Here is a 55292-nt window from a genome sequence, read left to right as displayed (position 1 = left end):
TTGCAGCTCGTCGGCGAGAGCCCGCAGTCTTGCGGTCTCCTGCGGGTCCTCCTCGGTGTCGCCCGCGACGAACAACCACGTCCCCGGCAACGACGCGAGCAGGTGCAGGTCCCGGTCGATGCGCTTCTGCGGGATGATCCTGGTGAACCGCGCGACGATCCGCGCGTGCTCCGGAACGCCGAAGTGCTCGCGGAAGTCCGGTCTGGCAAGCCGCGACGGTGCCGTGAACGTGTTCGGCAGGACGTCGAGGTTGCGCAGGTGCGGCATCCACTCCAGCGTGCGCCGCTTCGCCTCCTCGTGCAGCGCGAAGTAGTGGATGTGCGGCGAGCTCACCATCGGAGGCGTTGCCGGGTAAGGAAAGCTGCCGTACTTGTCCGGTTCGCTCTGCCACATCAGGTCGTGGTCGCGCCACATCACGTACCGGCCCAGCCCGTGCTTCGCGCCGTACACCTCGATCGCCCGGTACAACGCCCTGGTGTAGACGACGTTCTCCGGAAGCGTCCCGTTCTCGACCATCACGAGCGTGACGCCGCGGTCCTCCCAGGTCGCCACGATCGCGCCGGCCAGGTCGGCGACGACGCGATCGGCGGTGACGACCTGGTCCTGGCGCACGGCTTCCAGGGTCGAGGCGACGAAGTCCCGGTCGTACCCGGCGATGTCCGCGACGCCGTCCACGCGGTCGAGGGTGATCCAGTCCGGTACGCGTTCGTGCCGGTAGGGCTGGAAGAACCGGCCCTTGTCGGCCTTGATGTCGTAGCCGAGGTCGAGGTGGACCTCGAAACCCCGGCCGGAGAACGACTTCGCGATCTTGATGAACTCCACCACCACGCCGGACATGGCCGTGGCGTCGAACGAGACACCCCACAGGACGGGCACAGGCCGCTCCACTCCGAGTGGCATTCCCAAACACAACACTGTCTGGTTGTGGGTCGGACAAGCGAAAAGCATGCTTGTCCGACCCACAACCAGAGTGGCTTGCTCTCATCCGAACGTAGCACGAAAGCGCTCTCCGCCCAGGTTGCGTCTCAATCGGCGCGGGAGTCCACTTAGGACTTTCGGGCCGGGCGCGGACGGATCCGGCCGGTGCGCGCGGCCTGGCGCAGCATGAACGCCGTCGCCACCGAGCAGACCAGCAGCGCCATCAGGCTGGCCTCGGGACCGAACGTGCCACCGGTCAGCACCGACGGGCCGTCGAGGCTGAGGTGCAGCAGGCCGTTGGGCACGTCGTTCGAGCCCGACACCGCGATGCCGAAGAGGCCGGCGTGGGTGAAGTTCCAGGCGAAGTGCAGGCCGATCGGGAACCACAGCGACCTGGTCAGGACGTACGCGGAGGCCAGCATCGCACCGCCGGTGAGGCCGATCGACAGCGCGCCCCACAGCGTCGCGTTCACGTTGACGAGGTGCGTCATGCCGAACAGCAGTGACGAGACGACGAGCGCGATCACGGTGCCGACGCGTTCCTCCAGGATGCGGAACAGCACCCCGCGGAACAGGATCTCCTCCATCGTCGCGACGCTCGCCATCATGCCCACGAGCCCGAGCGCACCGAAGAACGAGCCGTACGACAGCCCGTCCCACCCGCCGAACATGCCGATGACCAGCAGCAGGGCGGAGAACAGCGCGAACCCGAGCAGCGCACCCCTGCCCAGCCCCGCCCACCGGCCGCGCGGCGCGACCTCCGGCACGTCGTCGCGCACCTCGACGTACTGCGACCACCGGCGGTAGCAGAGCAGTCCGGCGGCGGCGAGGCCCAGGCCGACCGGGAGCGCGAGCAGCGGCAGCGGCGCGACGAGGGTGTCGATCCCGACGACCGCCAGCATCACCACGAAGAGCGGGACGAACAGGACGGGGAACCGGAACCGGCGCAACCGGGTCCTGCGCTCGGTCAGCTCGGCGGGGGTGCGGTCCGGGAGAGCACTCTGGTCCATGACTCCGACTTCCTGGCTGTGTGCGGGAATTTCGACACCGCAGACGCTAGGGAGCTTTCCGGCCCAAAGAATCCCACCGGAGCGGACATCAGCGAGTAGCTCTCACGGGGGACAAGGTCATCCTTCACCCTCCGGCATCGCCACCAGACCGACCAGCCGGCGCGTGCGGCCGGGTCCCGGTGAACCGCCCGTCCGCGCGGTGATCGACGCGCGGAGCTCGGCCAGCAGCTCCTGGTGCTCGGCGTCCGTCAGCCACAGCGACGCCCGTTGGTACGTCACGCCGTCGGCCGCCGGATCAGCGGAGTCGCGTTCGACGTACTGGCCGAAGTCCGCGAGCAGGCTCCCGGTGAACGCGGTGAACGCGCGCAGGTGGTCCTCGGGCGTCATCGCGGCGCGGTCGGCCCCGTCGAGCTGCGCGCGGTCCCAGCACAGCCGGTAGGTGCGCTCCATGATCCCCCGCACCCGCTTCTCGTCGAGCACCTCCAGCACCCCGGCCTCGGCCAGGACGGCGACGTGCCGGTACATCGTGGCCGGCGCGATCTCCGGCAACCGCTGCCGCAGCTGCGTGGTCGTGCTCGGGTGCCCGTCCAGCAGCGCCTGCACGATGCGCAGCCGGACGGGGTGCAGCAGGAGGTCGAGACTCGCCATGGACCGAATTCTCTCACCGGTGATACTGTTCTCAAAACTGATAACAGGGAGGGCCCGATGACCATGTCCGTCACCACACCCCGCGACGTCGAGATCACCATGACCACCGACGACGGCCACACGCTGCACGGCACGCTCACGCTGCCGGACGGGCCGGGTCCGCACCCGGCCGTGCTCTGCTTACCCGGCTCGGGGAAGGTGGACCGCGACTCCAACGCCGGCAGGCTGCGGATGGAGCTGGGCGTTCCGCTGTCCCACGCCCTGGCACGGCAGGGCATGGCGTCGTTGCGCTACGACCGGCGTGGTGTCGGAGCGTCCCCCGGCGACTGGCGCGCGGCGGGGTTCGTGGACAACCGGGACGACGCCGTGCTGGCGTTGCGCACTCTCCGCGCACGTCCGGAGGTGGAGGCCGGGAAGGTCGGCGTGCTCGGGCACAGCGAAGGCGCCGTTCACGCGATGTGGCTCGGTAGCCACGAGCAGCCGGCGGCCGTCGTCCTGCTGGCCGGCTACGCCCGTCCCGGAAAGGAAGCTCTGCTCTGGCAGGCGTCCCGGGTCGGGGACACGCTGCCCGGCCTCGTCCGCCCGCTGCTCCCCCTGCTGGGCAAGGTGGGCCTGAAGCAGCTCACCGCCCTGGAGAACACGAGCACCGACGTGGCCCGCGTCGGCGGCGCGAAGATCAACGCCCGGTGGTGGCGCGAGCAGCTCGTCCACGACCCGCGCGCCGACCTGCCCGGCATCACCGCGCCGGTGCTCGCGATCACCGGCGACAAGGACCTCCAGGTCGACGCCGCCGACCTGGAGGTCGTCGCCTCGCTCGTCCCGCACGCCGAGACCCGGTGCGCGCCGGGGCTCACCCACCTGCTGCGGGTCGACCCCGGCGCACCCAAGCTCACGTCCTACAGCCGTCTGCTGCGCCGGCCCGTCGACGCCGGTCTGCTGACCGAGGTCTCGTCCTGGCTGGCCCAACGACTCCGGTGACCCGTCAGCGGAACGCCTTCAGGTCGATGTAGTCGGCGATCGCCTGCTGGCCCGCGATGTTGGCGTGGATGCCGTCACCGGTGTCGTAGGCCGGGAGGATGGCGGTGGGCTTGACCGGGTCGGCCAGCACCTGGTCGAAGTCCGTCAGCGACGCGCAGGTGCCCGAGCAGTCGCTGCCCCGCCTCACGAACGAGTTGACGGCGTGGCGGTCGACGTTGTTCTGGTTGCTGTAGCCGGGCCTGGGCGTGATCGGGGTGACGTGGACCTTCACCCCGGCGGCCTTCAGCCGCGAGAAAACGGTGCGGTAGCTGGCGATGATGTCCGCCGACGAGCAGCCGTTGGCCAGGTCGTTCGTGCCGTAGTAGTAGATGACGTCGGTGACGCCGTGCAGGGCGAGAACGTCCCGTTCCAGCCGCGACACGGCGTCCAGGCCCTGGATCCCGGGCGAGTTCCCGGGACAGACCGCGCTGGTGGTGCCGCTGATCCCCGCGTTGGCGACGGTCAGCTGCGCGGGCGACTCCGCGACGATCCGCCTGGCCAGCACGTCGGTCCAGCGCTTGTTCGTGCCGAGCTCGGTGCAGCCGGGGCCGCAGTTCGTGCTGCCGACGCCGTCCACGACCGAGCTGCCGAACGGGACGATCGCGCCCTTCAGCCGCGGGTTGAAGACGTCCACGGCGGTGACGACGTAGGTGGACTGGATCTTCTGGGTGTAGGCGTCGGCGCCCGCCGCGGTCTGGTCGCCGCTGCCGGGAGCGGTCAGGTAGTTCTCCCGGAACGCGCCGTCGTGGCGGCCGGGCACCGCCTCCCCCGCCACGTGCATGCTGACGGCCAGGTCGGCGCCGGCGCTCGTGGCCAGCGGGACCTGGTCGCTCCAGGTCGACGCGCCGGGCTGCAGGGTGACGGCGCGCTCACCGCCGAACGTCAGGTCGCGCACGCCGGACACCGTCGCATCGCCCGCGCTCAGCGCGACGGTGGTGTGGTCGAGGGTCACGGGCTGGGTGCCGAACGTGTTCTGGACGCGGACCCGGACGGCGCTGCCGCCCTGGCTCAGGTGGGTGATCATGCGCATCGACTGGTCGCGGACCGCGGGACCGAGGTTCTGCTGCGACTGGGCCCAGGAGGTGAACCAGGCCGGTCTGCCCGCTTCGGCCGCCGGGGTGAGCAGAGCGGCCACGACGAGGACCGTGGGTGTCAGGGTGCGCCAGCGATTCGTCATGTACCGGCACGCTAGGGGCGCCGCGAAAACGCCGTCAACGACGCGGGCGGTTCCTGTCCAGTGGGTTCGGGAAGTCGACATACCGGCTCGCGGCCCCCTCCGCGCGCGTCCAGCGCAGCAGCAGGTTGGCCTTCGCCGGCACGAACGGGCTCTCCAGCAACGACGTCAGCAGCTCCTGGGGGCCGTGGTCCCGCGCGTAGCCGAGGAAGACCTCGCGCGCCTCCGCCCACACGTCCAGTCCGGGGTGCCGCTCCAGCACCGCGCCGGCGATCTCGACGAGGTGGTTCACGACGAGGCAGTACCGCAACCGCTCCCAGCCCTTGGCCTCGTCGACTCCCCTCGCCCCGCCGCCGGGGTCCACAGAGGACAGCAGAGCGGCGTGACGAGGCAGCAGGCGCATGCCCTCGGGGTCGCGGAAGATCGCCTGCACGGGCATCCCGGTGGCGTCCACCCCCACCACCACGTTCTGCAGATGGCACTCCATCACCACGCCGTGCGCGAAGAACGCGTGCAACACCGGAGGCACGACAACCGAGACATAGCGCCGGAACCACTCCAGCGCCTGAGTGGAATCCAAGCCGTCCAACGGGTTCCCGTCGAACCCCTCGCTGATCCCCGCCGCCAGCAAAGGGGTCACGCCCGGTGGCGTGTGCTGCCGGATGCCGTCGCGCACCACCACGGCCAGGCCCTCGAACTGAGCCGGCGAGGTCCGGTAGCCGCGGTCGACCAGGAACGCGGTGCCGGGGTACGCGGCCGAGACGTCCTCGAACACCGGTCTCAGCAACCGGGCGAGCGGTGGGATCCACCGCAGGTCGTACTCCCACAGCCGGCGCACGTCGTTGGTGATCCGGACGTCGAGGCTGAACTTGTAGAACAGGTCCGCGGCCGGGTCGTACACCGTGCGCACCGACGACGTCGGCCACACCTCGGCCCCGCCGGGAGCACCCTCGATTCCGAGCAACGAGAGTTGCCACGGGTGCGCGGGCAGGACGCCCTCCGGCAGCGGCACCTCGCCGTCGTCGACGAACGTCCCCTCCAGGCGCGCCAACGAGAACCGCGCGTGCACCTCGGGCGCGTACGGCAGCCATTCCGCCGCCGCGGCGCCACCGCGGCCCTTCGGCGCGGGGTGGTAGCGGTGCCCGGCGACCAGCGCCTGTTCGGAGCGCTGGTAGAGGTCGGCCGGCGGAGCGGGGCGGGCGTCGAGGATCGCCGCGACGGCCGACCGCGACCCCGCGATCTCGTCGAGGAACCCGACCGGCGGGTCACCGAGCTCCTTGCTGACCAGCACCGCCAGCTCGGCCCAGCTCAGCGGCTGCCAGGACCCGGTGAACACCTCGGGGTCCGACAGCCAGCGGCCCTCCCGCGCCCGCACCCGCGTTCCCGTGCGGGGCAGCAGGAGCGTCCCGTCCGGCCCCTGCTCCGCCACCTCGCGGCGCAGGCAGTTCAGCAGGGCGGTCGTGGTGACGCCGTCCGGGTCAGTGATCGCTTCCACCGGTGTCCGCTTCCCTGAGGACGATGTGCCAGGATCTGATCATTCTTGCGCAGACGCCGATCGAAACCGAGTTCGCCGCCGCGCTGAACGGTGATCGCGCTGAGAGATATCTCGCAGCATTGCCGGGGGCCCGCGCGGCCGTTCTCGCGCGCCTTCGCCGGGCATTCGCAATTGAGCCGTTGCCGCAGGTCAGCGTGGATCCAGCCGATTTCGAGCACCCCGTCGAGCTGCTGAAGGCGCTGAACTGGCCCCTTGCGGAAAGCCTCGTTCGCGAGGTCGGGCACAGCGTCGCCGGACTGGCCCTTTCCCGCACCGCCGACCCGATCACGACGCCGTTCCTCGAACGGTCGCCGGAAGAGCACGAGCAGAGCGTCGTCGACGGGCATCCGCTGCACCCGTGCTGCCGCAACCGCACCGGGTTCACGGCTCGGGACCACCTCGCCTACGGGCCGGAGCACCGGCCGGTGGTCGCCCTGCGGCTGCACCCGGCGAAGGACCACGTCGTGTTCGGCGACTGGCCCGCCGAGCTGACCGACGGCGACCGGATCCTGCTGCCCGTGCACCCGTGGCAGGCCGACCGCCTGGGCGTGGCGAGCGCGGGCACGCTGGACGCGAGCCCGCTCATGGCGTTGCGCACGCTGTCGGCCGGCGACTGGCACGTGAAGACGACGCTGAGCGCCCAGATCACCTCGGCCGTGCGGGACATCTCGGCCGAGTCGATCGCCACGGCCACGACGGTCTCGGACTTCCTCGCCGGTGTCGTGAAAGGCATCGAGCTGCAACCCAACCGGGCGTCGGCCGCGGTGCTCACGAACGGCGAGCCGGACCGGAGGCTCGGGGTGATCCTGCGCGACAAACCCGTGCCGCGCGAGGGGGAAACCCTGCTGCCGCTGGCCGCGCTGAGCCTGTCCCCGCCGGACGACCCGGTCGCGTGGCTGGCGGAGTTCGCGGAACTGACCGTGCCGCCGTTGATGACCCTGCTGGCGCGCGGCGTGGCGTTGGAGGCCCACGAGCAGAACCTGGTGGTGGGCCTGGTGAACGGCAGGCCGAGCCGGGTGCTCTACCGCGACCTCGCCGACATCAGGACCAGCCCGCGCGCGGAGCTGCCCGTCCGGCTGCACGCGAGCCCGGAGGCGTTGCGTACCAAGACGTTCGCCACGTTCTTCGCGACCGCGATGACCGGGCTCGTCAGCGCTCTCGACGCACCGGACGCCGAACTGTGGGACGTCGTCGCGAAGACGGTCCCGGACACGCCCGACCGGCACGCGTTGCTGCACGACCCCCTGCCAGCGAAGCCGCTCACGCTGATGCGGCTGGACCCCACGACGACGGCGTGGGCCCGGCTGCCGAACCCGTTCAGGTCTTGAGCAGCACGTCGCGGTGCCGCCAGGCCAGCGACAGCAGCGCCGCGCCGGCCGCCTGGGTCGGTTCGTGGTGGGCGAACCGCTCGACGGTGGCCGCGTCGAACGCGAGGCCGCGCAGCACCCGGCCCTCGTCGTTGTGCGACACCAGATCGCCGAACACCGCGTCGAACCGCGACGCCTCGATCACCGCGACGGTCAGCAGGTCGGTGGCGAACGTCAGCGGGTCGACGCCCGTCCCGAGGTAGAACACCCGCGCCGCCGCGGTCAGCTCCGCCGCGAACGGCCAGCGCTCGTAGTCGGCGTCGTGGATCTCCTCGACGCCCAGCAGCTCCTCGGCGAACTCGCGGACCATGCAGTGCCACAACGAGAAGTCGCTGTCCCGGGAGCCCTGGAACACGCCGACCGGCAGCACCTGGAACATGCCGCCCGCGTGCCCGACGCGCTTCGGGTCGCGCCAGTGCAGGAAGAACGTGGCGTCTCCGGTGACGGTGTCGTGCCGGAGCGTGAGGGTGCTGATGGCGACGTTCACCGGTCGGCGCGCGGGGTCGCACGGGTCGCCGACGGCCGTGCGTTGCGGCAGTGTCCCGATCAGGCCGAGCGACCGGGCGGCGTACTCGTGGGCGCACGCCTCGCCAACGTCGATGCCGTCGAAGTAGGTGCCGAGGCCGAACGTCAGGTGCCGGCCCGTGAAGCCGAGCAGCCGGTAGGTCTCGCGGTTCTGGAACACCGCCGGCGCGGCGAGGGCGGCCATGGCCTCCGAGTAGCTGCCGAACCCGTCGGGCAGCAGCGGGCCGCCGACGGCGGCGTGCGGCGGTGAGAGACGGCGCTCCAGCGTCAGATCGGCCAGCGGGACCGGCGCCGGCGGCGTCCAGTGCGGGGCCGTGAGCAGCGGCGTGCCGGCGACCTTGGGCACGTCCGGGTAGAGCGCGGCTGCCTCGACCGCGAGGGCGTGCCGGTGGGCCAGCAGGTGGGCGCGGACGTCGAGCCACTGCGCGGAGGTCGGCATCGCGTCATTGTCCGGACACGCCGAAGAGGCCGGACCACCCGGTGGCCCGGCCCGCCCGATGTGGGGTGGTCAGGCCCGCCAGCGCCGGGAGGCGTGGATCACTTCGCCGACCGCGCGCGCCAGGCTCCCGTCCGCGTCGACGTGCGCCTCGTACTCGGCCGGAAGCGGCCTCGCGGCCACCTCGGGCGGTGCCTCGTACGTGTCGCTGTCGTCCAGACGATGCCTGCGCGCGGTCTTCACGAACACGACCGCCGCACCCAGCAACGCCGCCCCGAGCACGGCCGGCCACCAGACCGATTCCGCGACCGCGATGGCGAACTGGACCTGGGCCACCACGACGAACACGACCGTCAGGCCGACCACCGACCACGGGGCCGATCTGCCGTCGTGTCTGCGCTTGGCGGCACCGGTTGCCCCCATTGGCGTCACCTCCACCGATGTTGCCGTGGACATCGGCGTTTGATCGCACGGAGTTACACCGCTGAGCGTACTGGTGATTCGTTTGGTTGCTGACCGTCATCGCCGGACGGCGCCCGACCAGCGCCGAACGGCAGGTCCACCGGTGCGGGATTCACCCCGTGGTGTGATCATCGACGGGTGTCCGCACTGCACGCGGGAGACCCCGCGACCTTCGCCGCCGACGTCCTCGACGAGGGCCCCGCCGAGCTCGAGCACGAGCCGGGAGTGGCATCGAGGCGTCCCACCAAGACGTCCGCCGGCGGCGCGCTGATCCGCGACTCCACCGGGCGCGTGCTGTTCGTGGTGCCGACCTACAAGGCGGTGCTGGACATCCCCGGCGGCATGACCGAGGACGACGAGTCGCCGAAGGCGGCCGCATTGCGAGAGGTCCGCGAGGAGCTGGGTCTGGAGGTCCCGCTCGGACGGTTGCTCGTCGTGGACTGGACCCCGCGCAACGGGGTCTGGCGCGACTGCCACCAGTTCGTGTTCGACGGTGGCGTCGTGGACGGTGCGGTGGCGTGCGACCCCGAGCTGGAGGGCGTGACGTACCTGGCGCTCGACGAGGCCCGGCCGCGGATCTACCCGTCGCTGCACCGCAGGCTCACCCTCGCCGTCGCCGCACTGGCCGGCGGCACCACCCGGTACGCCGAGTTCGGGCGCGAGGTCTGATGCGGATCGTCTCGCTGCTGCCCGCCGCGACCGACGTCGTGGCCGAGCTCGGGCTCCTGGACCACCTCGTGGGCCGCACCCACGAGTGCGACTGGCCTGCCGAGGTCGCGCACGTCCCGGTCGTCACGAGCACCCTGGTCGACCAGAACGCCGTCAGCAGCCGGGAGATCAACGACACCGTCCACCACGGCTCGTCGATCTACGGCCTCGACAGCGACCTTCTGGAGGAGCTGCGGCCCGACGTGATCCTCACCCAGGACCTGTGCGACGTCTGCGCGATCTCGTACCGCACCGTCACCGAGACCGTCCGGATGATGGACGTGGGACCGAAGGTGCTGAGCCTCGAACCGTCCACGTTGGACGAGGTGCTGGACTGCCTGAAGACCGTCGGCGACGTCCTCGGCGTCGACGCCGGGGACCGGATCGCGGCGCTGCGGGAGCGCATCGACGCCGTCTCGGCGCTGACGCGGGACGTCGTCCGGCCGCGGGTGGCGGCGATCGAGTGGCTCGACCCGGTCTGGCCGGCCGGGCACTGGGTGCCGGAACAGGTCACGGCGGCCGGCGGCGTCCCGCTCCTCGCCGCACCGGGCGAGCACACCGGGCCGACGACCTGGCAGGCCGTGCACGACGCCCGTCCCGACGTGGTCCTGCTGATGCCGTGCGGCTTCCCTCCCGAGCGGACGCTGCGGGAGCTGCCGGACCAGCGCCTGCCCGAGACGTGGGTGGTGGACGGCCCGTCGTACTTCAACCGGCCCGGCCCACGGGTCGTGCGCGGCATCGAGGTCCTGGCCCACGTGCTGCACGGCGTCGGTCGGGAACCAGGCCCTGACGAGGCGATTAAGCTCGCGCCATGGACCTGAGCGCGTTCCCCCGAGTCGCACTGGGCAGCTGGCCGACCCCGCTCGACGACGCCCCGAGGCTCGCGGCCGCGCTCGGCGGCCCGCCGGTCCTGCTCAAGCGCGACGACGTCAACGGCCTCGGCGCGGGCGGCAACAAGCTGCGCAAACTGGAGTTCCTGCTCGGCCGGGCGCTGGCGGACGGCGCGGACACGATCATCACGTTCGGCGCGCTGCAGACCAACCACGGCCGCCAGACCGCGGCGGCGTGCGCGAAGCTCGGCCTGCGCTGCGAGCTGGTGCTCACCGCCAGGGTGCCGATGACGGGCGAGGCCTACGAGCGGTCCGGCAACATCGTGCTGGACCACGTGTTCGGCGCGAACGTCCACCTCTGCGCGGACGCCGAGGAGACCGCGGCGGCCTACGAGAAGGTCAACCACGACAAGGCCGTCACGCTCCCGATCGGCGGCTCGAACGGCCTGGGCGCCCTCGGCTACGTCGCCGCGGCCGTCGAGCTCGTCGGCCAGCTGCACGACCGCGGCATCGACGACGCGCTGATCGTCGTGCCGGACGGCAGCGGGGCCACGGCGGCCGGCATCGCGCTCGGCACCGAGCTGCTCGGCTGGCCCGGCAAGGTGCACGCGGCGAGCGTCTCCCACCCGGCGGCCGAGGCGTCGCAGGTGCTCCGGACGTTGTGCGCCGAGTCCGCCGCGCTCCTCGGCGTGCCGGAACCGGAGCTCGCGCACCTCACCGTCACCGACGACACCGTCGGCCCGGGCTACGGCGTGCCGACGCCGGAGATGTGGGACGTGCTGAAGCTGTTCGCCGAGACCGAGGGCGTGCTGCTGGACCCGGTCTACACGGGCAAGGCGGCCGTGAAGTTCCGCGAGATCGCCGCCACGAGCGACGTGCCCGTCGTCTTCCTCCACACGGGTGGTCTTCCCGGCTTCTACGGCTACGCGCCCGAAGCCGTGGCGCGGTTCGGCTCCGCGTGATCAGTACCCTGGTGTGGTGACCGACCTGGCCGACGACCTGAGTCTCCTGCGCGACCTCGAACGACGCCTGCTCGTCTACAAGTTCGCGATCGAGGAGCTCATGACGAAGCTCCGCATCCTCAGCGAGGAGTTCGACTCGGTCCACCGGCACGACCCCATCGAGCACATCACCAACCGGGTGAAGAAGCCCGAGGGCATCCTGGAGAAGCTGCGGCGCAAGGGTTTTCCACTCGACCTGGAGTCGATCGGCGACGTGCTGGACGACATCGCGGGCGTGCGGGTGATCTGCCCGTTCGTCTCGGACGTCTACCGGGTCTCCGCGATGCTGGCGCGCCAGCACGACGTGGAGATCCTGCACACCAAGGACTACATCGCGAACCCGAAGCCGAACGGGTACCGCAGCCTGCACCTCATCGTGCGCATCCCGGTGTTCCTGTCGGACCGGGTCGAACACGTCAAGGTCGAGGTGCAGCTGCGGACCATCGCGATGGACTTCTGGGCGACCCTGGAGCACAAGCTGTTCTACAAGTACGACGACAGCCCGCCCGCGGACTTCGTGGACGAGCTGATGTCGTCGGCGATGATCGCGGCGCAGCTGGACGACCGGATGGAGTCGTTGCACCGCCGCATCCACAGCGACGACTGAGCCGCGCTACGGCTTGGTGATCTCCAGCTGCAGCTCCGTCACCCAGTCCGCCGGGTCGCCCTGCCCGTAGTTCAGGTACACCTCCCGCGCGAACCCGTTCTGCTTGTACCCGTTGGCCTCGATCCACGCCGCGACGGCCTGGTACGTCACGTCGACGTCGTCCATCGACCCGTGGTGCACGACGGTCGCCGCCTCGGCGAGTGCGGGCAGGTCGACGATCTCGAAGTCGTACGCGGCGGAAGGCTCGACGTCGACGGTCACGCCGGCGTGCACGAGCACCTCGTCACCGGCGGCCGGTTCGTAGGTGGCGATGCCGTGGCCGCAGGGCGGGACCCCGGCGCGGCCCAGTCGCTCGAACAGCTGCGGGTAGAGCGGCTGGATCACCGGGCCGATGTCCTCGGGGCCGTAGGACGCGGCGGTGGCACTGAGCCGGGCGACCCGGACGGGGGCAACGGCCTTCACAACGATCTCGTCGGTGGGCATGGCGCCCTCCCTCTCGATGGCTCGGAGACGTGCTTCGACCCGACGCAGGCGCGACTCGTCCGCGAGGATCTGCTGGCGCAGCTCGGCCCGGCGCAACGACAGCATGCCGTGCAACTGCTCGATGGAAAGCTTTTCGTCGAGCACGACACGGACCTGGTCGAGCGTCAGGCCGAGGTCCTTCAGCGCCACCAGGCGGTTGAGCCGGTGCAGCTGGGCCGCGGTGTAGAAGCGGTAGCCGGTGGCCGGGTCGACGCGGGCGGGCGGAAGCAAGCCGACCGCGTCGTAATGGCGCAGCATCCGCACCGACACGCGACCCAGATGGGCGAAGTCTCCGATGGTGAACATGACTGCTCCTGTGTAGGGGCTGACACGGTGTCAGAGTCAAGAAATGATGGTTTGGGCAACGGGCCGGGTGGGCATCCCGGGACGTTGGCGAGAGGTGGCACATGACGTTCGCACATCCGGCGTTGTTCTACTCCGACGAGGAGTCCTACGTCGACGGGACCGTTCCGTTCGTGGTGGAGGGTCTGGCGAACGCCGAACCCGTCGCCGTGGCGGTGCCCAGCAGGAACCTGCGGCTGCTCAGGGAGTCGCTGAGCGGGTTCGCGCACCTCGTGACCTTCGTCGACATGGCGGACACCGGCCGCAACCCCGGCCGGATCATCCCCGAGCTCCGCGCGTTCGCCGACCGGCACCGCGGGGCCGTCCGGATCATCAGCGAACCGGTGTGGGACCGGCGCTCGGAGGTCGAGTACCCGGCGTGCGCGCTGCACGAGGCGTTGGTCAACTACGCCTTCAGCGGGCGCGATGTGAGCATCCTGTGCCCGTACGACACCTCGTCACTGAGTCACGATGTGTTGGCAGACGCGGAAAAAACCCACCCGGTCGTCATCGACGCGGGTGGTCACCGTCCCAGCGACCACTTCCACCCCGCACGGGTGGTCGTCGCCGCGCACTCGTTGCCGCTGGTGATCCCGGTGGACGCGGTGGGCACGTCGGTGGGTGCCGGCGCGATGGCGGCGGTGCGGGCGTTCGCACGCGAGCAGGCCGTGCAGCTCGGGCTCGCGCCGGAGCGCCTCGACGACTTCGCGCTCGCCGTGACCGAGCTCGCGACCAACAGCGTCCGGCACGGCGGGGGCGAGAGCACGGTTCGTGTGTGGACGGAAAGCGAAAGCATTGTTTGCCAAGTCAACGACAACGGCCACATCACGGATGTTCTGGCCGGACGCACCCCTGTTCACGCAAACGAACCAGGCGGTCGCGGTCTGTTGCTTGTCAACCGTTTGGCCGACCTTGTCCGCACCCAAACGACGTCGTCGGGCACTGCAATCCAGGTCAGATTCGATCTGGGTGACAAAAAGGCAACGTGATCGACATACATTTGGGCGACTTCGTTATAGCTTGAGCACGTGCACGACGAGGAAGCGACGGAAATCGGTTACACCGGGGCTCGGTTCGGATCCCCGGCGACCCGCAGATGGTTGCAGTCCGACGAGCGAGGTGACTCGTACGCGCCGGAGACGCAGCAGCTGCCCCGTCAGCAACCGTTGCGCCAACGCCCACCGGAGCCGCCCCCGGAGTGGCCGATGCCCGAAGATGAACCCCCCAGCGGCGTCCCCGCGCGGGACAGCTCGCTCATCCGTCCCTACGCCCGCACGGGCGGACGCACCGCGGCACGCCACGACCTCCGCCTCGAGACGCTGCTCTCGACGGACGAGGAGCGGCTCTACCGCGCGAACAACGACCAGGCCGCGATGATGCGGCTGTGCCTGCAGCCGCGGTCGGTCGCCGAGATCTCGGCGCTGATGAAGATCCCGCTCGGCGTCACGCGGGTGCTGCTGAGCGACCTGATCACGTTGAACCTGGTCGCGGTGCACGAGCCGGGCGACAAGCCGAACATGGCTCTGCTCGAACGCGTCCTGTCGGGGCTGCGCCGGTTGTAGCCACCCGTTCGCCGACCTGCGGGAGCAGCGGGGATCGCCGATAATTCCACCGTGGCGAACCCCAGCGACGAGACCCCGAGCGCGCCGGTCACCGAACCGATCCCGGCGGGGCGGCCGAGCGCACCGCCGGCGACCGTTCCCCCGTCGTCGCCTCCCCCGGCCGCGCCGAAGTCGATGCGGCCGACCAGGATCAGCGGGACGTGGGTCGCCGTGCTGGTGGCGATCGTCGTGCTGACCTTCCTGCTGGTCTTCATCCTGCAGAACGGCGACAACGCGACGATCCGGTTCCTGTGGGGCGAGTTCAGCCTGCCGCTCGGCGTGTCGCTGCTGTTCGCGGCGATCGGCGGCGCGCTGCTGGTCGCCGTCGTCGGTGCCGCCCGGATCCTGCAGCTGCGCCGTCAGGCCAAGCGGCTCACCGGTCGTCCCGCGACCTCATCACCAGCTCGACGCGAGAGCTGATCCCGAGCTTGCGGAAGATCTTGCGCAGGTGGAAGTTCACCGTGTGCGGTGACATGAAGAGCTGCGTGGAGATCTGCCGGTTCGTCTGACCCTTGGCGACGAGGTTCGCGATAGCCCGTTCGGTGTCGTCCAAACTGGACCATCCGGACGCAGGGCGCGCGGGCTCGGCCCGGCGGCGCCGTCCCAGCTTGCGCAGCCGTCCCAGCACGCGGGCGCTGTCGCGGGACGCGCCGATCTCCCGGTACAGCCCGAGCGCGCTCTCCAGCGACCTCACCGACGCGGCGCGGTCGTCCAGCAGCACGCCGAGGTCCTCGGCCGCGTTGGCCTGCGCCCACAGGTCGCCGTGCTGCTGCGCGGCGAGCTCCACCACCGACGGGTCGTTGTCGACCAGGCCGCGGGCGTGCAGCGCGGCCGCGGCCACGGCGCGGAACCCGGGGTTCTCCGCGGCGAGCTGCTCCACCCGGTCGACGACGGACTTGGCGAGCCCCTCGTCCCCGGCCTCCATCGCGCGACGCACGAACCACCCGGCGGCACGGGGTTCCTCGGCGAAGAGCCCCGACGACACCAGTTCCGGGTACTCGTCGGCGAGCAGTCCCAGCGCCCTGTCGAGCCCGGAGCCCACGTAGGTGACCAGCACGTCGGTCCACTGGTAGTAGGCGCGGGAGAACATGATCCCGTCGGCGGGAACGCTCTCGCGGTAGCGCTCGACGTGCTCGACGGCGGCGGGCAGGTCGCCGGTGTGGATCGCGACCATCGCGAGCACGGCCAGCGCCGGCGCGACCAGTGCCGCGTGCCCGGTCTCCTCCGCCGTGGTCAGCGCGGTGCGCGCCTCGACGGCCGCTTCCTCGATCCGCCCTGCCTGCAACAGGACCCGCGCCTGCACGACCGCGGTCATGATCCCCTTGGTGACCACGGCGGACGGCCCGCTGCGCGCCCGCCGCAGCACGCTGTGGGCCTCGGCGAACTCGCGCAGCCCGGAGAACACCGTCGCGAGCAGCAGCTGCGGGTACGCGCAGAGGTCGTGCGACGTCACGGACTGCGCCGCCTCGCGGGCCAGTTCCAGCGCGACGCCCGGCTGTCCGGTGTCACGCGCGATCGCGGCGAGCACCGCCAGCGCCGTCGCCAGCACGTCGTCCGGCGATCCCTGGTGGCCGCGCACGACGCTCTCGGCCAGCTCCTCCGCGCGGCCGCGGTCGTGGCCGAGCAGCGCCATCATGCGGGTGATCTCCACCCACGGCACCAGCTCCGGCATCAGCCCCGGCTCGACGAGCAACGCCTCGGAGGTCTCGGCCGACTCCGTGTGCCGCGCGGTCAGCAACGTCGTCATGGCGACGCAGTGCCGCAGCTTCGCGGCGGACCCGAAGGACACCTGCCGCGACATCGCGTCCTCGGCGAGCGCCTGCGCGGCGGCGAGCTTGCCGGCCGCGATCAGCGCGCGGACCGCGATCACCGTGCGGCGCAACAACGACGGGGAGGACTGGTCGGTCAGTTCCAGCGCCCGCACCGCGAGCTCGGCGGCGGCGTCGGGCGCGGTGAGCAGCACGGCCTTCGCGGCGACGACCAGACCGTCGATCGACCGCGCGTCACCGCGCTGGGCGCCGTGCAGCAGGTGCCTGGCCGCCGCGACGGCGGAGTCGCCGCGTCCCAGCAGCATCTCGCCCGCCTCGCGGTGCAGGGCGCGGCGCACGGGCGGCGGCACGGAGTCGGCGACCAGGCGCCACACCAGCTCGTGCCGGAACGCCAGCCTGTCCTCCAGCGACGTCACGACACCGGCGGAGATGACCTCGTCCAGCGCGGGCAACAGGATCGCGGTGCTGGACGCCAGCATCTCCGCGACGTCGGCGGGTTCGAAGCGCGGCCCGAGCACGGACGCGACCTGCAGGAGGTGCCTCGCCTTGCCCCCCAACGCACTGACGCGTTCCCGCAGCAGCGCCTCGGTGCGCATCGGCACGCGGTCGGTGCGCAGTGAGGCGTTCCCGCCGATGACGGCGACCTGGCCGTCCTCGCGCAGGGCGTGCAGCAGGCCGGTCAGCGCCGCCGGGTTGCCCTGCGCGGTCGACGCCAGCGCCCGCAGGTCCTGGTCGGGGTCGCCGCCGGTGAGGTCGGTGACCAGGTCGGCGATCACGTTGTCCGGCAACGGTCGCAGCTCGATCCGCACGGCACCGCGAGCGAGCGCGGCGGCGACCAGGCGGTCGGCGGCCTCGCCGCGGCGGCGCGCGAGCAGCCAGACGACCTTCTCGTGGGTGGAGGCGGGCAACAGGGACCGCAGTGCCGCCAGCGTTCCCGGCTCGGCCAGGTGGAGGTCGTCGAGGACCACCAGGGTGGGGCCGTCCGGCCGGCGTTCCGCCAGTCGTGCCAGCAGGAACGGCTGGTCCAGCTCGTCCTGCGCGGTGGCGACCTCGAAGCCGCGGCGCGCGGCCAGTGCGGCCACCTCCGCCAGCAGCCGGGTCTTGCCCGTTCCCGCCGCGCCGTCGACGAGCACCACGCCGGTACCCGCGTCCAGCACGCCGTTCAGGAGCTCCCGTTCTCCCTCGCGGCCGCGGAACACCCCGTCACGATTCCCCGACACCCATTTTCCTTTCGCTCCGCGGCGGCGGAGAACAAGATCTGCATTACCACGCCGACCCGCACCGCGACCAGCCCCGGGGCAGCACCCCTGGGCCGTTGGGATGATCACACCAGGGCACCGTCCAGCTGCCGCTACCCATTCGAGTAGTTGCCCGCGGGATCATACGTGCAGCACTCCTGTTGAGACGCCCGTAGCGCAGGAAGCTTTACCTGGGCAAGTGGACCGGTTTCTCCTAGCATCAATTCCGCTGATCCTTTCGGCCACGGATTGTGGAGAGATCTTGGAAAACCGGCGAAAAGCGTGGTGTGCCGGAATCAGCGAACAGGTGACGCCGGGCACCACCACCGTCGTGGAGGGTGCTCCCGGCACGGGCAGGACCGCGGTGCTCGACGACCTCGCCGCACACTGGGACGGGCACGTCGTGCGGGCCCGCTGCAGCGCCCTGGACGGCGACCTGCCGTTCGGGGTGGTGGCGCAGCTCTTCGACCTGGTGGACCCGGATCTCGTGCCCGCGGAGGCCGTGAGCGCGCTGCACCTCACCGCACCGGCCGCCGACTTCGCCGTGCTGCACGGGGTCTACCGGCTGGCGGCGGCGCTGGCCGGCCGGCGGCGCCTGCTCGTCCTGGTCGACGACGTCCACTGGGCCGACGCCGCGTCGTTGCGCTGGCTCGCCTACCTGGCGTTGCGGGTCCAGCGGCTGCCGATCGCGCTCGTGCTGACCGCGGGCGCCGGTGAGCGCTTCGACGACCCGTCGCACGCGGAGATCCTGGCCGTGTGCCACCGGGTCGTGCTGGACGAGCTGTCCCCGGACGCCGTCACCGCGCTGCTCTCGCCGCTGGGCACGCCCTCGCCCGAGTTCACCGCCGCGTGCGTGGCCGCGACGGGCGGGAACCCGTTGGCGTTGACCCGGTTGGTCTCGGCGCTGGCGGAGGACGACGTGCCGCCGACCGCGGAGTCGGCGTGGCGGGTCGCGCAGCGGGGTGCCGAGGTGCTGGGCGAGATCACGGCGGCCCGGCTGCGCCGCCGTCCCGCCGCCGTCGCGACCGTCGCGCACTGCCTCGCGGCGCTCGGCCCGTCACCGCACCCCGGCGTGCTGGCCGACCTGACCCGGCTGGGCCCTCTGGAACTGGCGGAGGCCGTGCGGACCGTCGAACTGCTCGGCGTCGTCGGCGCCGCGGTGCTCGACGACATGCCCGCACCGGCACGGGCCGACCTGCACCTCCGCGCGGCGCGGTCGTTGCGCGCGCACGGCGCACCGGACCGGGCGGTGGCCGACCACCTGCTGGAGACGTCGCCGGGACTGGAGCCGTGGGCGGGTGAGGTGCTCGACCGGACGGCGCAGGAGGCGGTGAACCAGGGCGACACGGCCGGTGCGGCGCGGTTGCTGTGGCGGGCGTTGCGCGAACCGGTGGCGAACCCGTCCCGCGCCCTTCGGTTGCTGGGGATCGCGGAGCTGGTCGGCAACCTGCCCGGTGCGACGGCGCGGTTGCGCGAGGCGTTCCAGTCCGATGTGGACGACGCGGAGACGGCCGTGGCGCTGTCCTACGCCCTGCACGCCGAGGGGAACGCGGCCGAGCTGGCGGCGGTGCTGTCGGACGGTTCGCCGTGGGCGCGGGCACATCTGGCGGTGCACGGGCTGGCGTGGCAGGAAGCGGTGCCGTCGTCGGTGCCGCTCGACACGCCCGCCGGAGTGCTGCACCACGTGATGGTCGGGGACATCACCGCCGCCGAGGCCGTGGCACGGGTGTCGGCCGATGACGTGCTGTCGTCGCTGACGTCCGCGATGACGCTGAACCTCGCGGACTCGCTGGACGAAGCACTCACCGTGCTCGACGACGTGGACCGCGCACAGGCTCCGGCACTGCGGGCACTGACGTACGTGATGCGCGCGAACGTCCAGCGCCGCAAGGGAGATCTCGTCTCGGCCCGCGCCGACCTCGAACTGGCGGAGGACCACCTGCGGCAGGACCGGCGCTGGCACGCGGTCTCGGCGTGGCACGCCGCGCTGCTCGCCGACATCCTGCTCGAGGAGGGCCGGCTGGACGAGGCCGAGGCGGTGATCGCGGAGTCCTCGACCGACGGGGCGCGGCGGGTGTGGCAGTACGGCGGGCTGCTGACCGTGCGCGGACGCTTGCTGACGGCGCGGGGCGACGATCACGAGGCGCTGGAGGCGTTCCTGGCCGCCGGACGGCACTGCGCGGCGTGGCCGTACCGCAATCCCGCACCGCTGGCGTGGCGCTCGGGTGCGGCGCTGGCGTACGCGTCGATCGGCGACTCGGAACGGGCGCGCGAGCTCGCGGCAGAGGAGGTCGCGCTGGCGCGTGCCTGGGGTGCGCCCCGCGCGTTGGGCATGGCGTTGCGCGCGGAGGGCCGGGTCACGGCGGGGGCGGCCGGCCGGGCGTTGCTGGAGGAAGCCGTGCGGGTGCTGCGGAACTCCCCCGCCCGTCTGGAACTGGCGCGGGCGCTCGTCGACCTCGGCGTCGTGGTGCGGCGCCAGGGCGACACCGCCGGTGCGCGCGCCTGCCTGCGTGACGCGGTGGACCTGGCGCAGAAGTGCGGCTCCACCGCGATGGCCGCGCGGGCCTACTCCGAACTGGTGGCGACGAGCGCCGGACCCCGGCGGAGGCGCCAGACCGGTCCCACCGCGCTGACCCCCGCCGAGCACCAGGTGGCGGAGCTGGCCGCCCGCGGCCGCAGCGACGAGGAGATCGCGTCGATGCTGCTCGTCCCGGCGGACGCGGTCGAGGCGGCGTTGTCGGGGATCTACCGCAAGCTCGGCGTCGGCGGCCGCGCGCAGCTGTCGAATGCCCTGTTCGTGGACTAGTTCTGACCCGTTCGGCCGATGATCGGGCTACGACGTTCGGCTTATCTTCTGGCCATGGCGAGCGAGTTCCAGAGACACAAGGTGGCCCCGGTCTTCGAGGCGATGGACGCCAACGGCGACGGCTACCTCGCCGAGGACGACTTCGAGGCGCTGACCGCGCGCTGGGTGGAGCTGCGCGGCGGCGACGAGGCGATGCTGTCGCAGGTGATGATGGGCTGGTGGGAGGCGCTGCGGTCGGCGGCGGGCAGGGACAGGGTGTCGCTGGACGACGTCCTGGGCGTGGTCGACGTGCTGCCGGACAGCCCCGAGGCGGTCTTCGGCACGGCCGACGCGATGTTCACCGCGGTGGACGCGAACCACGACGACTACGTCTCGCAGGACGAGTACCGCGCGATGATCCGCGCGTGGCTCGGCCACGACGGCCCGGTCGACTTCGCGAGGCTCGACCTCGACGGCGACGGCAGGCTGTCGCGCCACGAGTTCGTCCAGCTGTGGATGGAGTTCTGGGCGGGCGACGACGCCGGGGCGCCCGGCTCCTACGCCTTCGGGCCGGTCTGACGCACGACGGCGAGCCGGCCGGAGCGCACCTCGCCGTCCTGGTGCCACGAGCCGGTGACCACGCCCGCCGCACCACTGGCCGGACGATCGGGGACCACCCGCCGTTCCAGGTCGATCACGACGGACTCCGGTGTGAGCTCCACCGGGAGCAGCAGCGCACCCCGTGCCTCCGCCGCGGAGGTCCCGGCACGACCGGCGGGGTCGGAGATCCCGTTGCGGGCGACCAGGTCCAGCAGCGCCGCGACCCACACCGGGTCGCTCACCGCGTCGTAGATCCAGCGCCGGCCGAGCACGCTGTGCTCGGCCGTCACGACGAGCGCACCGCCGGGCAGCGGCGCGGGCCGGTAGGTCAACGGCACCTGGTAGACGGCGTCACCGTTGCGGAGCAAGTGCGTCTCCACGCCGACGACACCCGCCGGGTCCTCGAAGCGGAAGAACCCGGCCGGGCGCACCGGACCCGATCCCTCGTACCACGGCTGCTCCGCGAGCCACGCGGGCAGGAAGTCGCGGAAGTGCGGTGTCAGCGTGGCTCCGGCGTGAATCTTCCCCATGCCGAGGAGGCTACGCGCGGACGCGGCGGCGCGGGGCTCGGATCAGACGCCGTCCTCCAGGTCGCCCTCGGTCTCCAGGTACGCCGACCGCAGGGCGTCCAGAGTGGACTCTTCGGGGTGCTCCCACATCTTGCGCTCGGCCGCCTCCAGCAGGCGCTCGGCGATGCCGTGCAACGCCCACGGGTTGGAGGTCTGCAAGAACTTGCGGGTCTCCGGGTCGAGCACATAGGTCTCGGTGAGCTTCTCGTACATCCAGTCGGCGACGACACCGGTCGTGGCGTCGTAGCCGAACAGGTACTCGACCGTGGCCTGCAGCTCGAACGCGCCCTTGTAGCCGTGGTTGCGCATCGCCCCGACCCAGCGCGGGTTCACCACGCGGGCGCGGAAGATCCGCGAGGTCTCCTCGGTGAGGGTGCGGGTCCTGACCGCCTCCGGCCGGGTGCTGTCGCCGACGTACGCGGCGGGTGCCTTGCCCGTCAGCGCCTTCACCATCGTGACCATGCCGCCGTGGTACTGGAAGTAGTCGTCCGAGTCGGCGATGTCGTGCTCGCGGGTGTCGATGTTCTTGGCCGCCACCGCGATCCGCCGGTACGCCGACTCCATGTCCACCCGCGCCTCGACGCCGTCGACGCCGCGGCCGTACGCGTAGCCGCCCCACACCGCGTACACCTCGGCGATGTCGGACGAGTCGCGCCAGTTGCGGCTGTCGATCAACGGCAGCACGCCCGCGCCGTACGCGCCCGGCTTGGATCCGAAGATCCGCAACGTGGCCCGGCGCTCGTCGCCGTGCTCTTCCAGGTCCCTGAGCATGTGCGCCCGCACGAAGTTCTGCTCCGCGGGCTCGTCGAGCGCCGCCACCAGCTGCACCGCGTCGTCCAAAAGGGACACCACGTGCGGGAAGGCGTCACGGAAGAACCCGGAGATCCGGACCGTGACGTCGACGCGCGGCCGGTCCAGCTCCTCCAGGCCGATGACCTCCAGCCCGGTGACGCGCCGGGACTGGTCGTCCCACACCGGCCGCACGCCCATCAGCGCGAACACCTCGGCGATGTCGTCGCCGGCCGTGCGCATCGCGGACGTGCCCCAGACCGAGAGCCCCACCGAGGGCGGCCACTCGCCGTCGTTCTCGGACCGGTAGCGCTCCAGCAGCGAGTCGGCCATCGCCTGGCCGGTCTCCCACGCGAGGCGCGACGGGATGGCCTTCGGGTCGACCGAGTAGAAGTTGCGGCCGGTCGGCAGCACGTTCACCAGGCCCCGCAACGGAGAACCGGACGGGCCGGCCGGGATGTAGCCGCCGTCCAACGCGTGCAGGACGTTCGTCATCTCGTCCGTCGTGCGCGCCAGCCGGGGCACCACCTCGACGGCCGCGAACTCCAGGATCTTCTGCACGTCGGTCGACTCGTGCAGACCCGCTGCGGCCTCACGGTCCCAGCCCGCGTCCTCCATCGCCTGGACGAGAGCGCGCGCTTCCTCCTCGATCGCGTCGACGTCCTCACGCGCGGTGGTCGTGAGACCGAGCGCCTCGCGCAGACCGGGCAGCGCGGCGACCTGACCGCCCCACATCTGCCGTGCCTGCAACATCGCGAGCACGAGGTTGACGCGCACGGAACCGGTCGGCGCCTCGCCGAGGATGTGCAGCCCGTCGCGGATCTGGACGTCCTTGACCTCGCACAGCCAGCCGTCGACGTGCAGGATGAACTCGTCGAACTCGGCGTCGTGCGGCCGGTCGTCGAGCCCCAGGTCGTGGTCGAGCTTCGCGGCCTTGATCAGCGTCCAGATCTGCGCGCGGATCGCCGGCACCTTGGCCGGGTCCATCGCGGAGATGTTCCCGTACTCGTCGAGCAGCTGCTCCAGGCGCGCGATGTCGCCGTAGCTGTCGGCGCGGGCCATCGGCGGCACGAGGTGGTCGACCAGCGTGGCGTGGGCGCGGCGCTTGGCCTGCGTGCCCTCACCGGGGTCGTTGACCAGGAACGGGTAGATCAGCGGCAGGTCGCCGAGCGCCGCGTCCGTGCCGCAGGACGCCGACATGCCGACGGTCTTGCCCGGCAGCCACTCCAGGTTGCCGTGCTTGCCGACGTGCACGACCGCGTCGGCGCCGAACGACGACTCGATCCACCGGTAGGCCGCGAGGTAGTGGTGCGACGGCGGCAGGTCGGGGTCGTGGTAGATCGCGATCGGGTTCTCGCCGAACCCGCGCGGCGGCTGGACGACCACGGTGACGTTGCCGGACCGCAGCGCGGCCAGCACGATCTCGCCGTCCTTCGACTTGCTGCGGTCGACGAACAGCTCGCCGGGCGCCTCGCCCCAGTGCTGTTCCATCGACTCGCGGAAGTCGTCGGGCAGCGTGTCGTAGAACTCCCGGTAGTCGGCCGCGGCGATGCGGATCGGGTTGCTCTCGAACTGCTCCTGCGTGAGCCAGTCGGCGTCCTGGCCACCGGCGGCGATCAGGGCGTGGATCAGCTTGTCGCCGTCGAGCTCGTCGACACCCGGCAGCGCGTCGCCGATGTCGTAGCCGTGCTCCCGCATGGCCTTGAGCAGCCGGACCGTGGAGGCCGGGGTGTCGAGACCGACGGCGTTGCCGATGCGCGAGTGCTTGGTCGGGTACGCGGACAGCATCACGACGACCTTGCGGTCGGCGACGGGGATGTGCCGCAGGCGGCCGTGCCGGATCGCGATGCCCGCGACGCGCAGCGCCCGTTCCGGGTCGGCGACGTAGACGGTGAGGCCGTCGGAGTCGATCTCCTTGAAGGAGAACGGGACCGTGATGATCCGGCCGTCGAACTCCGGGATCGCGACCTGGGTCGCGGTGTCCAAAGGAGACAGTCCGTCGTCGTTGGAGTCCCACGACTCACGGCTCGACGTGAGGCACAACCCCTGCAGGATCGGCACGTCCAGCGCCGCGAGCGCGCCGACGTCCCACGCGTCGTCGTCACCACCGGCGCTCGCCTTGGCCGGGTTGGTGCCGCCGGCCGCGAGGACCGTGACGATCAACGCGTCGGCCGCGCGGAGCGTGTCGAGCAGCTCGGGCTCGGCAGTGCGCAGCGAGGAGCAGTAGACCGGCAGCGCCTTGCCGCCCTTCTCCTCGATCGCGTCGCACAAGGCGTGCACGAACGCCGTGTTCCCGGCCACGTGGTGGGCGCGGTAGTAGAGCACCGCGACCGTCGGGCCCTGCGCCGCGGACGGCTCGCGCTCCAGGACGCCCCAGGTGGGCGTGGCCTTCGGTCGTTCGAACCCGTGGCCGGTCAGCAGGATCGTGTCGGAGAGGAACTTGTGCAGCTCCGTGAGGTTCGCCGGCCCGCCGTGGGCGAGGTAGAGGTGGGCCTCCGCGCAGACGCCGCCGGGCACCGTCGACAGCTCCATGAGCGCCGCGTCGGGCTGCATCTCACCGCCGAGCACGACCACCGGCAGACCGCTCGCGAGCAGCCAGTCGAGCCCTTCCTCCCACATCCGGCGGCCGCCGAGGATGCGCACGAGGACGAGGCCGACGCCGTCGACCAGGGCGGGCAGGTCGTCGGCGGTGAGCCGCGCGGGGTTGCCGAGCCGGTACTCGGCGCCGCTCGCGCGGGCCGACAGCAGGTCGGTGTCGGAGGTCGACAGCAGCAGGATCACGCAGGCTCCATCCCTCGTGGGGTCCTCGCCCCAGGTTGCGGGTCGCGGCGAAGCGGAGTTCCTGACTCCCAGCGGGTTCGCTGGTCACAGTGGCGGGACCGCGCCGGATTCGCACCGGCTTCCTCCTGCGCTTCGTCGTTCGGGCTCACCCTAACCGGCGGGTTACAGTCCGACCTATGCGTAGTCACCCGGATGCCTGCCCTGGCGCGGTCGAGCTGCATGCCGCAGCAGACGGCGGCCTGGCACGCATCCGGGTTCCGGGTGGCACCCTTTCCGCCGCCCAGTGGGACGTCGTACGGGCCGCTGCCGCCGAACTGGGCAACGGCGTCATCGAATTGACCTCACGGGCGAACTTGCAGCTCAGGGGCGTGGCGGACAGCCTGGAGCTAGGTGACCGGTTACGTGCGGCGGGACTGCTCCCGTCGTTCAGCCACGAGCGCATCCGCAACATCATCGCGGCGCCGCTGGAGGACAACCAGGCGCTGGTGGACGAGATCGACGCCGCCCTGTGCGCGGACCCGTCGCTGGCCGCGCTGCCCGGCAGGTTCCTCGTCACGGTTGGTGCCGCGGTGAGCGGCCTGCGTGGTGACATCGGCCTGGTCGGGGACGTGCTGCTGCTCGCCGGGACCGATACAGGTGTCCGAGTTCACGATCCGGCCGACGCCGTCGTCACCGCCGCCCGGCTGTTCCAGGAGCTGCGCGGCACCGCGTGGCGCCTGTCCGAAGTGGACGACGGTGTGCGAAAGATCACCGCGCACTTCGGGGTCGCCGCCTCGGACCGCATCACCCCGGCTGTGACTCCTGTCGCACCTTCACCTTTGACACCAGGCGTTCCACTCGGCCGGCTCGACGCGCACAGCCTGCCCGGCGTCGCGCTGCGGCTCACCCCGTGGCGCAGCGTGGTCGTCCCGCCCGGCACCGACACGTCCGGCCTGATCACCGACCCTTCCTCCCCCTGGCACGGGGTGAGCGCGTGCACCGGACGACCCGGCTGCGCGAAGTCGTTGTCGGACGTGCGCGCGGACGCCCGCGCCTGGCTGGGGACCCCGCACTCGCGGCCCGTGCACTGGTCGGGCTGCGCACGCCGATGTGGTCGTCCGGCCGGTGATGTGATCGAGTTCGTCGCGACCGGCGACGGCTACGAGGAGATCAGGTGACGGAGTACATCAGGGACGGGGCGGAGATCTACCGCCAGTCCTTCGCCACCATCCGCGCGGAGTCGGACCTCACCCGGTTCCCCGCCGACGTCGCGCAAGTCGTCGTCCGCATGATCCACGCGTGCGGCATGACCGACCTGCCGGACGATGTCGCGTTCTCGCCGAACGTCGTCCGCGACGCCCGCGCGGCACTGCGCGACGGCGCCCCGATCCTGTGCGACGCCAACATGGTCGCGTCCGGTGTCACCCGCCGCCGTCTGCCGAAGGACAACGAAGTCCTGTGCTTCCTGCAGGATCCGCGTACCCCGGCACGAGCGCAGGAGATCGGCAACACCCGCAGCGCCGCCGCTCTCGAGCTGCTCGCGGACCGCTTCGCGGGCGCCGTGATCGCGATCGGCAACGCCCCCACCGCGTTGTTCCACCTCCTCGACCTGATCGCCGCCGGGGCACCACGACCGGCCGCGGTGCTCGGCATCCCGGTCGGGTTCATCGGGGCGGCGGAGTCGAAAGAGGCTTTGGCGGCAACGGATCTGGAGCACCTCGTGGTACGCGGCCGGCGTGGCGGGAGTGCCATGACGGCGGCGGCCATCAACGCGATTGCGAGCGAAGAAGAATGACGGGCAAGCTCTACGGCGTCGGTCTCGGTCCCGGCGACCCGGAACTGGTGACGGTCAAGGCCGCGCGGCTCATCCGCGAGGCCGACGTGATCGCGTTCCACAGCGCCCGCCACGGCCGCAGCATCGCCAAGACCATCGCGGAGCCGTACTTCCGCGAAGGCCAGATCGTCGAGCAGCTCGTCTACCCGGTCACCACCGAGGACACCGACGACTACCAGGGCGAGATCGACGCCTTCTACGAGGTCGCCGCCGCCCGGCTCGCCGCGCACCTCGACGCCGGGCGTGACGTCGTCGTGCTCGCCGCGGGCGACCCGTTCTTCTACGGCTCGTACATGCACATGCACAAGCGGCTCGCCGGCAGGTACGAGTGGGAGGTCGTGCCCGGCGTGACGTCGGTCAGCGGCGCGTCCGCTGTCCTCGGCACGCCGCTGGTGGAACGCGACGAGGTGCTCACGATCCTGCCCGGCACGCTGCCGCCCGCCGAGCTCGCGGCCCGCCTCGCCGACACCGACAGCGCCGCGATCCTCAAGCTGGGCCGCACCTTCGGCAACGTGCGCGAGGCCTTGGCGAACGCGGGCAGGCTCGACGGCGCCTGGTACGTCGAGCGCGCCACCTCCCGCAGGCAGAAGATGCTGCCGCTCGCCGACGTCGACCCCGAGACGGTCCCCTACTTCTCGATCGCCGTGCTGCCCAGCGGGTCCAAGCCGCGCAAGCCCAGGGGCGAGGTCGTCGTGGTCGGTCTGGGTCCCGGTGCGCGGAACTGGCTCACGCCCGAGGCCCGCCAGGAGCTCGAAGCGGCCGACGAGCTGGTCGGCTACTCGACCTACCTGAACCGCGTTCCCGAACGCCCCGGCCAGAAGCGGCACCTGTCGCACAACCAGGTCGAGTCGGAACGTGCCGCGTTCGCCCTGGACCTGGCCCGCCGCGGTTCGAGGGTCGCCGTGGTCTCCTCTGGCGACCCCGGCATCTTCGCCATGGCCACGGCGGTCCTCGAAGTCGCCGCGGAGAGCCCGGAGATCCCCGTGCGGATCGTTCCCGGTGTCACGGCCGCGAACGCCGTGGCGGCCAAGGCGGGCGCGCCGCTGGGCCACGACTACGCGGTGATCTCGCTGAGCGACCGCCTCAAGCCGTGGGAGGTCATCTCCGAACGCCTGACCGCCACCGCCAAGGCCGACCTGGTGATCGCGATCTACAACCCGGCGTCCAAGGCGCGCACGCACCAGGTCGCCGACATGCGCGATCTCCTGTTGCAGCACCGGAAGCCGGAGACGCCGGTGGTCGTGGGACGCGACGTCGGCGGCCCCGAGGAGGAGATCCGGGTGCTGACGCTCGGTGCCCTCGACCCCGCCACGATCGACATGCGCTGCCTGCTGATCATCGGCTCGTCGCAGACGGTCGTGACCGAGCGGGGAGTCGTGTTCACGCCCCGGCGGTACCCAACCACCTGACGGCGGCGTCGACGTCGGCCACCGTCTCCGCGGGCGGCAGCGGTGGCCGGCGCACGATCACGACCGGAATCCCCAGCCGGCGCGCGGCTTCGAGCTTGGCCGACGTCATGCGGCCACCGCTGTCCTTGGTGACCAGCACGTCGATCCGGTGCTCCCGCATCAGCGCCAGCTCACCGTCCACGGTGAACGGACCCCGCGACAGCAGCACCTCGATCCGCTGGGGCATCGGCGGTTCCGGCGGCTCGACCATCCGCGCCAGGAACCACTGCGGGCACCCGGCGAACTCCGCCAGGTCCTGCCGCCCGGTCGTGAGGAACACCCTGGAACCCGGAATCGCCCGTGCGGCCCCGGCCACGTCGTCCACCCACAGCCAGCCGGGCTGAGGGTCGAAACCGGGCCTCCGCAGCACCAGGAACGGCACACCGACCCGTGCGCAGGCCTCGAAAGCGTTCGCGGTGATCTGCCGCGCGAACGGGTGCGTCGCATCGACCACAGCGGTGATCCCGTTGTCCCGCAACCACTGCGCCAGCCCGTCGACCCCGCCGAACCCGCCGATCCGGACCTCGCCGACGGGCAGCGCGGGAGTGCTCACCCGGCCGGCGAGCGACGACACCGCGGGCACTCGAGCGGCCAGCTCCCGCGCCTCCCCCGTGCCGCCGAGGATCAGGATCATCGAACGCGCGTGGCCGAGTACAGGTGGCTGTCCGGGAACTGCGTGGCCCCCAGCACCTGCCCGACGACGATCACCGCGGTCCGCTTGATGCCGGCGGCCGCGACCTGCGCGGCGATGTCGTCCAGCGTCCCGCGCAACACGATCTCGTCCTCACGCGACGCGTACGCGACCACCGCGACCGGGCAGTCGGCGCCGTAGTTCGGCACCAGCTCGGCGACCACCTCGGTGATCCGCTGCACGGCCAGGTGCAGCACGAGCGTGGCGTGGCTGCGGCCCAGCGTGTCCAGCTCCTCACCCGGCGGCATCGGCGTGGCGCGCTGCGACGTCCGCGTGAGGATCACCGTCTGCCCCACCCCAGGCACGGTCAGCTCGCGCTGCAACGACGCCGCCGCGGCCGCGAACGCCGGCACCCCCGGCGTCACGTCGTAGGCGATGCCCAACACGTCCAGCCGGCGCATCTGCTCGGCCATCGCGCTGAACACCGCCGGGTCGCCGGAGTGCAGCCGGGCCACGTCCAGCCCCTGCTCCGACGCCGCCGCCAGCTCCGCGACGATCTCGTCCAGCGTCAGCGACGCCGTGTCGACCCTGCGCGCGCCCTCGGGGCAGAAGTCCAGCAGCTCCACCGGCACCAGCGCGCCCGCGTACAGGCACACCGGCGACGACTCGATCAACGACCGCCCGCGCACCGTGATCAGGTCGGCGGCCCCGGGACCGGCCCCGATGAAGTGCACGGTCACTTCGTCACGCTCCACGTCGTCACAGGCATGTGCGGCCGCCAGCCGGTGAACCCGCCGACCGCCGACCCCCGGTTCACCGCGATCCGCACCAGGTCGCCGCCGAGCCGCGCGTACCACTGCGCGACCACGGCCTCGGACTCCAGCGTCACGGCGTTGACCACGAGCCGCCCGCCGGACGGCAGCGCGTCCCAGCAGGCCTGCACCACACCCGGCACGGTCAGCCCGCCGCCGATGAAGATCGCGTCGGGCTTCTCCAGCGGCTCCAACGCCTCCGGCGCGCGTCCGATGTGGACCTGCACGCCCGGAACGCCGAGCTTCGCCGCGTTGCGCACGATCCGCTCGGCCCGCTCCGCCGACTGCTCGACGGCGATCGCCCGGCACGTCGGGTGCGTCCGCGCCCACTCGATCGCGATGGACCCGGACCCCGCGCCCACGTCCCACAGCAGCTGTCCCGGCAGCGGCGCCAACCTCGACAGGGAAATCGCCCGCACCTCGCGCTTCGTCAGCTGGCCGTCGGTCTCGTAGGCGTCGTCCGGCAGTCCTGGCGCGCGAGAATACGCCTCACCCGCGTACTCCACGGCGATGACGCACAACGGGTCCGCGTCCTGCCCCGCCCACTCGTAGACCCGCTCGGCCGGCCCGCCCAGCTGCTCCAGCACGGTGACCGGCCCGGCGATCCCGGCGACGACCTCCGGGTCCCCGCCCAGCACGAGCGCGCGCCGTCCGGGACTCAGCGCGGCCCTCAGCAGATCAGGTGGCCGCCCGACCAGCGACACGACCTCGACGTCGTTCAACGCCCACCCGAGCCGCGCCGCCGCGAGCGACACCGACGACGGGTGCGGCACGACCGTGACGCGCGAGCCGAGCAACCGGACCAGGGTGGTGCCGATGCCGTGGAACATGGGATCGCCGGAGGCGAGCACGCACACGTCCCGGTACTTCCCGAACAGCTCGGGCAACGCCGGTACCAGCGGCGACGGCCACGCGACCCGCTCGAACTCCCCCGGCACCAGGTCGAGCTGCCGCTGCGACCCCATCAGCACCTTCGAGCCCGCGACGGCCCGTTGAGCGGCCGGCGACAGCCCGTCCCACCCGTCGGCGCCGACACCGACAACGACGACGTCAGACCGTTCCGCTGACACGCTGCACCTGAATCTCGATCACGACGCGTGTCGGGTTCACCCGCGGCTGCCGGTATCGCTCCGCGTACCGGCGTTCGGCGTCGGCGACGGACTCCGCGTCGTCGCGGACGACCGCGGGACCCTCCAGCGTGGACCACCGGCGACCGTCCACCTGGCACACCGCCGCGTACCCGGCCCTGCGGACGTGCTTGACCTTCCACGAGGCCCCGTCCGTGATGACGCGCGCGACACCGGTCTCCCGGTCGAGCGTGACGCCCACCGGCACGACCTGCACGGTGCCGTTCGCACGCACCGTCGATAGCGTGCACAGGTGCCGCTCTGACCAGAACTCGGCGAACTCTGCGCCCCGCTCGATCGACATGCACGCATCATGCACAAGTGGCGGCCGTGAAAGAAAATCGCCGCACCAGCGGCAGCCACTTCCGGTACACGGCCAGGTCGTCCGGCACCGCGAGATCGCCGACCAGCCGGTCCCTCTCCTGCCGCCAGTCCCGGCCCGACTCGATGGCGTCGAACAGCGCGTCGGCCTGTGCGGACCGGCCGACCAGCACGGCCAGCAGCACCAGCACGACCCGGTAGTCGGCGTCGAGGAACTCCGGCGTCGCCGACCTGGCCTTGACCAGCCGGTACAGGTTCACCAGGCGCTTGGCGGCCCGCGGCGTGCGCACCAGCCCGGCGAGCCCCTCCAGGTAGAGGACCTCCGGCCCGGTGATCCGCATGCCGCGCGGCATCAGGTCGTACGACCCGCCCGGCACATCCTCGAGCGGCACCGGCTCCCGCACCGGCGGCAGGTCCTGGTTCTCCACCAGCGGCGTGAGGTAGCTCGCCTCCCCGAACTCGTCCTCGGCGAGGTCGGACACCAGCCGCCGGAACCCCGGCCCGTCCATCGGCCGCAGCGCGAACGACACCTGGAAGATCTTCTCCAGGTAGTCGACGGGGTCGTCGAGCATGTCGGCGTAGTGCTGCCTCAACGCCCTGAGCAGCCACCGCGCGTCGACGCCGACCACGACGACGAACACCGGTTGCGCGAGCAGCAGGTGCACCGCCTCCAGCACCTTGATCACCACGCCGGGCGGGCACCGGTCGAGGTCGTCGACGTACAGCACGATCCGCTCGGGACCGGCCTCGCTGTTCGCGAGGATCGCCGCGAACATCTCCAGGTCCTTGCGCACCAGCGAGACGACGCCGAGGTGCTGCCGGTAGTCGCCGTCACGGGTGCGGGCGTACTCGGCGACGTCCGGCGCCAGCTCGGCGATCGACCGCTCCAGCCCCTCGATCTCCTCGTCCAGCGCCGCCAGCCGGGCGTCCAGCGGGTCCTGGCGTTCGGTCAGCTCCCGGAACCACGTCACCGCCTTCGACGCCCTGACCAGCACCGGCGTGACCGCCAGCACGGACGCGGCGAGCGCGGCCGGCCACTTCACCGAGGCGAAGAGCAGCAGCCCGACGACCAGCACCCCGAGCAGCAGCGTGACGATCGCCGTCCTGTCCCGGCGGATCTGCCCCCACACGAACTCCGGCACCTTGAGGTTCGGCGTCACGAACGACAGGTCACCCTCGCCGAGCTGCTTCGCGAGCCTGCGCCGCGCCGACCCGGCGACCTTCTGCTGCTTGGCCACGACCGCCATCCGTTCCAGGCGGACGGTCGCCAGCCGGTCGACCAGCGAGGACTTCTCCTCGCGCTGCTCGGCGAACTCGTCGGCGATGCGCTCCAGGTCGTGCGCCGACCCGCCGGCGAGGCTGTCGAGGATGTGCGTGGCGAGCGACGCCCACAGGTCGGCCTCGACGTAGTGCCACGCGTTGAACCGGACCTGCCGGACCTTGGAGCAGTACGCGGAGCTGTCCGCGTCGGCGGAGCGCCGTGCCAGGTCGGCGACGCGCTGTTCCACCTGCCGCATGAAGAAGCTCTTGCCGCTGCCCCAGTTCCCGAACAGCCCGATCGACAGCGGCGGCTTGATGAGCCTCGACGCCACCAGGTCGGAGAGCATGGCGACGTCGGCGTCGATCCCGAGCCGGTCGGTCCCTGCCTCGTCGTCCGCGCGGTAGCCCGCGTGCACCCGGATCGGCCCGAGGCGGCGCACCTGGCTGAGGAACTCCGGCACCGTGTCGACCTCGGCCAGTCCGGGGTAGAGGCGGCGCACGGCCGCCTTCTCGTCCTCGCTGAGGTGGATCGACACCCGGACTACGACGCCGTCCTCCGCCCACGCCCGCCAGTCCTGGCCGGTGGCCGACACGAACGCGATGACCCAGCGCGGGGTCGTCCTGTCGACGCGAGCCAACGGAACGCCGTAGTCGAGCCACACCACCGAGTCGGGGACGGGCGGGGTGCCGTCCGCCGGGTTCACCGCGATGGGCTTGTCCGGCAGCACCCGCAGCAGGGCCTCGTACACGGCCCTGCGCGCACCTGCGCCGCCCGGCTCGGTCTCCACGAGGAGAACTCCAGGACGGCGCAGGGCGCGGTCCAGCTGGGCGTCGACGTCGCGCGGCAGGTAGACGCCGGGAGAGCCGTTCGGCTCCTTCAGCAGTCTGGTCCGGTCGACGTCGCGCACCCGGGGAAGGTCATCCGCCACGGGGGACGATTGTGGCGGATGACCAACCCTTGCGCGTCGGTTACGGGTAGTTGACGACGTTCACCGGGACGGTTCCCGGCGGCGTCACCGCACCGACGTTGTTCACCACGTGGGTGATCGTTCCCTGGTAGTTCAGCGAGACGGTCAGCAGGTTGTGCAGCTTCACGCCGGACCGGTTGGGCACCTCGAACGCGTTCTCGGCCCGCACCGACGGGTTGACGTTGAAGAAGCAGTAGCTGCCGAGCCCCCACGCCTCGTGGTTCTGGACGTTGTCGCCGACCTTGTAGGCCGCGTACCCGGCCTGCCCGTTCGGCCTGTTCCACGTCGCCTGGTTCGGCACGTCGTACGGCATCTCGTTCTGGAAGAAGAGGGTCCGCCCGCGTTCGCCGTTCCAGATGACCTGGTACTTCTGGTAGTGCTCGACGAACAGGCCGGTGGCCAGCACGTCGTTGCCGTTCACGACCAGGCCGGTGTCGCCGATGGCCTCGTTCCAGCCCCAGGTCCCGGAGTTGCCGTGGTCGGCGCGCCAGATCCAGGTGTGGTCGATGATCGTGTTGTTGCTGTTGACCACCAGGCTGTTCGTCGCCTTGCCGGCCACCGCGCCGCCGACGCGGAAGAACACGTCCTGCAGCGTGGTCGGGTTGGACGAGTGCGACGCCGACGAGCCCGACGGGCCGACGGTCAGCAGCGACGGGGACAGGGTCGTGCCCGCGTCGAACAGGATGCCCTTGATCCGCACGCCGTCGACGTCGGCCACCTGCATGGCGGTGACGCCGTTCTGCGGCACGATCGTCGCGTAGCCGATGCCCAGCACGACGGTGTTCGGCCGCGTGATGTTGATCGTCTGGTTGACGTTGTAGATGCCGGGCGTGAAGAACAGGTTGCAGCCCTGGGCCAGTGCCGCGTTGATCGTCGAGGCCGTGTCACCGGACTTGACGACGTAGAACTGGCTCATCGGCAGCGAGCTGCCGGGCGTGCCGCCGTTGACCCACGACGCGCCGGAGGCGTTGGTGCGCAACGAGGGCAGGAACACGCGGTACTTGCCGCTCTCGAAGTAGAGGTACGGCACGTCGCGCGAGATCGGCGTGGTGCCGAGCGTCGTCTCCGGCGGGTTCGGGAACGTGTTCGCGGGAGCGCCCGGCGTTCCGGAGAACACCATGTTCCAGACGCCGCCGTTCCAGCCGCCGTTGTAGTTGGAGTCGCGCGTGTACCACTGCTGCTGCGAGACCGAGGCGGTCTGACCGGACACGCGGGTGTCGGCCGTGTAGCCACCGGACGCGAAGCCGTACGACGCCGGGTAGAGCGCCAGGTTGCCGCGGACGTCCATGCGGCGGAACGGCGCGGCCTGCGCCACGGCCCAGCGGTTGGTGCCGCTGCTCGGGTTGACGGCCATGTTCTCCGCGGAGCGCCAGAAGTTCTGCAGCGCCACACCCTTGTCGGACTCGTTGAACGCGTCCACGGTGATGTCGCCGTTGATCACGACGTCACCGGGGTTGCGCCCGAGACCGCTGACGGACGTGTAGTAGCCGACGTCGTCGTGCACGCCGTACGTGCCCGGCTTGAACAGGTGCGCGACCCGGCGGGGCGCCATCTGCGCGGTCAGCGTGTCCTTCTGGTTGTTGAAGTCCGTGTCGAGCTGCGCCTGGATGCTCTGCATCGACATGCTCGGGTCGAAGATCCGCGTGTTGGAACCGAAGTTCGGGGTGTCCGACTGGACGCACCCCTGCGTCGTGCCGATCGTGTAGGTCGCGCTGGCGACCGACGAGTTCGCGAGCCCGGACTTGAAGCCGATCGCGTTGATCGTCCGGCTGCTGGTCACGGAGATCGGCCCGCTGTAGACCGGCGAGCTCGACGTGGGCGTCGATCCGTCCACTGTGTACCGGATCGTCGCGCCGCTGGTGGAGGTGGAGATCGTCACGGTCTGACTCGACGTGTACGCACCCCCCGGCGGGCTGAACGTCGGCGTCGCGACGGGCGCCTGCGTGCTGCCGTGCGTGTAGGAGAAGTGCGGGGTGTCGTACTGCGGCCCGCTCTTCTCGTAGGTGAACCAGTACTCGATCACCGTGCCCGACGACAGCGACCCCACGGTCTGCTGCCACGTGCCGGAGTTGTTGGTCATGCGGAAGTTCTGCTGGTTCACACCGGAAACCAGGTAGTGCACGTCGACGTACAGGGCAGGGGTCGTCGGCGTGAAGTTGATCCTCGCCTGAGTGGCGTCCAGCGCCGTCACGCTCTGGGTGTAGTCGTCGGCCGCGGAGGCGGCGGACGACGACACGAATGACGACAGGGCAATCGCTGTGGCGGCCAGACCGGCCAGCCATCTCACCTTTGAGAGCGCTCTCACAGCTTGAACGGTAAACACGATGTGACGTGGAAGGGAAGAGGCAAGTTGCGAGAAAGTAACTGGACTCGACCGGTATGCGAACTCGCGCGGCCACCGTTTTCACCCGAACGAGGCGGGGCTTGAAGTTCTTGCAAGCCATAGCTTCGGCGCATGACTGCATCCACGGCGTACAGCAGGGACCTGGGCGACGAGCTCCGCCGCCTGCGGGAGACCTGCACGGGCTTGAGCGGGAACCGGCTCGCGTTGAAGCTCGGGTGGGACCCGAGCAAGGTGTCGACGATCGAGCACGGGAAGGCGCGGGCGAGCGAGATCGACCTGGTGCAGTACCTGTCGATGTGCGGGAAGGACATCGACTTCGTGGCGGAGTTCCGGCGTCGGTACCAGTACGCGTTCGACGAGTACCGGGTCCAGGTCTCGGATGAGCTGCGCACGGTCGCGATGGCCGAGTCCACCGCCAGGACGATCACCAGCTACTCGCCTCAGTCCATGCCCGGTTTGCTCCAGACACCCGAGTACGCCGATGGTCTCTACCGCATGACCGGAGTTGTGACTGAGGCTCGCATCCCTGCCCTGGTCCAGTTCCGCACGGAGCGCCAGTCGATCCTTCGGCGGCACGATCGGCCGAGTTGCTTGTTCTACGTCCATGAGCACGCCCTGCAGTTGCAGGTAGGAAGCAGCGCGATCATGCGGGACCAGTACACCCGGCTGTCGTTCCGGACGCACACCCTCCGGATCGTGCCAGCGACCGCGCCGATCGCGGCTACGAGCTGCGTGCTGTGGGAGTTCGAGAAGTCGCGGCCGGTCGCCTTCTGCGAGACCAACCTCGCCAAGGTCTTCGTGGAGGATCCAGGGGCAATCGCGCGAACGAGGTTGCTGTTCGATCGCCTGGATGAGGTCTCCTTGAGTCCGGAACAATCGCGGAGCAAGCTGGCGGAGTACGTCAGCCGACCGCGAGAGGGACTCGATGACTCAGGACCGCACCTGGCGTAAGAGCAGCTTCAGCGACGGCACCGAGGAAGGCGAGTGCGTCGAGGTCTCGCTCGCCCACAACGCGCTGGTCCGGGACTCGAAGAACGCGAGCGGCGACGTCCTCGCGTTCTCCTCCCCCGCCTGGGCAGCGCTGCTCAGGTGCCTCGGTTCTCGTTGAGGTAGTTGTAGATCGTGTAGCGGGTGACCTCCAGGACACCGGCCAGGTGGTCGACCGAGTCGCGGATCAGGAAGAAGCCGGCCTCGTCCAGCACCCGCACGACCTGCGACTTGTGCACCTTCTTCATCAGCTCGACCGGCACGCCGACGTCGGCGATCGCCTTCTCGACCAGCACGCGTTGCAGCGTGTCGACGTCCTGCGGGAACGACTCGACGGAAACGGGGCCGGACGCCTCGTGGGCCGCGAGTTTGTTGACGCACAAACAGCCGACCGCCACCCCGGCGGCGTCGCGGACGAAGGTGGTCGAGGACCAGATCGCGCGGCCGTCGGGGGCGTAGGTCTCGTAGCCGGGCATGTCCGTGGTGGTGCCGCGGCGGACGAGACCCAGCAGCAGGTCCGTCATCGGGCCGCCCACCTGGCGGCCGGTCAGGGAGCCGGCGATGGCGATGATGGAGTTCGGCAGGCGGGACAGGTCGTGCACCACGACCTCGGTGTCCGGGCCCAGGGCCGAGGCCAGCGAGTCGACCGTGGGCACCAGAGCCGACAGAGCGGCCGGGACCGGTGAGGACGACGAACCCGACAGCGACTTCAGGGCGGCACGGACGCGTTCCAACGTCCCGCGCGAGGTGGAGGCGTGCGGCGACAGGCGGACGTGCTCGGGGCGGATCGTGGCGGTGATGCCGAAGGCGTTCAGGGCCTCGCCCACCACGGACGCGGCCTCGGGCATGGTGAAGGCGAGGATGCCGGCGCGGCGGTCGCGGGCGGAGACGATCTGGCCGCCGCACGACAGGACGATCTCCTCCAGCTCGGCCACCAGGGCGCTCACGGCGGAGTCCAGCGAAGGAACGCCGGCCAGCTCCACCAGTTCCAGGGCCTCGGCGAAGGCGCCGGAGACGACCGGGGACAGGTTGGTGATGTTCCAGGAGGCGGCGTCGGGGGCGGCGGAGTGCACGGCGTTGTCGAACAGGCCCGCGTCGACGGCGCCGGTCCAGCCGGACAGCACCGGCGAGAGACGTTCCAGGGCGCGGTCCGACAGAACGACGAAACCGGTGCTCCAGCCGGCGCGCAACCACTTCTGGCCACCGACCACCAGCACGTCGGCCAGTTCCCACGGTTCGTCGACCACGCCGAAGCCCTGGATGCCGTCGACCACCAGCAGGCGGTCGCCGATCGCCTCGCGCAACGCGGCCAGGTCCGCGCGGTAGCCGGTGCGGAAGTCCACAGCGGACACCGACAAAGCCGAGACGGCAGCAGACAAACCGGAAGCAACGGCCGAAGCGGTCACCGGGCCGTCCAGCACCACCGAAGGAAGCCCGGCCCGCACCCACGGGTAGGTGTTGGACGGGAACTCCGACGCCGAGTACATCACCGTGCCGGACAGGCCGAACGCCGCCTGGAACAGGCCGATCGACGTGTTCGGCACCAGCGCCACGTGGTCGGTGTCCGAGCGGCACAACCGCGCCACGGCCGCCTTCACGCGTTGTTCCTCGCGCATCAGCGTGTCCACCGTGGACGGACCGGCGAGCGACGCCTGTTCCATCAGACGCGCGGTCGCCGTCACCACCGGGAGCGACGGCGGGCCGAAGCGGGCGAAGTCGAGATACCCCTCCGGTTCGCGGAACTGGGAGAGGTACGAGGCGTCGATCAACTCAGAGCACCTTTGCGAGGAACTGTTGCGTGCGCGGCTGCTGCGGATTGTCGAGCACGTCGGACGGGCTGCCGGTCTCCACGACGGCGCCGTCGACGAGGAACACCACGCGGTCGGCGACCGAGCGGGCGAAGCCGATCTCGTGGGTCACCACGATCATCGTCATGCCGTCGCGGGCCAGCGAGGTCATCACGTCGAGCACCTCGCCGACCAGCTCCGGGTCCAACGCGGACGTGGGCTCGTCGAACAGCATCAGCTTCGGTTTCATCGCCAGGGCGCGGGCGATCGCAACACGCTGCTGCTGACCGCCCGACAGCTGGGCCGGGTACGAGGCGGCCTTCTCTGCCAGCCCCACCCGCTCCAGCAGGGCCAGCGCCTCCGCGCGCACCTCGGCGCGGCCCCGGCCCAGCACCTGGACCGGGCCCTCCATGATGTTCTCCAGCGCCGTGCGGTGCGGGAACAGGTTGAACCGCTGGAACACCATGCCGACGTCGCGGCGCTGGTGGGCGGCCTCGCGTTCGCGCAGCTCGTGGAGCTTGCCGCCGCTGGAACGGAACCCGACCGGCACGCCGTCGACCCAGATCCGGCCAGCGTCGATCGTCTCCAGGTGGTTCACGCACCGGAGAAAGGTGCTCTTGCCCGCGCCCGACGGCCCGAGCAGGCACACGACCTCCCCGCGCTCCACCTCCAGGTCGATGCCCTTGAGCACCTCGGTGTGGCCGAACGACTTGCGGACTCCGACCGCCTCAACGAGGGCCATAAGCACGCTCCAGGTAGTGCTGCCCGATCGACGCGAGGGAGACCATCACGAGGTACCAGGCCGCGGCGGCGAACAGGGTCTCCATGATCTCCAGGTTGCGCGAGGAGATGTTGTTCGCGGCGTGGATGAGCTCCAGGAAGGCGATCACCGACGCCATCGAGGTGCCCTTGATCATGTTGATGAAGTTGTTGCCGGTCGGCGGGATGATCACGCGCATCGCCTGCGGCAGGACGACCCGGCGCAACGTCGTCAGCGGCGTCATGCCGATCGACTTGGCCGCCTCCGTCTGCCCGGCGTCGACACTGCTCAGGCCCGCGCGGACGATCTCGGCCATGTAGGCGCTCTCGTTGAGCCCCAGGCCGAGCAACGCCGCCACGAACGCCGTCATGACCACGTTCGTCGGCACGGAGAACAGCATCGGGATGCTGATGTTCTGGAACACCAGCGCGAGGTTGAACCAGATCAGGATCTGCAGCAGCACCGGCAGGCCGCGGAACAGCCAGATGTAGCCGACCGCGAACCACCGCGCGACGGGGTTGGCCGAGAGCCTCATCAGCGCCACGACGACACCGAGGACGATCGCGCCGCCCTGGGCCGCGACCGCGAGGACGATCGTGTTGACGACGCCCTCGAGCATCGCGGGGTGCGTGAAGAACCCCGGCACGTCCTCCCACTGGATCTGCGCCTCGGCCATCGCCCAGCCGAGCCCGGCGAGGACCAGGAGGATCACCGCGCCGCTGACCCACCGCCACGGGTGGCGCAGCGGCACGACGACGAGCTCGTCGCGCCGGAGCTCGCTGGTCTGAAGATCACTTGCCATTGATCGCGGCCTTGGTGATCGCACCCTGCTTGATGTCCCAGGTGGTGAGGATCTTGTCGTAGGTGCCGTCGTCGATCAGCGACTGCAGGGCGCCCTTGATCGCCTCGGACAGCTGGGCGTTCTTCTTGTTCACGCCGATGCCGTACGGGCCGCCGTTGATCGGCGCGAGCGGCACGACCTCGAAGTACTGGCCGTCGCCCGCGGTCTTCGAGACGTAGACGGCGGTCGGCAGGTCGTTCAGGATCGCGGCGACGCGGCCGGTGCGCAGCTGGTTCTGGTTACCGGTGTCGCTGTCGGTGACGCTGAGCTGGACCTCGGGCTTGCCCGCGGCTTTGCACTTCTCGCTCTGCTCCTTGGCGAACTGCTCCTGCGAGCTGCCGAGGTTGACCGCGATGCCCTTGCCGCACAGGTCGTCGACCGACTTGACGCCCTGCGGGTTGCCCTTCTGCACCATGATCGTGATGCCGGAGGTGAAGTAGTCGACGAAGTCGATCTTCTGCTGGCGCTCCGCGGTGTCGTTCATCGCGGCCATGGTCACGTCGACGCGGCCGGTCTCGAGGCTGGTGATCAGCGAGCTGAACGCCATGTCGCTGTGCTCGGCCTTGAGCCCGAGCTTCGCGGAGATCGCCTTGACCAGGTCGACCTCCGACCCGAGCGGCGTCTTGCCGTCCTGGTCGTAGAAGTTGTTCGGCGGGTTCTGGATGTTCGACCCCACCCGCAGCTTGCCGGCCGAGGCGATCTCGGCCGGGAGCAGCGCGGCGAGCTTGTCGTCCTTCTTGACCGAGCCCAGGTCGGACGACGGGGACGTGGACGTCTGCGAGCTGGTGTCAGACGTGGACCCGCAGGCGGCGAGCCCCAGTACGAGCAACGAGGTCACGAGCAGGCGCGGCTTCATGGCGGGGACCGTACAACGCCGAGTTGAAGACGTCCACAAAAAGTTGAACAGAACTTTTCGGTCAAGCGTGAGCGGCAGCACCCCGGGAATTCCATCGACGCCCGCTTCGTTGACCCGATAGCCACCGGCAAACGAGGAGGACCCACATGGCGACGGTCGAGCTGACCACGGAGAACTTCGACGAGGTGGTCGGCGGTTCCGGCATCGTCCTGGTCGACTTCTGGGCGGAGTGGTGCGGTCCGTGCCGCGCGTTCGGGCCCACGTACGAGGCCGCGTCCGCCAAGAACGAGGACATCACGTTCGGCAAGGTCGACACGGAGGCGCAGCAGGAGCTCGCTGCCACGTTCGGCATCCGGTCGATCCCCACGCTGATGATCGTGCGCGAGGGCGTCGTGCTGTTCTCGCAGCCGGGCGCGCTGCCGGCCCCCGCCCTGGACGACCTGATCGAGCAGGCCCGCAAGGTGGACATGGACGAGGTCCACGCGAAGGTCGCCGAGGCCCAGGCCCAGCAGGGCTGATCGGTGTACAAGGGCTGATTGGAGCAACCCGGCTCGGGGTAAACGACGTGCATGAACACCGACACGTCGACCGCGCAGCTGGTGAACCAGCTGTCCGAGCAGGTGAGCAGGCTCGCGCGCGATGAGATCCGTCTCGCCGTCGCCGAGCTGAAGGACAAGGGCAAGCACGCCGGTGTCGGCGCCGGGATGTTCGGCGCGGCCGGCGTGTTCGCGTGGTGGGGCGGGCTCAGCGTCGTCGCGGGCCTGATCCTGCTGCTGGCACTCGTAGTTCCGCCGTGGGCGGCCGCGTTGATCGTCGCGGCCGCCCTTCTGCTGTTCGCGGGGGTCTTCGCGCTCGTGGGCAAGGGCCAGGTCAAGCAGGCCGCCCCGCCGGTGCCGCGGCAGGCGATGGACAACGTCCAGCAGGACATCGCGACGATCAAGGAGAGCGCACACCGATGAGCGACCCCAAGGAACAGCTCCAGCGCGACGTCGAGCGCACCCGCCGCGAGCTCGGTGAGACCGTGGAAGCGCTGGCGCACAAGGTCGACGTGCCCAGCCGCGTCAAGGAGCAGGCGCACGAGACAGTCGTGCGGATGACGGCCGCGACCGACCAGGCGATCAGCTCGCTGCCCGACCCGGTGGCGGAGCAGGTCGAGAAGGCCCGCCGGCACCCCGCGGCGATCGCGGCCGTGCTGATCGCGCTCATCGCCGCCATCTGGGCGATCACGAGGAGGAACGCATGAAGCTCCTGTACCGCCCGCTGGGCATGCTGGTCGGCGCGCTGGGAGGGTTCCTCGCGACCGCGATCTTCGGCCAGATCTGGAAGCTGATCGCGGGCGACAAGGAGGCGCCGAGCGCCACGATGCGCAACCGCGCGTGGAGCGAGGTGCTGCTCGCCGCGGCGCTGCAGGGCGCGATCTTCGGCCTGGTCAAGGCCGCGATCGACCGCGGCGGCGCCAAGGGCTTCCAGAAGCTCACCGGCGAGTGGCCCGGCGACGAGGAAGACTGACCGACGCCTGAGGAGCCCGGCCCGCGGCGGCCGGGCTTCTGGTCATGCGGAAGCTTGAACACTCAACTACCCTGCTGGGCATGCCACAGCCAGAGGGTGCCGAGCTGGAAGCCGTCAGGGCCAAGCGCGACGAGCTGCGCGAGCGCTACGTGAAGCCGCTCGCCGAGCGGGGTGGTTCGCCCACCCGCGGCGTGCACCACATCGCGCTGATCTGCAAGGACGTCGAGGAGACGATCAAGTTCTACCAGGAGTTCCTCGGCTTCCCGCTGGTGGAGCTCGTGGAGAACCGCGACTACCGCGGCTCCAGCCACTTCTTCTTCGACCTCGGGGCCAAGAACCTGCTGGGGTTCTTCGACTTCCCCGGTCACGACCACCCGGACTTCTCCGAGACGATCGGCGCCGTGCAGCACCTCGCGCTGTCGACCTCCCCCGAGCGGTTCGACGAGATCAAGGCCAAGCTCGACGAGGCGGGGATCGAGTACCTGGGGCCCGACCGGGGCGTCGAGGACAGCCTGTACATCCGCGACCCCAACGGTGTAGGGATTGAGTTCTACCGGGAAGTTCTCGGCGAGTTCGAAGGCACGACGCTCATCAAGTAGGAACGGAGTCGCAGTGGCGCAAGAGGTCAAGGGCATCGTCGCCCGGGGCAAGGGTCAACCCGTCGAGCTGACCTCGGTGCTGGTGCCCGATCCCGGCCCCGGCGAGGCCGTCGTGCAGGTCCAGGCGTGCGGCGTCTGCCACACCGACCTGCACTACCGCGAGGGCGGGATCAACGACGACTTCCCGTTCCTGCTGGGCCACGAGGCCGCGGGCGTCGTGGAGTCGGTCGGCGAGGGCGTCACGGACCTCGCGCCCGGCGACTTCGTGGTGCTGAACTGGCGCGCCGTCTGCGGCACCTGCCGCGCCTGCAAGCGCGGCAAGCCCTGGTACTGCTTCTCGACGTTCAACGCCTCGCAGCCGATGACGCTGACGGACGGCACGAAGCTCTCGCCCGCGCTGGGCATCGGCGCGTTCGTCGAGAAGACGCTCGTCCACTCGGGACAGTGCACGAAGGTCGACCCGTCGGCCCGCGCGGCCGCCGTCGGCCTGCTGGGCTGCGGTGTGATGGCCGGTGTCGGCGCCGCGGTGAACACCGGTGGCGTCACGCGCGGCGACTCGGTGGCCGTGATCGGCTGCGGCGGTGTCGGTGACGGCGCCATCGCGGGCGCGCGCATCGCCGGTGCCGGCAAGATCATCGCCGTCGACACCGACCCGCGGAAGCTGGAGTGGGCCAAGGGTTTCGGCGCCACGCACACGATCAACGCCCGTGAGGTCGACGACGTCGTGACGGCGATCCAGGACCTGACGGACTCGTTCGGCGCGGACGTCGTGATCGACGCGGTCGGCCGCCCCGAGACGTGGAAGCAGGCGTTCTACGCCCGCGACCTCGCCGGAACCGTTGTCCTGGTGGGTGTTCCGACGCCGGACATGAAGCTCGAGATGCCGCTGATCGACTTCTTCTCGCGCGGCGGCTCGCTGAAGTCCTCGTGGTACGGCGACTGCCTGCCCTCGCGCGACTTCCCGATGCTCGTCGACCTGTACCAGCAGGGCCGCTTCGACCTCGACGCGTTCGTCACGGAGGAGATCGCGCTCGACGGCGTCGAGGGCGCGTTCGAGAAGATGCACCACGGCGACGTGCTGCGCTCGGTCGTGGTGTTCTGATGGCACTGCGCGTAGACCACGCCGTCACGTCCGGCACGTTCTCGCTCGACGGCGAGACGTTCGACGTCGACAACAACGTGTGGGTCATCGGCGACGAGTCCGAGTGCGTCGTCATCGACGCGCCGCACTCCGTCGACGACATCCTGAAGGTCGTGGACGGGCGCCGCGTCGTGGCGATCCTCCTGACGCACGCGCACGACGACCACGTCCGGGTCGCACCGGACCTGGCGCACGCGACGAACGCGCCGATGGCCCTGCACCAGGCCGACCACGTGGTCTGGTCGCTGACGCACACCGGCGTCATCCCGCACCAGGCGCTGGAGGACGGCCAGGTGATCACGGTCGCCGGCGAGGAGATCCACGTGCTGCACACGCCGGGCCACTCGCCCGGCTCGGTGTGCTTCCACGTGCCGTCACTGAAGGCGGTGTTCACCGGCGACACGCTGTTCCAGGGCGGGCCGGGCGCGACCGGCCGCTCGTTCTCGGACCGGCCGACGATCGAGCAGTCGATTCGGGAGAAGCTACTGACGCTCCCGAAGGAGACCGTGGTGCACACGGGCCACGGCCCGGACACGACGATCGGCGACGAGGTCTTCTAGCCACCATTCACTCGGGTCTCAACCGGCCGTTCCGTGATCACGCCGTCATCGCCGACAAGCCAGTTCTTCGGCCAGATCGAGCGGATGGCGGCCTCATCTCCGGTTGAGACCCGAGCAGAGGCGGACGCGCGAAAGCCTGGCTGCAAGCTGAAACTCGCGCCCGCCTCACCCGTGAAGATTGAGACACCCCCGAAAGAAGCATCGCCGAAACACAGTTCGCCGCCCATGACATCGACAAAGTCGACTCCACCGTCAAATGAGGTTCTCTCGAACTGACCGCCGCCCTCAAATGCAACGGAGTCGAAGCTCGCTGCATCCCTAGGAAGCCAGTCATACGAGTCGGCGAACCCTTCTAATGCGAGATGGAACTTCGCATCATCAAATGCAGCAACCCCCTTGAATCTGGCGTTCCAGAACTCCACCCCATGGAAAATGACTTGAAAAATAGCCCCTTCGACTCAAATTTCACATTAACAAAACGCACGAAATGCTCGAATTTTGCCTTACTAAATCTGGCATCCTCCACAAAGACGGCATCATTAAAGTCCGTCACACCCGCGAATACAGCCCCCCTGAAGCTGACTTTACCGAACCGACATTCACTAAAGTCCACATCAACTAAGGTAGCGCCTTCGAGCCTCAGGTCCACCGTCTCACCCCAGAAGGTCGCTTCAGATTCGGACCTTAGATGAGATGCGAGAACCAGCTGAACAGCACTGCGTACCTCCAACTCCTGGACCCGCTCGCGATGGTCGACATCATCGACATCACCGGGTGGCCGGTAAGGCATTCGCAGGTAGGCGCACCATAGATTGACGATCGTCTGGCGGTGTTCGGGGTTGTCCTGCGCCAGCCGTTCCAGCGCATAGATCCCTGCCAGACGAACCGGTGCCTTGTCAGAACCGAGCTGCTCACTCGCCTTCGCATAGAGCTCGGTGACGCGCCGATCATCCGCATCTTTCTCGGTCGACGCAGCCACCCGTTCAGCATGCAGCCGATTATGCTCCGCGATCTCGGCCTGAAGCTGGTAGGCGCGAGCCACATCATCCTGGTCGCGTTCCTTCTGTGCCAGACTCACCTCGGTAGAGTGCTGCCGGCGCCATGCGAGATAGAGAGCAAAAGCGCCTCCACTGCCAAGACCAATACTCAAGCCGGTCTTCAACGCCTCTAACCGAGCAGTCACAAGGTCCTTGCCGGACAACCCAGCCGTGCCCGCCCACCACAACCAGACGACCAGACCCGCCGTGAAGATTGCGATTCCAGCAGCAACCAGGGCAATTACCATACGGGGCATGGGTGCCAGCGGTGTGCGTGGGGTTGGCTGGGGTAGCGGTGAAGTCACGTCAAGACTCTAGAACCGCGGCGGCCGCTTCTCCAGGAACGCCGACACGCCCTCGGCGTAGTCGGCGCTCGAGGCGGCCTCCGCGTACAGCGCCCGCACGAAGTCGTCCTCGTGCCCGCCGTCGGTGATCGAGTTGACGATCTTCTTGGCGCCCCTGACACTCACCTGCGCCCGCCCGGCGATCTGTTCCGACAGCTCCTTCACGCGGGCGTCGAGCGAGTCCACCACCTCGTTGACCAGCCCGATCCGCAGCGCCGTCGCCGCGTCGACCAGGTCGGCCGAGAACAGGATCTGCTTCGCCCACGCCGGCCCGACCACGTCCACGAGCTGCCGGGTCGACGTGAAGTTGTAGACGATGCCGAGCTTCGCGGGCGTGATGCCGAAGCGGGCGTCGGCCGCGGCCACCCGGATGTCGCAGGCGAGGGCGATCTCACAGCCGCCACCGACGCAGAACCCGGAGATCGCCGCGATCGTCGGCTTCTCCAGCCGCACGATCGCGCGCTCCCCGTTGTGCACGGCCTCGCCGTAGTGGGCGGCACCGGCGGCTCCCCTGCGCAGGGTCGAGAACTCGGCGATGTCGGCGCCGGCGGAGAAGTGGTCACCGCCCCGGATCACGAGCACGCGGACGCTCTCATCTGCGGAAACCTCGGCCATCAGACCGGGCAGGGCCGCCCACATCTCGTAGCTCATGGCGTTGCGCTTGGCGGGGCGGTTGATCGTCAACGTGGCGACCGGGCCGGTCGCGGACAGCTCCAGGAACTCGCTCACGATCCGCACGATACCGACAAGCCCTTGCGGTACATGCAATCTCGCATGGATCACACGCGTTCACGTGCTTGTAAAGTTCCGGTGCCGACGAGGGGAGGCAACGTGACGGCGGCGAGCATCGGCGCTTCCACTCTTCGAACTTTCTCCGTGCGGTTGCGCACGACAGCACCGGTTTCGGCGCGGATCCTGTCCGAGCTCGCGGGCGAACTGGACCGCGGCGGGGAGGTCGCCGACCTGCTCTGCTCGCACAGCGCCGTGCACAGCCCGTTGTTCGGCATCCAGGCGCTCGCGGGCGTGCGGATGCTGATGCTGTCGGGCAAGGCGCTGGACCTCAGCCAGCGGTTCGCGACCGCCCACTCCGCGGCGATGGCCGGCGAGTCCGACTCGGCGGCGCTGCTCACGTGGCTCGCGGCGAAGAAGGCGATCGTCGAGAACGCGGGCGACATCCTCGCCGCGCTCGACCGCACGGTGCAGCAGCACCAGCCCAAGACGGCCGGGTACCTGCTCCGCGGGCTCACGATGATCGGCGCGCCCAGGGTCCGGCTGCTGGAGCTGGGCGCGTGCGCGGGCCTGAACCTGATCCTCGACCGGTACCGCTGGTTCGGCCTCGGCTGGGAGTGGGGCGACACCGACTCCCCCGTCCGCCTGGCCGCCATCGGGCCGCAGCCGCCGACCCTGGAGATCGTCGACAGGGCCGGGTGCGACCTGCAGCCGCGCGACCCCGCGGACCCCAAGCACGCGATGATCCTGCACTCGTTCATCCCGCCGGAGCACGACTCGCTGCGGTGGGACCTCGACGACGCCATCGAGCTCGCGACGAAGGTCGGCGTCCGGGTGGCCCGCTCCCCCGCCGGGCGGTGGCTGCGCGAGAACCTGGTGCCGCCGGAGGAACGGGACGTCTACACGGTGGTCTGGCACAGCTCGTTCTGGGCCTACCTGACCGAGGACGAGCGCAACGAGATCGAGACGACGCTGACCGCGGCGGCGGGGTCGATGCCGCTCGCGCGCGTCGCCTACGAGTCGACGGACTTCCGCTCGAACCCCCGCCTGACGGTCACCATCTACAGCTGATCACCTGTCCACTGTGGACTTCCTAGGCCTGGGCGGTCGGCCGGACGACGATCTCGTTCACGTCCACGTCGTCCGGCTGCTCCAGCGCGAACGCGATGGCGCGGGCGATGGAGTCCGGCGGGATCGCGATCTCGTCCCGCAGACCGGCGATCTGCCGCCGCACCTCGCCGTTGCTCGACGCCTCGGCGAACTCGGTGCGCACGAAGCCGGGGTACACGGTGGTCACCCGCAGCGAGGGCCCCGCCTCCTGCCGCAGGCCCTCGCAGAGCGCCTGCACGGCGACCTTGGAGGCCGCGTAGACGGCCATGGACGGCAGGACCCGGAACGCGGCGGTGGAGGCGGTGGTGACGAAGTGGCCGGACTGCTGCTCGCGGAACACCGGCAGCGCCGCCGCGATGCCGTGCAGCACGCCCTTGACGTTGACGTCGATCATCGCGTCCCACTCGTCGACGCGCAGGTCGTCGAGCGGTGAGATCGGTCCCACGCCGGCGTTGCCGACGAGCACGTCGAGCCTGCCGAACCGCTCGCGGGCCAGTGCCACCAACGAGTGCAGGTCCTCCCGCCGGGTCACGTCGACCTGCGTGTGCACGGCCGTGCCACCGGCCTCCTCGATCCTCGCCACCAGCTTCGCGAGGCGGTCCTCGCGGCGGGCTCCGAGCACGAGCCGCGCTCCGCGTTCGGCGAGCAGGAGTGCGGTCGCCTCGCCGATCCCGCTGCTCGCTCCGGTGATCGCCACGACCTTGTCGTTGAGTGCTGACATGACTCCAGCCTGAGCCGCGCTCAGCCTGGTATCCAGAGCGGGTTTATTCTGGAACCGGAGGTGCCAGCATGACCGTCGACCAGCGCCAGGAGCTGGGCCTGTTCCTGCGCAGCCGCCGGGAGCGGCTCACCCCGGCCGACGCGGGCCTGCCGCCGACGTCGCGGCGCCGCACCCCCGGCCTGCGCCGCGAGGAGCTGGCGGTGCTCGCCGGGATCAGCGCCACCTGGTACACGTACCTGGAGCAGGGCCGCGACGTCCAGGCGTCCGACCAGGTGCTGGGCGCGCTCGCCGCGGCGCTCGGGCTGAACCGGTCCGAGGAGGACCACCTGTTCCGGCTCGCCGGACGCGCCAGGGAGATCGCCGCCGAACCGGAACCGCTGGCCGCGGAGATCGCCGCCGTGCCGGGACTCCTGCACGAGCACCCGGCGTACGTCATGACCGCGACCTACGACGTGCTGAGCCACAACGAGGCCGCGGCCGCGCTGTTCGAGAACCTCAGGGACCCCGAGCCGAACCTCGCACGCTGGACGTTCATCGCGGAGGAGGCGCGGCACGTCGTGGTCGACTGGGAACAGGAGGCGCGCACCCTGCTCGCCCGGCTGCGCACCGTGGCGGGCCGTCACCCCGGCGACGAGCGCTTCACCCGGCTGATCGACGACCTGCACGAGGCCAGCCCCGAGGTCCGCGCCTGGTGGCCCCAGCACGAGGTGCAGGCACAGCGCCTGGCCGGGCGGAAACGCTTGCGGCACCCCGTTCTCGGCGCGCTCGACTACGCGTTCACGGCGTTCCACCCGGCGGAGCAGCCCGAGCAGACCCTGGTGATCTACTCGGACCCCAGGCCCCTGTGAGAGAGCCGACTGTGAGAGCGCTTCCTCACGCAGCCCGCGGGTACAGGCGGGCCATCCCCGGAGGCGCGGTGAAGGGCGCCCACGTGCCCTCCGCCTGCGCCAGCCGGTCGGCCACCACCCACAGCACGGTGGCGTTGAAGCCGTAGCCCAGGTGCGAGGACGACACCTGGACGCTCTCGCGCCGCGGTCCCGGTTCCTCGACGCAGGACTCCCACGACACGATCCCGTCCGTCTTGGAGTAGATCGACGTGGCGGGCACCGGGATCGGCGGCCGCGTGGCCTCCGGCGGCGGGAACTCCTCGCGCGGGATGTGCAGGCGCGAGAACAACGCGAACGCGGGCATCGCCCGTGACTGCACGGGATCGCTCATGTTGTACGGAGACCCGAGCGTGACGACCTGGCGCACGCGGTGCGGGTGGTCGCGCGCCATCTCGCGCGCGAAGATCCCGCCGAGCGACCAGCCCACAATGGACACCGGGCCGCCGTGGGCGTCGGACACCTTCTTCACCAGGGCGTGCATGCCGTCGACCGTGCGGCGCGTCGGGCCGATGTTGCGGCCCATGCCCCAGCCGTGCACCTCGTAGCCGAGGCTCGCCAGGAACCGGCGCAGCATCACGGTCGACGAGTCGGCGGCGCCGAGACCGGGGAACACCAGGACGGGGTGGCCGTCACCGGACGGGGCACCGCGCAGCATCGACCGGGTGGCGACGAACTCGCCGACGTCCAGGGCGCAGCGGGTCGGTTCGGTGAGGTACCAGAAGAGGCCGGGTGCGCTCTCTCTGACGAGCCGCAGGGGCGAAGCGGCAGCTTCGAAGACTTCGTCCGAAGGTACGGCGGACATACGAGCCTCCCCACACGTCGACAACCCCGAGCCGGCGCCCCGAGCGGCTTTGCCCGGTGTCTCCATGATGTTTCGTGATCGATCTTTTCGCCAGCACTTTCGAGTCTCGATTCGCCACGCGCAGGTAACGCGTCGGCAACCTCACAGCGGTGAAACGCCTCTCACCTGCATGGACGTCGATTGAGACAGAATCGTGCTCTAGTCTTTTTCGAGTGGATCGGATGAGCTCACTCGACGCAGGCTTCTACTTCATCGAGGACGAGAACGTGCCCATGCACGTCGGCTCCGTCCTGGTTTTCGACGGTCCCGTCCCCTCCTACGGCGACGTGATCCGCCTCTTCCTGGCGCGCATGGACCAGGTCCCGCGCTACCGGCAGAAGGTGAAGGCGCTGCCGTTCCACGTCGGTCGTCCGGTCTGGGTCGACGACGACCACTTCAACGTGCTCTACCACGTGCGGCACACCGCCGTGCCCTCACCCGGTGGCGAGGACCAGCTGCGCAACCTCGCGGGCCGGATCTTCGCGCAGAAGCTCGACGACTCGAAGCCGTTGTGGGAGGCGTGGCTCGTCGAGGGCCTCGAGGGCGGCCGCTGGGCGATCATCTCGAAGGTCCACCACTGCATGATCGACGGGGTGTCCGGTTCGGACATGCTGCAGCTCATCCTGGACTTCCGGAAGGACAGCGTGCTGCCGGAGCCGCCGGAGTGGACCCCGGCGCCGCAGCCGTCCACTCTGGACCTGGTCGTCGACGGCGTGCGCGACGCCGTGGTGACGCCGGTGCAGCACCTCGCCGCCCTGCCCGCGTTCGCGCGGAACCTGCGGTCCTTCAGCGAGATCGTCGACTTCGGCAAGTCCGTGCTCGGTTCCCTTCCCGGTACGGCGAAGCGTCTGGTCACGCGGGCGGCGACGTCGTTGAACGGTCCCATCGGGCCGCACCGCCGCTGGGTGTGGGCGCGCGCGAACCTGGCCGAGATCAAGCAGATCCGCACGGCCGCCGGCGGCACGGTCAACGACGTCATCCTCACCGCGATCACGCGCGGGTTCCGCGACCTGCTGGAGAAGCGCGGCGAGCTGACCGAGGGCATGGTCGTGCGCACGATGGTGCCCGTGTCGATGCGCAAGGCCGACCAGCACAACGAGCTGAACAACCGCGTCAGCGCCGTGCTGGTGAACCTGCCCGTCGGCGAGGCCGACCCGGTCAGGCGCCTCGCGTCGATCCGCGAGCAGATGGACGACCTCAAGGGCTCGCGCCAGGCCGCCGGTGCCGACGTGATCACGAACCTGTCGAACTTCGCCGCGCCGACGCTGATGGCGCTGGGCTCGCGGACCGCGATGCGGTTCCCGCAGCAGATCCTGCAGACCGTCACGACGAACGTCCCCGGCCCGCGCGTCCCGCTCTACATGCTCGGCCGCCCGCTGGTGGAGATGTTCCCGTACGTGCCGGTCGCGTCGACGATCCGGATCACCGTCGGCATCTTCTCCTACCTCGACCGGTTCACCTTCGGCATCAACGCCGACTTCGACGGCGTGCCGGACGTGCAGCTGCTCGCCGACGGCATCCGCGCCGGGTTCGACGAGATGGTGGCGCTGGCGGCCGAGGCGGCGGAGCGCACCGAGGCCGCCCGCAAGGTCGTCGAGACCGCGCCGAAGCCGCGTGCGGTGAAGCCCCGTGCGCCGCGGGCGACGTCGAAGGCGGCGAACAACGGCGTGAAGCCGGAGACCACGGCCTGAGGCACGACCTGACGGTCCGGGCGGGCGAGCACGACCTGCGCCTGACCGTGGTGGGACTCGACGCGCGGCTGGGTGCCCTCGGACTGGCGCTCGGCCAGCTCGACGACGTCCGGATCGAGCTGGAGGACGTGCGGTGGTCGCGCTGGCGGGCCCGCCGCGCCACGGTCGTGTGCCACGACGTGCACGTGAACCCGCCCGCGACGCTGGTGTCGTCGCCCGTCGAGTTCCGCGTCGAGGTGGCCTTCTCGGACATCCCGGAGCTCCAGCGGGTCCGGTGGCTGCCGCTGACCGTCCTGCTGGTCGGGTCTGAGCTGCACGTGCGCCTGCACCGGTGGCTGCCGCCTCGGGTGTTCGCGGTGCCGGACCTGCCGCGCGGTCTGGAGCTGACCGGTGTCGAGCAGCACGACGACCACTTCGTGCTGACCGGAGCCGCCCCCGTGCTGCGGGAACGGCTCACCCTGGGTCAGCTCGCGGACGTGGTCAGGCGGTTGGCGTCCATCCAGTCGAGGACCCGCTCGGACACGACCTCCGGGATCTCCATCTGGGGCACGTGACCCACGCCCGCGTACTCGTCGTAGCGCCAGTGCGGGTTGCGGCGCGCGACGAACCGGGCGGCGGCGACGTTGACCAGCCGGTCCTTGTCGCCGCTCATCAGGAACACCGGCACGCGGATCTTGCGCATGGCCGCGTAGTAGGCACCGCGCTTGGACGTGGTGAGCACGGTGCTGCGGGCCGCCGCGAGGAACGCCGCGTCGAGCCCGTCGACCTTGGCGCGCTCGCCGATGAGGTGCTCCGACGCGAGCTTGAGCTCCTCGGGGATGCTCGAAGGGTCCGCGCAGACCAGGTCGAGCAGCCGGTCGACCTGCTTGCGGGCGGCCACGGCCCGCGACCGCGCCAGGAACCGCTCGCCCAGCCCCGGCACCGAGTACAGGAAGAACGTGCCCAGCATCGTCGGGTCCGGCCGCGTGCCGAACACCATCGGCAGCGCCGGGTCGACCAGCACCAGCCCCGTGACCAGCGCGGGGTCCTGGGCGGTGTGGAAGAGCGAGACCATCCCGCCCATCGAGTTGCCGACCAGCACCACCGGTTCCCGCACGACCTCCGCGAGGAACCGGCCGAGCAGCCGGGCGTTGGCCGGGACCGTGGTCGGCCGGCCCTCGGGGTTGGTCAGCCCGTGCCCGGCGAGGTCGACGGCCACCACCCGCGCCCGCTGGGCGAGCAACGGCGCCAGCAATACCCAGTTGAGGTGCGACCCGCCGAGCCCGTGCACGAGGACGACCCGCGGCCCGTCGTCCGGTCCGCCGAAGTCGACCCAGTGCACGGGCCCGTCGAGGTCCGCGTAGTGGCTGGTCCCGCCGAAGTGCGCCACGGTCGTCATACCAACCAGTATGTCGCTGGGACCGACCGGTCGGTAGTGCCGTCACCGCCAGGGCGTGGCGGGAAGGCACTTCTCGACCGGCGGGCGGCCCCAGCCGTAGATGACCTCCCTGGTTCCTGGGTCGAAGTAGCACGTGGTCGCCAGGTCGGTGCCGGTGCCGAGCAACGCGCCGTTCGCGTCGTATGCGCGCACGACAACACCTTCGTCCGTCCAGGGGACCGCCCAGTTCCGCGGGTAGTAGACGCGGACGGCGAACGTGCCGTTGACGATCTTGGCGTCGGTGGTCCGCCCGTCCACCTCGACCGTCACCCTGGTGACCTGGCCGTCGACCCGGCCGACGACCTGGCGGTAACCAGGCCGTCCCGCGGAGCCGGGCCTGCCGTCGAGATCGCCACCGGGGTGCGCGCTGACGCTGTCGACGGAGAAGTGGCCGGGCAGCCACCGCACGGAGGTCTGGCCGAAGCCGGAGTTGTAGTCCCCGCCCGGCCCACCGATTTCGCAGGTCAGCGCCGCGTTCTCGGAGTAGAGCAACGCCCAGCGCGTCTCCTCGTCCAGGTACTGGCGCAGCTTGCCCGCACCGCTGCTCGCGGACCGCGAACACCCCTCCTCGATCGCCTTCACCCTCTCCGGCGGCAGCGGGAACGCAGGCGTGACCGGAGCGGGCGAGGTGGTGACCTGGACGGCGGGCGTGGGCGGCGGCAGCGGCTGGAGCGCCACGACGCTGGCGACCACGGCGGCCACCACGGCGGCTCCGGCCAGGACCGGCACCACCAGGCGCCGCAGCGGCCGGCCGGTGACCGCGCGTTCGACCTCAGCCCGGATCCGCGCCTGGCGTCCCGGCGGCAGGTCGCGCATGGGCGGCAATGTGCTGGTCATCGGTCCTCCCCGGTGTGCACGAGCTCCCGGTACTGCTGGAGCTTGGACTTGGCCTTGCTGACGCGCGCCCGCACGCTGCCCTCGGTGATGCCGAGCACCGCCGCCGCGTCGGCGTACGACACCTCCGACCACACGCACAGCGCGAGCGCCTCGCGTTCGTTGCGCGGCAGCCCGGCCACGGCGTCGAGCAGCGCCTTCATCCGCCGCTGGTCGTCGAGGCGTTCGGCCACCCGGTCCGCGTGGTCGGGCACCGGCGGCTCCGCGCCGACCCGGCGCAGGTTCCGGAGCCTGCGGGTGAACGACCGCTGCTCGTTGCGCACCACGTTGGTCGCCACCGTGAGCAGCCACGGCAACGCCGACTCGCGCTCCAGCCGCACGTCCGCACGCTTGCGCCAGGCCGTGAGGAACGTGCCCTGCAGGTGGTCCTCGGCCTCCGCCCAGGAGGCGGTCAACCGGAAGCAGTGGTTGTAGACCGCCTTCGCGTGCCGGTCGAACAGCACCCCGAAGGCGTGCGCACTGCCCCCAGCGGCCTGCGACCACAACGCTCGGTCGTCAGGGTCTTCGGTTGTCATACCCGTTCGTGTCCGCTCGCCCCGGTCTTGTTGGCACCCTAAGTGGCGTGGCACATCTGGGGGTATCCGAGCTCGCGACTATCGCGCACGCGGCCTACGGCCGTGAGCT

The 55292-nt window shown here is 70.5% G+C and carries 57 protein-coding genes and 1 riboswitch (2 of these 58 running past the window's edge); of the genes, 28 read left to right on the top strand and 29 right to left on the bottom strand.

Annotated features, from left to right (window positions below):
* The 3 genes from ACFWV3_RS23665 to ACFWV3_RS23655 form a co-directional block, all read right to left on the bottom strand.
* Positions 1–876, bottom strand: the beginning of a protein-coding gene (locus tag ACFWV3_RS23665; protein WP_382413734.1) for a glycosyltransferase. 1635 nt of this gene lie to the left of the window's left edge; the window shows 876 of its 2511 coding nt (coding positions 1–876); its start codon is at positions 874–876; its stop codon lies beyond the left edge, outside the window.
* Between the two features lie 170 nt (positions 877–1046).
* On the bottom strand, positions 1047–1928 hold the full coding sequence (locus tag ACFWV3_RS23660) for a CPBP family intramembrane glutamic endopeptidase (protein WP_382413732.1): 882 nt from the start codon (positions 1926–1928) through the stop codon (positions 1047–1049).
* 117 nt (positions 1929–2045) lie between these two features.
* Positions 2046–2576 carry a helix-turn-helix domain-containing protein gene (locus tag ACFWV3_RS23655; RefSeq protein ID WP_382413730.1) on the bottom strand — a complete coding sequence of 177 codons (531 nt, stop codon included), beginning with the start codon at positions 2574–2576 and terminating at the stop codon, positions 2046–2048.
* A gap of 57 nt (positions 2577–2633) precedes the next feature.
* Between ACFWV3_RS23655 and ACFWV3_RS23650 the strand changes: the two genes are divergently transcribed.
* Positions 2634–3554, top strand: coding sequence for an alpha/beta hydrolase (locus ACFWV3_RS23650; protein WP_382413729.1), 921 nt, complete (start codon positions 2634–2636; stop codon positions 3552–3554).
* 4 nt (positions 3555–3558) lie between these two features.
* Here the strand turns inward: ACFWV3_RS23650 and ACFWV3_RS23645 are convergent, their stop codons facing one another.
* Together ACFWV3_RS23645 and ACFWV3_RS23640 are read right to left on the bottom strand one after the other, a co-directional pair.
* Entirely contained in the window at positions 3559–4770 is a 1212-nt protein-coding gene (locus tag ACFWV3_RS23645; protein ID WP_382413727.1) for a GDSL-type esterase/lipase family protein, read from the bottom strand.
* Positions 4771–4804: 34 nt separating this feature from the next.
* Positions 4805–6262 carry an IucA/IucC family protein gene (locus tag ACFWV3_RS23640; protein ID WP_382413725.1) on the bottom strand — a complete coding sequence of 486 codons (1458 nt, stop codon included), beginning with the start codon at positions 6260–6262 and terminating at the stop codon, positions 4805–4807.
* Positions 6263–6456: 194 nt separating this feature from the next.
* On the opposite strand from ACFWV3_RS23640, the gene ACFWV3_RS23635 reads away from it, so the two are divergent.
* Positions 6457–7629, top strand: coding sequence for an IucA/IucC family protein (locus ACFWV3_RS23635; RefSeq protein ID WP_382413724.1), 1173 nt, complete (start codon positions 6457–6459; stop codon positions 7627–7629).
* Here ACFWV3_RS23635 and ACFWV3_RS23630 read toward each other — a convergent pair.
* Together ACFWV3_RS23630 and ACFWV3_RS23625 are read right to left on the bottom strand one after the other, a co-directional pair.
* Positions 7619–8632 carry a hypothetical protein gene (locus tag ACFWV3_RS23630; protein WP_382413722.1) on the bottom strand — a complete coding sequence of 338 codons (1014 nt, stop codon included), beginning with the start codon at positions 8630–8632 and terminating at the stop codon, positions 7619–7621. The two genes, ACFWV3_RS23635 and ACFWV3_RS23630, sit on opposite strands and share 11 nt — an antisense overlap.
* 69 nt (positions 8633–8701) lie before the next feature.
* Positions 8702–9052, bottom strand: coding sequence for a hypothetical protein (locus ACFWV3_RS23625; RefSeq protein WP_382413721.1), 351 nt, complete (start codon positions 9050–9052; stop codon positions 8702–8704).
* Between the two features lie 177 nt (positions 9053–9229).
* Here ACFWV3_RS23625 and ACFWV3_RS23620 point away from each other — a divergent pair, with 177 nt between their 5' ends.
* The 4 genes from ACFWV3_RS23620 to ACFWV3_RS23605 are packed head-to-tail and all read left to right on the top strand — an operon-like array spanning position 9230 to position 12237.
* Positions 9230–9760 carry an NUDIX domain-containing protein gene (locus tag ACFWV3_RS23620; RefSeq protein ID WP_382413719.1) on the top strand — a complete coding sequence of 177 codons (531 nt, stop codon included), beginning with the start codon at positions 9230–9232 and terminating at the stop codon, positions 9758–9760.
* Positions 9760–10620: a cobalamin-binding protein gene (locus tag ACFWV3_RS23615; RefSeq protein ID WP_382413717.1), complete on the top strand. Its 861-nt coding sequence runs from the start codon at positions 9760–9762 to the stop codon at positions 10618–10620. The genes ACFWV3_RS23620 and ACFWV3_RS23615 overlap by 1 nt, the downstream gene beginning before the upstream one ends.
* Positions 10611–11591 (top strand): D-cysteine desulfhydrase family protein, encoded by a 981-nt coding sequence (locus ACFWV3_RS23610; RefSeq protein WP_382413716.1) that lies wholly within the window; start codon positions 10611–10613, stop codon positions 11589–11591. The genes ACFWV3_RS23615 and ACFWV3_RS23610 overlap by 10 nt, the downstream gene beginning before the upstream one ends.
* A gap of 16 nt (positions 11592–11607) precedes the next feature.
* Positions 11608–12237 (top strand): GTP pyrophosphokinase family protein, encoded by a 630-nt coding sequence (locus tag ACFWV3_RS23605; protein WP_382413714.1) that lies wholly within the window; start codon positions 11608–11610, stop codon positions 12235–12237.
* A gap of 6 nt (positions 12238–12243) precedes the next feature.
* On the opposite strand, the gene ACFWV3_RS23600 is transcribed toward ACFWV3_RS23605, so the two are convergent.
* On the bottom strand, positions 12244–13065 hold the full coding sequence (locus ACFWV3_RS23600) for a MerR family transcriptional regulator (protein ID WP_382413713.1): 822 nt from the start codon (positions 13063–13065) through the stop codon (positions 12244–12246).
* Positions 13066–13166: 101 nt separating this feature from the next.
* On the opposite strand from ACFWV3_RS23600, the gene ACFWV3_RS23595 reads away from it, so the two are divergent.
* The 3 genes from ACFWV3_RS23595 to ACFWV3_RS23585 all read left to right on the top strand — a co-directional run bounded on the left by ACFWV3_RS23595 (position 13167) and on the right by ACFWV3_RS23585 (position 15122).
* The gene (locus ACFWV3_RS23595; RefSeq protein WP_382413711.1) at positions 13167–14090 is read left to right on the top strand and encodes an anti-sigma factor RsbA family regulatory protein; all 924 of its coding nucleotides are present in this window, start codon (positions 13167–13169) and stop codon (positions 14088–14090) included.
* A 216-nt stretch (positions 14091–14306) separates the two neighbouring features.
* A complete protein-coding gene (locus tag ACFWV3_RS23590; RefSeq protein WP_382413709.1) occupies positions 14307–14663 on the top strand; it encodes a DUF742 domain-containing protein in 357 nt (118 codons plus the stop codon).
* A gap of 51 nt (positions 14664–14714) precedes the next feature.
* Positions 14715–15122, top strand: a complete 408-nt coding sequence (locus ACFWV3_RS23585; RefSeq protein WP_382413707.1) for a lipopolysaccharide assembly LapA domain-containing protein — start codon at positions 14715–14717, stop codon at positions 15120–15122.
* Here ACFWV3_RS23585 and ACFWV3_RS23580 read toward each other — a convergent pair.
* The gene (locus tag ACFWV3_RS23580; RefSeq protein ID WP_382413706.1) at positions 15076–17691 is read right to left on the bottom strand and encodes a LuxR C-terminal-related transcriptional regulator; all 2616 of its coding nucleotides are present in this window, start codon (positions 17689–17691) and stop codon (positions 15076–15078) included. The genes ACFWV3_RS23585 and ACFWV3_RS23580 overlap by 47 nt on opposite strands.
* A gap of 325 nt (positions 17692–18016) precedes the next feature.
* On the opposite strand from ACFWV3_RS23580, the gene ACFWV3_RS23575 reads away from it, so the two are divergent.
* Both ACFWV3_RS23575 and ACFWV3_RS23570 read left to right on the top strand, forming a co-directional pair.
* A complete protein-coding gene (locus tag ACFWV3_RS23575) occupies positions 18017–20515 on the top strand; it encodes an AAA family ATPase (RefSeq protein ID WP_382413705.1) in 2499 nt (832 codons plus the stop codon).
* A gap of 54 nt (positions 20516–20569) precedes the next feature.
* Positions 20570–21073, top strand: a complete 504-nt coding sequence (locus ACFWV3_RS23570; protein ID WP_382413704.1) for an EF-hand domain-containing protein — start codon at positions 20570–20572, stop codon at positions 21071–21073.
* On the opposite strand, the gene ACFWV3_RS23565 is transcribed toward ACFWV3_RS23570, so the two are convergent.
* Both ACFWV3_RS23565 and cobN read right to left on the bottom strand, forming a co-directional pair.
* Positions 21052–21624 (bottom strand): hypothetical protein, encoded by a 573-nt coding sequence (locus tag ACFWV3_RS23565; protein ID WP_382413703.1) that lies wholly within the window; start codon positions 21622–21624, stop codon positions 21052–21054. The two genes, ACFWV3_RS23570 and ACFWV3_RS23565, sit on opposite strands and share 22 nt — an antisense overlap.
* 42 nt (positions 21625–21666) lie before the next feature.
* Positions 21667–25233, bottom strand: coding sequence for a cobaltochelatase subunit CobN (gene cobN / locus ACFWV3_RS23560; protein WP_382413701.1), 3567 nt, complete (start codon positions 25231–25233; stop codon positions 21667–21669).
* Positions 25234–25288: 55 nt separating this feature from the next.
* A riboswitch (cobalamin riboswitch) is annotated at positions 25289–25360 on the bottom strand.
* 49 nt (positions 25361–25409) lie between these two features.
* Here cobN and ACFWV3_RS23555 point away from each other — a divergent pair.
* From ACFWV3_RS23555 to ACFWV3_RS23545, 3 genes are read left to right on the top strand one after another with little or no spacing between them, the layout of a single operon-like run.
* Positions 25410–26390, top strand: a complete 981-nt coding sequence (locus ACFWV3_RS23555) for a hypothetical protein (RefSeq protein ID WP_382413700.1) — start codon at positions 25410–25412, stop codon at positions 26388–26390.
* Complete coding sequence (locus ACFWV3_RS23550; RefSeq protein WP_382413698.1) at positions 26387–27007, top strand: precorrin-8X methylmutase; 621 nt, start codon at positions 26387–26389, stop codon at positions 27005–27007. The genes ACFWV3_RS23555 and ACFWV3_RS23550 overlap by 4 nt, the downstream gene beginning before the upstream one ends.
* Positions 27004–28455, top strand: coding sequence for a precorrin-2 C(20)-methyltransferase (locus ACFWV3_RS23545; RefSeq protein ID WP_382413697.1), 1452 nt, complete (start codon positions 27004–27006; stop codon positions 28453–28455). Before ACFWV3_RS23550 ends, ACFWV3_RS23545 begins: the two co-directional genes overlap by 4 nt.
* Here the strand turns inward: ACFWV3_RS23545 and ACFWV3_RS23540 are convergent.
* From ACFWV3_RS23540 to ACFWV3_RS23515, 6 genes are read right to left on the bottom strand one after another with little or no spacing between them, the layout of a single operon-like run.
* Entirely contained in the window at positions 28427–29128 is a 702-nt protein-coding gene (locus ACFWV3_RS23540) for a cobalt-precorrin-6A reductase (RefSeq protein ID WP_382413696.1), read from the bottom strand. The two genes, ACFWV3_RS23545 and ACFWV3_RS23540, sit on opposite strands and share 29 nt — an antisense overlap.
* The gene (gene cobM / locus ACFWV3_RS23535) at positions 29125–29865 is read right to left on the bottom strand and encodes a precorrin-4 C(11)-methyltransferase (RefSeq protein ID WP_382413695.1); all 741 of its coding nucleotides are present in this window, start codon (positions 29863–29865) and stop codon (positions 29125–29127) included. Before cobM ends, ACFWV3_RS23540 begins: the two co-directional genes overlap by 4 nt.
* Positions 29862–31007 (bottom strand): precorrin-6y C5,15-methyltransferase (decarboxylating) subunit CbiE, encoded by a 1146-nt coding sequence (cbiE, locus tag ACFWV3_RS23530; protein ID WP_382413694.1) that lies wholly within the window; start codon positions 31005–31007, stop codon positions 29862–29864. Before cbiE ends, cobM begins: the two co-directional genes overlap by 4 nt.
* Positions 30988–31368: a TIGR03618 family F420-dependent PPOX class oxidoreductase gene (locus ACFWV3_RS23525; RefSeq protein WP_382413692.1), complete on the bottom strand. Its 381-nt coding sequence runs from the start codon at positions 31366–31368 to the stop codon at positions 30988–30990. The genes cbiE and ACFWV3_RS23525 overlap by 20 nt, the downstream gene beginning before the upstream one ends.
* Before the next feature lie 7 nt (positions 31369–31375).
* The gene (locus tag ACFWV3_RS23520) at positions 31376–33574 is read right to left on the bottom strand and encodes a P-loop NTPase fold protein (protein ID WP_382413691.1); all 2199 of its coding nucleotides are present in this window, start codon (positions 33572–33574) and stop codon (positions 31376–31378) included.
* 40 nt (positions 33575–33614) lie between these two features.
* Positions 33615–35891: a chitobiase/beta-hexosaminidase C-terminal domain-containing protein gene (locus tag ACFWV3_RS23515; RefSeq protein ID WP_382413793.1), complete on the bottom strand. Its 2277-nt coding sequence runs from the start codon at positions 35889–35891 to the stop codon at positions 33615–33617.
* Positions 35892–36068: 177 nt separating this feature from the next.
* On the opposite strand from ACFWV3_RS23515, the gene ACFWV3_RS23510 reads away from it, so the two are divergent.
* A complete protein-coding gene (locus ACFWV3_RS23510) occupies positions 36069–36908 on the top strand; it encodes a helix-turn-helix domain-containing protein (protein ID WP_382413690.1) in 840 nt (279 codons plus the stop codon).
* Positions 36883–37065, top strand: coding sequence for a DUF397 domain-containing protein (locus ACFWV3_RS23505; RefSeq protein ID WP_382413689.1), 183 nt, complete (start codon positions 36883–36885; stop codon positions 37063–37065). The genes ACFWV3_RS23510 and ACFWV3_RS23505 overlap by 26 nt, the downstream gene beginning before the upstream one ends.
* Here ACFWV3_RS23505 and ACFWV3_RS23500 read toward each other — a convergent pair.
* The 4 genes from ACFWV3_RS23500 to ACFWV3_RS23485 are packed head-to-tail and all read right to left on the bottom strand — an operon-like array spanning position 37043 to position 41188.
* Complete coding sequence (locus ACFWV3_RS23500; RefSeq protein WP_382413688.1) at positions 37043–38713, bottom strand: PAS domain-containing protein; 1671 nt, start codon at positions 38711–38713, stop codon at positions 37043–37045. The genes ACFWV3_RS23505 and ACFWV3_RS23500 overlap by 23 nt on opposite strands.
* A gap of 1 nt (position 38714) precedes the next feature.
* Positions 38715–39473 (bottom strand): amino acid ABC transporter ATP-binding protein, encoded by a 759-nt coding sequence (locus tag ACFWV3_RS23495; protein WP_382413686.1) that lies wholly within the window; start codon positions 39471–39473, stop codon positions 38715–38717.
* Positions 39460–40293, bottom strand: coding sequence for an amino acid ABC transporter permease (locus ACFWV3_RS23490; protein ID WP_382413685.1), 834 nt, complete (start codon positions 40291–40293; stop codon positions 39460–39462). The genes ACFWV3_RS23495 and ACFWV3_RS23490 overlap by 14 nt, the downstream gene beginning before the upstream one ends.
* Entirely contained in the window at positions 40283–41188 is a 906-nt protein-coding gene (locus ACFWV3_RS23485; protein WP_382413683.1) for an ABC transporter substrate-binding protein, read from the bottom strand. The genes ACFWV3_RS23490 and ACFWV3_RS23485 overlap by 11 nt, the downstream gene beginning before the upstream one ends.
* Before the next feature lie 146 nt (positions 41189–41334).
* On the opposite strand from ACFWV3_RS23485, the gene trxA reads away from it, so the two are divergent.
* The 7 genes from trxA to ACFWV3_RS23450 all read left to right on the top strand — a co-directional run bounded on the left by trxA (position 41335) and on the right by ACFWV3_RS23450 (position 44997).
* Entirely contained in the window at positions 41335–41706 is a 372-nt protein-coding gene (gene trxA, locus ACFWV3_RS23480; protein WP_330850332.1) for a thioredoxin, read from the top strand.
* Positions 41707–41757: 51 nt separating this feature from the next.
* Positions 41758–42147, top strand: coding sequence for a phage holin family protein (locus ACFWV3_RS23475; protein WP_382413681.1), 390 nt, complete (start codon positions 41758–41760; stop codon positions 42145–42147).
* Entirely contained in the window at positions 42144–42431 is a 288-nt protein-coding gene (locus tag ACFWV3_RS23470; protein WP_382413679.1) for a DUF3618 domain-containing protein, read from the top strand. Before ACFWV3_RS23475 ends, ACFWV3_RS23470 begins: the two co-directional genes overlap by 4 nt.
* The gene (locus ACFWV3_RS23465) at positions 42428–42697 is read left to right on the top strand and encodes a DUF4235 domain-containing protein (RefSeq protein ID WP_382413677.1); all 270 of its coding nucleotides are present in this window, start codon (positions 42428–42430) and stop codon (positions 42695–42697) included. Before ACFWV3_RS23470 ends, ACFWV3_RS23465 begins: the two co-directional genes overlap by 4 nt.
* 80 nt (positions 42698–42777) lie before the next feature.
* Complete coding sequence (locus ACFWV3_RS23460) at positions 42778–43296, top strand: VOC family protein (protein ID WP_382413675.1); 519 nt, start codon at positions 42778–42780, stop codon at positions 43294–43296.
* A 13-nt stretch (positions 43297–43309) separates the two neighbouring features.
* Positions 43310–44398 carry an S-(hydroxymethyl)mycothiol dehydrogenase gene (locus tag ACFWV3_RS23455; protein ID WP_382413673.1) on the top strand — a complete coding sequence of 363 codons (1089 nt, stop codon included), beginning with the start codon at positions 43310–43312 and terminating at the stop codon, positions 44396–44398.
* A complete protein-coding gene (locus ACFWV3_RS23450; protein ID WP_382413671.1) occupies positions 44398–44997 on the top strand; it encodes an MBL fold metallo-hydrolase in 600 nt (199 codons plus the stop codon). The genes ACFWV3_RS23455 and ACFWV3_RS23450 overlap by 1 nt, the downstream gene beginning before the upstream one ends.
* On the opposite strand, the gene ACFWV3_RS23445 is transcribed toward ACFWV3_RS23450, so the two are convergent.
* From ACFWV3_RS23445 to ACFWV3_RS23435, 3 genes are all read right to left on the bottom strand, one after another.
* Positions 44994–45419: a hypothetical protein gene (locus tag ACFWV3_RS23445; protein WP_382413670.1), complete on the bottom strand. Its 426-nt coding sequence runs from the start codon at positions 45417–45419 to the stop codon at positions 44994–44996. The genes ACFWV3_RS23450 and ACFWV3_RS23445 overlap by 4 nt on opposite strands.
* Complete coding sequence (locus ACFWV3_RS23440) at positions 45350–46282, bottom strand: pentapeptide repeat-containing protein (protein ID WP_382413668.1); 933 nt, start codon at positions 46280–46282, stop codon at positions 45350–45352. Before ACFWV3_RS23440 ends, ACFWV3_RS23445 begins: the two co-directional genes overlap by 70 nt.
* A 66-nt stretch (positions 46283–46348) precedes the next feature.
* Positions 46349–47107, bottom strand: a complete 759-nt coding sequence (locus ACFWV3_RS23435) for an enoyl-CoA hydratase/isomerase family protein (RefSeq protein WP_382413667.1) — start codon at positions 47105–47107, stop codon at positions 46349–46351.
* An 81-nt stretch (positions 47108–47188) separates the two neighbouring features.
* On the opposite strand from ACFWV3_RS23435, the gene ACFWV3_RS23430 reads away from it, so the two are divergent.
* A complete protein-coding gene (locus ACFWV3_RS23430) occupies positions 47189–48178 on the top strand; it encodes a DUF2332 family protein (protein ID WP_382413665.1) in 990 nt (329 codons plus the stop codon).
* A 22-nt stretch (positions 48179–48200) separates the two neighbouring features.
* On the opposite strand, the gene ACFWV3_RS23425 is transcribed toward ACFWV3_RS23430, so the two are convergent.
* Positions 48201–48938, bottom strand: coding sequence for an SDR family oxidoreductase (locus ACFWV3_RS23425; RefSeq protein ID WP_382413663.1), 738 nt, complete (start codon positions 48936–48938; stop codon positions 48201–48203).
* Between the two features lie 68 nt (positions 48939–49006).
* Between ACFWV3_RS23425 and ACFWV3_RS23420 the strand changes: the two genes are divergently transcribed.
* On the top strand, positions 49007–49786 hold the full coding sequence (locus ACFWV3_RS23420) for a helix-turn-helix transcriptional regulator (protein ID WP_382413661.1): 780 nt from the start codon (positions 49007–49009) through the stop codon (positions 49784–49786).
* 25 nt (positions 49787–49811) lie between these two features.
* Here the strand turns inward: ACFWV3_RS23420 and ACFWV3_RS23415 are convergent, their stop codons facing one another.
* The gene (locus tag ACFWV3_RS23415) at positions 49812–50627 is read right to left on the bottom strand and encodes an esterase/lipase family protein (RefSeq protein ID WP_382413659.1); all 816 of its coding nucleotides are present in this window, start codon (positions 50625–50627) and stop codon (positions 49812–49814) included.
* Between the two features lie 221 nt (positions 50628–50848).
* Between ACFWV3_RS23415 and ACFWV3_RS23410 the strand changes: the two genes are divergently transcribed.
* Together ACFWV3_RS23410 and ACFWV3_RS23405 are read left to right on the top strand one after the other, a co-directional pair.
* Entirely contained in the window at positions 50849–52357 is a 1509-nt protein-coding gene (locus tag ACFWV3_RS23410) for a wax ester/triacylglycerol synthase family O-acyltransferase (RefSeq protein WP_382413658.1), read from the top strand.
* A 50-nt stretch (positions 52358–52407) separates the two neighbouring features.
* Positions 52408–52911, top strand: a complete 504-nt coding sequence (locus ACFWV3_RS23405; protein WP_382413657.1) for a hypothetical protein — start codon at positions 52408–52410, stop codon at positions 52909–52911.
* Here the strand turns inward: ACFWV3_RS23405 and ACFWV3_RS23400 are convergent.
* The 3 genes from ACFWV3_RS23400 to ACFWV3_RS23390 are packed head-to-tail and all read right to left on the bottom strand — an operon-like array spanning position 52821 to position 55183.
* Positions 52821–53735, bottom strand: a complete 915-nt coding sequence (locus ACFWV3_RS23400; protein ID WP_382413655.1) for an alpha/beta fold hydrolase — start codon at positions 53733–53735, stop codon at positions 52821–52823. The genes ACFWV3_RS23405 and ACFWV3_RS23400 overlap by 91 nt on opposite strands.
* Before the next feature lie 42 nt (positions 53736–53777).
* Complete coding sequence (locus tag ACFWV3_RS23395) at positions 53778–54611, bottom strand: hypothetical protein (RefSeq protein WP_382413654.1); 834 nt, start codon at positions 54609–54611, stop codon at positions 53778–53780.
* Positions 54608–55183 carry an RNA polymerase sigma factor gene (locus tag ACFWV3_RS23390; RefSeq protein WP_382413653.1) on the bottom strand — a complete coding sequence of 192 codons (576 nt, stop codon included), beginning with the start codon at positions 55181–55183 and terminating at the stop codon, positions 54608–54610. The genes ACFWV3_RS23395 and ACFWV3_RS23390 overlap by 4 nt, the downstream gene beginning before the upstream one ends.
* A 47-nt stretch (positions 55184–55230) precedes the next feature.
* Between ACFWV3_RS23390 and ACFWV3_RS23385 the strand changes: the two genes are divergently transcribed.
* Positions 55231–55292 carry the beginning of an aminoglycoside phosphotransferase gene (locus ACFWV3_RS23385; protein ID WP_382413652.1) on the top strand. The gene runs 841 nt beyond the window's last position, so only the first 62 of its 903 coding nucleotides appear in the window; the start codon lies at positions 55231–55233; its stop codon lies beyond the right edge, outside the window.

The organism is Lentzea sp. NPDC059081 (genome assembly GCF_042738015.1).
In the GTDB taxonomy this organism is placed as follows: domain Bacteria; phylum Actinomycetota; class Actinomycetes; order Mycobacteriales; family Pseudonocardiaceae; genus Lentzea.
This window is presented reverse-complemented; position numbering and strand designations above follow the sequence as displayed.

Excerpts from the sequence above, each read along its gene's own strand:
- ACFWV3_RS23660 (WP_382413732.1), bottom strand. The coding sequence starts at position 1,928 with ATGGACCAGAGTGCTCTCCCGGACCGCACCCCCGCCGAGCTGACCGAG.
- ACFWV3_RS23655 (WP_382413730.1), bottom strand. The coding sequence starts at position 2,576 with ATGGCGAGTCTCGACCTCCTGCTGCACCCCGTCCGGCTGCGCATCGTG.
- ACFWV3_RS23650 (WP_382413729.1), top strand. The coding sequence starts at position 2,634 with ATGACCATGTCCGTCACCACACCCCGCGACGTCGAGATCACCATGACC.
- ACFWV3_RS23645 (WP_382413727.1), bottom strand. The coding sequence starts at position 4,770 with ATGACGAATCGCTGGCGCACCCTGACACCCACGGTCCTCGTCGTGGCC.
- ACFWV3_RS23630 (WP_382413722.1), bottom strand. The coding sequence starts at position 8,632 with ATGCCGACCTCCGCGCAGTGGCTCGACGTCCGCGCCCACCTGCTGGCC.
- ACFWV3_RS23625 (WP_382413721.1), bottom strand. The coding sequence starts at position 9,052 with ATGGGGGCAACCGGTGCCGCCAAGCGCAGACACGACGGCAGATCGGCC.
- ACFWV3_RS23615 (WP_382413717.1), top strand. The coding sequence starts at position 9,760 with ATGCGGATCGTCTCGCTGCTGCCCGCCGCGACCGACGTCGTGGCCGAG.
- ACFWV3_RS23610 (WP_382413716.1), top strand. The coding sequence starts at position 10,611 with ATGGACCTGAGCGCGTTCCCCCGAGTCGCACTGGGCAGCTGGCCGACC.
- ACFWV3_RS23600 (WP_382413713.1), bottom strand. The coding sequence starts at position 13,065 with ATGTTCACCATCGGAGACTTCGCCCATCTGGGTCGCGTGTCGGTGCGG.
- ACFWV3_RS23595 (WP_382413711.1), top strand. The coding sequence starts at position 13,167 with ATGACGTTCGCACATCCGGCGTTGTTCTACTCCGACGAGGAGTCCTAC.
- ACFWV3_RS23590 (WP_382413709.1), top strand. The coding sequence starts at position 14,307 with ATGCCCGAAGATGAACCCCCCAGCGGCGTCCCCGCGCGGGACAGCTCG.
- ACFWV3_RS23570 (WP_382413704.1), top strand. The coding sequence starts at position 20,570 with ATGGCGAGCGAGTTCCAGAGACACAAGGTGGCCCCGGTCTTCGAGGCG.
- ACFWV3_RS23565 (WP_382413703.1), bottom strand. The coding sequence starts at position 21,624 with ATGGGGAAGATTCACGCCGGAGCCACGCTGACACCGCACTTCCGCGAC.
- ACFWV3_RS23555 (WP_382413700.1), top strand. The coding sequence starts at position 25,410 with ATGCGTAGTCACCCGGATGCCTGCCCTGGCGCGGTCGAGCTGCATGCC.
- ACFWV3_RS23545 (WP_382413697.1), top strand. The coding sequence starts at position 27,004 with ATGACGGGCAAGCTCTACGGCGTCGGTCTCGGTCCCGGCGACCCGGAA.
- ACFWV3_RS23540 (WP_382413696.1), bottom strand. The coding sequence starts at position 29,128 with ATGATCCTGATCCTCGGCGGCACGGGGGAGGCGCGGGAGCTGGCCGCT.
- ACFWV3_RS23525 (WP_382413692.1), bottom strand. The coding sequence starts at position 31,368 with ATGTCGATCGAGCGGGGCGCAGAGTTCGCCGAGTTCTGGTCAGAGCGG.
- ACFWV3_RS23510 (WP_382413690.1), top strand. The coding sequence starts at position 36,069 with ATGACTGCATCCACGGCGTACAGCAGGGACCTGGGCGACGAGCTCCGC.
- ACFWV3_RS23505 (WP_382413689.1), top strand. The coding sequence starts at position 36,883 with ATGACTCAGGACCGCACCTGGCGTAAGAGCAGCTTCAGCGACGGCACC.
- ACFWV3_RS23495 (WP_382413686.1), bottom strand. The coding sequence starts at position 39,473 with ATGGCCCTCGTTGAGGCGGTCGGAGTCCGCAAGTCGTTCGGCCACACC.
- ACFWV3_RS23490 (WP_382413685.1), bottom strand. The coding sequence starts at position 40,293 with ATGGCAAGTGATCTTCAGACCAGCGAGCTCCGGCGCGACGAGCTCGTC.
- ACFWV3_RS23485 (WP_382413683.1), bottom strand. The coding sequence starts at position 41,188 with ATGAAGCCGCGCCTGCTCGTGACCTCGTTGCTCGTACTGGGGCTCGCC.
- trxA (WP_330850332.1), top strand. The coding sequence starts at position 41,335 with ATGGCGACGGTCGAGCTGACCACGGAGAACTTCGACGAGGTGGTCGGC.
- ACFWV3_RS23475 (WP_382413681.1), top strand. The coding sequence starts at position 41,758 with ATGAACACCGACACGTCGACCGCGCAGCTGGTGAACCAGCTGTCCGAG.
- ACFWV3_RS23470 (WP_382413679.1), top strand. The coding sequence starts at position 42,144 with ATGAGCGACCCCAAGGAACAGCTCCAGCGCGACGTCGAGCGCACCCGC.
- ACFWV3_RS23465 (WP_382413677.1), top strand. The coding sequence starts at position 42,428 with ATGAAGCTCCTGTACCGCCCGCTGGGCATGCTGGTCGGCGCGCTGGGA.
- ACFWV3_RS23460 (WP_382413675.1), top strand. The coding sequence starts at position 42,778 with ATGCCACAGCCAGAGGGTGCCGAGCTGGAAGCCGTCAGGGCCAAGCGC.
- ACFWV3_RS23450 (WP_382413671.1), top strand. The coding sequence starts at position 44,398 with ATGGCACTGCGCGTAGACCACGCCGTCACGTCCGGCACGTTCTCGCTC.
- ACFWV3_RS23440 (WP_382413668.1), bottom strand. The coding sequence starts at position 46,282 with ATGGTAATTGCCCTGGTTGCTGCTGGAATCGCAATCTTCACGGCGGGT.
- ACFWV3_RS23425 (WP_382413663.1), bottom strand. The coding sequence starts at position 48,938 with ATGTCAGCACTCAACGACAAGGTCGTGGCGATCACCGGAGCGAGCAGC.
- ACFWV3_RS23420 (WP_382413661.1), top strand. The coding sequence starts at position 49,007 with ATGACCGTCGACCAGCGCCAGGAGCTGGGCCTGTTCCTGCGCAGCCGC.
- ACFWV3_RS23415 (WP_382413659.1), bottom strand. The coding sequence starts at position 50,627 with ATGTCCGCCGTACCTTCGGACGAAGTCTTCGAAGCTGCCGCTTCGCCC.
- ACFWV3_RS23410 (WP_382413658.1), top strand. The coding sequence starts at position 50,849 with ATGAGCTCACTCGACGCAGGCTTCTACTTCATCGAGGACGAGAACGTG.
- ACFWV3_RS23400 (WP_382413655.1), bottom strand. The coding sequence starts at position 53,735 with ATGACGACCGTGGCGCACTTCGGCGGGACCAGCCACTACGCGGACCTC.
- ACFWV3_RS23395 (WP_382413654.1), bottom strand. The coding sequence starts at position 54,611 with ATGACCAGCACATTGCCGCCCATGCGCGACCTGCCGCCGGGACGCCAG.
- ACFWV3_RS23390 (WP_382413653.1), bottom strand. The coding sequence starts at position 55,183 with ATGACAACCGAAGACCCTGACGACCGAGCGTTGTGGTCGCAGGCCGCT.